Genomic DNA, 57,671 nt, shown 5'->3' on the forward strand with positions numbered 1-57,671 from the left:
GCACTAAAGTACCCGTGTCGCCTTTCATCCTTGCTCTCTTGAGACAAGGTTTTCATGCTCCAGTGCTGTTCGTATAACCTAGAATAATGTCGATCTCATGTTTGATAGCTTTAATTGGGGGGCTGGTGTGATTATTGTAAATCTGATTTTATCCTTAGCGATCGCCATTGTAGTAGCGATCGCCATCATTTTAATTGCCTTAGAATGGCAGCATCGTAACCGTCCGGGTAATGACCTAGAACTAAGAGCCGTCAATTGGGAAAAGACACCCACAGAACCCCAAAGACTCCTCCTCAAAGGAGAATTTGAACTCTGCAACCGGACCAAGACCCTAGAAATAATGGTGCCGGAGGTGACAGCCAAAGTCAAACTCCTATCTGATGGGAGTTTAGCCAATACCAGGGTAAACACCCGCATCATTGCCGCCCATGAAGCCACCACCCCCAGAGCCGATGATTACTGGTTAGCCTATATCGTCAAAGCGCGCCACCTCACCCGATTTCAAGTAATTATCGACATTCAAAGCCCAAACCTCAAGGAACTCCAGTCAGCTTGGGTACAAATTCGCTACGTCACCTATGGACCCCAAGGCAGAATACCCAAAGTCCGCCATTTGGTGATTCCCATGCAATACCCAGATCCGCAAATCCCCCCCACTCCTCGCCCCGTAGAAGGCGGCGGTCAAGTATTCCCGATCCGCACCCATCTCCTAGCGCAACTAGATGATCCCGTGGAAGTAGTGCAGCGTTATGTAATGCCACACGCTAAACCGGGAGATATTGTTACAATGGGAGAAACTCCCCTAGCCTTAATTCAAGGTAGGTTCCGCCACCCAACGGAAGTCAAACCCGGATGGGTAGCGGTGCGAATTTGTTACTTTTTTATGCCCACCTCCAGCCTAGCCACCGCCTGCGGACTGCAAACCCTGGTCGATATAGTCGGTCCGGTGCGGGTTTTCGGAGCCTTTGTCGGAGGCGCTATTGGCAAGGTATTAGGTCATCCAGGCGGGTTTTACGAATTAGCAGGGGAACAAGCACGCCTTATTGATGATGTCACCGGAACCTTACCACCTTACGATCAATTTATTGTTCTTGGTCCAGAAGACCCTCAAGGGGTAGTTAACCGTATTCGCCAAGCGACGGGACTAGAAGCGGCCATTGTAGACGTTAACGACTTGAAAGCGGTTAAAATATTAGCAGCTACTTCTGGTTTATCTACGGCTTTAGTGGAGCGATCGCTTAGAAGCAATCCCGCCGGAAATGCTGATGAGCGCACCCCATTAGTTCTGATCCGTCCCGAATCGGATCAAAGCCTTTAACTCTGCCTAAAATGATCTACCAAGACCCCAAAACCCCACAATTCACATGAATTTATTTCCTTCTCCCAATCAAACTCAGGCGACAATTCGCGCCTTTCAATACCGCGATTTAGAGGCTTTTGAGCGTTTGTCTCAGCTTACCCAGCCGGTAGATGAGCCATGGCGCGAAGACCGCACCATTGACCCGGAAACCAAACAACTGCGACTCTGGTATGGCTTACTCCGATTTCTGAGTTGGTTTCCTAACCCCTGTCAGCATCTATTTAATACCTATGTGGCGGAACAGGGGGGACAGGTTCAAGGAGTGATCAGAGTTTCGCCGTTTAACCGTACCCGTAGCACCTGGCAGGTTAAACGAGTGTCCGTAGACCCCAGCACTTCGTCTAGTAGTATTGGTTCCCAACTGTTGCGATACTGCTTTGAAACTATCTGGGAAGCTAGAACTTGGGTTTTGGAGGTCAATGTTAACGATAAAGATGATTTGGCTCTATATCGACAAAATGGGTTCCAACCTCTGGCTAAAATCACTTACTGGTCTGTAGAACCTGAATTGCTGGCTGATTTAGCCCAATCTGTGGCGGATGTCCCTAATCTACTTCCGGTCAGCAATGCTGATGCTCAATTGTTGTATCAATTAGATACGGTTTCTATGCCTCCCCAAGTCCGACAGGTGTTCGATCGCCATATTCTCGATTTTCAAACTAATGTGATCAGAGCGATCGTCGATGGAGTGCGACAATGGCTTGATGGCATCGAACAGGTGAGCGGTTATGTGTTTGAACCCCAACGGAAGGCGGCGATCGGTTATTTTCAAATCCAATTGTGTCGAGATGGTGGCCAACCCCATCAAGCTGAATTAACCGTTCATCCTGCCTATACTTGGTTATACCCAGAACTTTTATGTCAAATGGCTCAATTGGTCCAAGATTTTCCGCCTCAGTCCCTGCGACTGGCTTCGGTGGATTATCAACCGGAACGCGAAGCCTATTTACAAAAAGTCGGAGCCGAGCCGGTGGAACACACTTTGCTAATGTCGCGATCGGTTTGGCACAAATTGCGTGAGTCAAAAACGATCGCCGAACCTCTCCAATGGTCGGAAGTTCTCCAAAGTTTGCAACCATCGAGAAAGCCAGTTCCTGGGGGAATGTCATGGCTGGGACCCATGGAGCATCATCAGACCCATGATGATCAAACCAGCACTGCTGATTCCTCCAAAATTCCACCCCAAACTATCGCCGAGAGTAGTGCGCCAGACCCCAATTAAACCTGCCGATGAATGACATCATCCCCAAAGGCTATATATCAGCCCTAGGCTTAGATATCGGTCGCCGTCGCATTGGAGTGGCTGGCTGTGATGGTACCGGATTAATCGCCACCGGGTTAACTACTATTGTCCGCACCCACTTTGAGGCGGATTTGGCCCAGTTTCAAGCCATCATCCAACAGCGCCAGGTGCAAATTTTGGTCGTCGGTTTACCCTATTTGAGCAATGGAGAGTTAGGAACCCAAGCCCGTCAGATCCAAAAATATACCCGACGACTGCAAAAATCCCTGGCTCTACCCGTGGAATATGTGGATGAGCGCTTAACATCTGTGGAGGCTGAACAGATGTTAAAAGGGCAAAAAATCCCCTTGTCTGAGAATAAGGCGCTAATCGATCGCAAAGCTGCCGCCTTGATTCTGCAACAGTGGCTCGATCAACGCCGAAACAAATCCTAGGGGTTAAGATATCACTGTTATGGTATTCTTTCTGGTGCAAGTGGATCTGTATCAATTGTACCCATCGGTACAATTAGCATTGCCTTATTCTTTTTGAGCAACCATACTACTTTCAAAAATCATGCCATCCCAATTTTCCGACGAGAATATCCCCGAACCAGAGGCCACTACCCTAACTGATGAACAAGGGCGATCGATTGAATGCACAATTGAGTCATCTTTTAGCCTAGACGGGGAAGAATATATTTTGCTGCTTCCCCTCGATACCCCGGTGGAAATCCTCACTTGGTCTGATGATGAGGATGAAGAGGTGGCGGTTCCGGTAGAGTCAGAAGCGGTCATAGATAGTATTTTTGATACGGCTAAAGTAGTTCTGGAAGAACAAAACCTTACCCTCAAACGTACAGCAGTCACCTTGACTGTGGCTGGGGAACTACCAGAGGACATTTTTGATAATGATGTGGAAGAGAATGGCTCTGTGGGCGGGGGGGAAGAAGATTATGAGGAACTGTTAATGCTCACCACTTTTTATCATGAAGAACAAGAATATGGCATTTATACTCCCCTCGATCCATTTTTTATTATGGCTCGTATGAATGAGAAAGGTGAACCCCAATTGCTATCTTCTGAAGAGTTAGATAAAATTGAACCACTACTACCGATGATTGAGGAAAAACTCTTTGGAGATTTTAGCTAAAAGCCGAACTGCTAATTGAGCAAAAGTAGTTATCAGGAATTGATAGAATAGGTTATGGGACGGATTTCTAAAGGTATTTTTTACACCGTTGTACCATTAGTTTGGGTGTTTTTTGGGTGGCAAGGATGGAGTTGGTGGAGTTGGGCTAGTTCCCCCCCTGTAGATGAAGATGCGATCGGAGAAAATGCTAAATCGGAAACTGCTATCCTGATTTCAATTCCCCCAGGAACATCTAGCCAGCAAATTGGTCTCGATTTGGAAAGCGCTGGCTTGATTAGATCATCGACAGCTTGGCGGTTATGGTCTAGGTGGTTGGTTTTCCGAGACCCAGATGGAGAATTTAAAGCGGGAAATTACCAGCTATCTCCTACGGAGTCCCTCAGTGCAATTGCCGATCGCATTTGGACTGGGGAAGTGATGCAAACCAGCTTTACCATTCCAGAGGGGTGGTCGATTCAGGAAATGGCTGAATATTTCCAAGCCAAAGGATTCTTTTCGGCGGAAGAGTTTATCGCACAAGCTCAACAAATACCATTCGATCAATATCCATGGTTGCCGCAAGGATTACCTATACTGGAAGGATTTTTATATCCTGATACCTATGTTCTGGCTAGTGATTTGATTACCCCTAAAGCGGTGATTAACCAGATGCTAACTCAATTTGAAAGGGTGGCGCTACCAATTTATCAACAAAGCCGAGACAGACACAATCTCGATCTCAATGAATGGGTAGCACTGGCTAGTATTGTGGAAAAAGAGGCGGTGGTGGCTGATGAACGGAATTTGATTTCTGGGGTGTTTCATAATCGCCTCAGAATGGGAATGCCATTGGCTGCAGATCCTACAGTAGAATATGGTCTGGGGATTCGCCAAACTGTTGACCAACCTCTAACTTTTAGACAGGTGGAAACTCCGGGACCTTACAATACTTATCTGAATGTGGGACTCCCACCAACAGCGATCGCCTCCCCAGGTGTGGCTAGTTTAAAGGCTACCCTAAATCCAGCCGAAACAGATTACCTCTATTTTATGGCTCGGTATGATGGTACTCATATCTTTAGCCGCACCGGAGAGGAACATAAGGCGGCGATCGCAGAAGTTGAACGACAACTCGCTAATCAATAAAAATGTCATGAGTTACTCTGTTTTAATGTAGGATGGTAGAGTTCAACTCTACGATCAGCTATGTCCTGGGGAAAACTTTTAGAACCGGATCTGGTTCTGGGCGACTCGATTATGCAGCTTACACCTGATATCCTTCATCAGTATGATCTCAAAGGACTGGTGTTAGATGTCGATGAGACTTTAGTACCTATCACCACCCAGGAAGTCTCTGATGAGTTGCGAGAGTGGGTAGAAAATGTTAGACCCCTATTTTCCCTCTGGTTAGTTAGCAACAATATCAGCAATACTCGCATTAGTGGTATTGCTAACGCCCTGGGTTTACCATACATTAACGCCGCCGCTAAACCCTCCCGTCGGAAACTTCGTCAAGCGGTCGATGCTATGGATATCCCCACCGGTCAAATTGCAATGGTCGGCGATCGCCTATTTACCGATGTTCTGGCGGGAAACCGTTTGGGAATGTTTACAATTCTAGTGGAACCCATGGTGGACCCCATGCAAACTGGTATATCTTTCTCAACTAGATCTATCGAAGTTTGGATATCTAAACTCTTTGGCGCTGTTTTGAAAAGTTAACCACTCCCAAACCTCCCCCCCCCTCTCCCCTCAACAATTATGACCTGTACTATTGTTGTCAAAATTGGTACTTCCAGTTTAACCCAGTCGGAAACTGGAAACTTGGCGCTGTCAACCTTGGCGACTCTGGTAGAGACTTTAACCGATCTACGCAGAAACGGAAATCGCGTGGTTTTGGTGTCCTCTGGTGCGATGGGAGTAGGACGCGATCGCCTAGGATTAACCGAAAGACCTAGGGCGATCGCCCTTAAACAAGCCGTCGCCGCCGTCGGACAGGGGCGCTTGATTAGGGTTTATGATGATTTATTTACTACCCTCAAACAACCCATCGCCCAAGTCTTGCTAACTCGCGGAGATTTAGTGCAACGCAGCGGCTATGTCAACGCTTATAATACCTTTCAACAACTGCTCAAATTAGGTGTCATTCCTATTGTCAATGAAAATGATACCGTCGCTGTCGATGAATTACGGTTTGGGGATAATGATACTTTATCGGCTTTAGTGGCTAGTTTAGTAGAAGCAGATTGGCTATTTATGTTAACTGATGTCGAAAGCCTTTATTCCGCCGACCCTCGCAGTAACCCTCATGCTAAACCCATTCATTTAGTTACTAATATTCAACAGTTACAAGAATTTCAAGTCGAGGTAGGTTCCTCCCGCAGCAGTTGGGGGACTGGGGGGATGATTACCAAAATTGAGGCGGCGCGTATTGCTACCAGTTCCGGGGTGCGTACTGTCATTACTGATGGTAAACATCCTACTAATCTTAAAAAAATTCTCAGCGGAGATGCGATCGGTACTCAATTTGAACCTCAATCTCGCCCCGTAAATTCCCGTCGCCACTGGATCGCTAATGTCTTGGTTCCTATGGGTAAACTTTACCTTGACCCCGGCGCAATTAAAGCTATTAAAGAGGGGGGAAAGTCTCTCCTAGCCGCAGGAATTATCAGGGTGGAGGGAGAATTTAACCCTAATGATTCTGTGCAATTATGTGATAATGAAAGCCAAGAATTTGCCAGGGGTTTAGTTAACTATAGTAGTTCCGAAATGCAGAAAATTAAAGGTTGTCACTCGGAACAAATCCCCGAAATTCTCGGTTATTATGGGGCGGAAACTGTCATACATCGAGATAATTTAGTCATTGTGTAGCCGGGTTTTTTAGCTGTCAATGCCACCATAGATGATGACGTTTATCTATGGTCATATAGGCTGGGTTTCACCGTCACCTAGGGACTGGGGGGATACATAGCGCCATCTGAGCAATCACTATTCATAACAAAAAATACCCAGGCTGATCTATTCCTATGATTGGACCATTTAACCACAGAACCCAAATCAGATGATTTATAATTACTGTGGGATTCGACCCATAAACAAGGAGGATAACTCATGGTGGGTAGTCGGATAGCAGCCGACTTGTGGCTTAGTGATTATATAACATCTTGGGATATTTATGCTCACGGTGTCATCAGGGTTCTACTTTCTCAGCAGACTGCCTATCAGAAAATGGAGATTTTAGAAACCGTATCTTATGGTCGGGTTTTGGTTTTAGACGGGAAACTGCAATCATGTATGGTTGATGAATTTTTATATCATGAACCCTTAGTGCAACCCGCCTTGATTTATCATGGGAAACCCCAAAAAGTTCTTATATTAGGAGGTGGAGAAGGTGCGACTGTGCGGGAAGTGTTGCGCTGGCATACCGTGAAAGAAGTAGTGATGGTAGACCTAGATCAAGAAGTGGTAGCAGCCTGTAAAAACTATTTACCCGAAATGAGCGATCGCGCCTTTGATGACCCCCGCACCACAGTTAATATTGACAACGCGATTAACTTCCTAGATAACAGTTCTCAACAGTGGGATGTGATTATCTCTGACCTGTCCGACCCGGTAGAGTCAGGACCATCTTTTCAACTGTTTACCCAAGAATATTTTAGCAAAATGGCGCGAGTCCTGAAACCCGATGGTTTCCTAGTAGTACAAGCTGGCTCAACCGCGTTAGCTGGATTGAGGTTTCATACAAAAGTCGCCCATACCATCAATCAAGTATTTCCCCATATCCAAAGCTATAGCAGTGATGTTCCCAGTTTTGGAGAACCTTGGGGGTTTGTGTTAGCATCTAAACAGCCGATTTCCTCCCGACCTGACCCGGAATCAGTTAATCAGTTATTAGCTACCCAGACGAAGGGAGGGTTAAGGATGTTAGACGGAAACACTCTGTTAGGATTATTTCAGATCCCTACCTACCTAAGAAATGCGATCGCATCTGAAACCGAAGTGTACACCCTAGCCAACCCCCCTCAAAATCACTCGATAAATAATTGGGGGTGAATCTGGGCGAAAACTGTGTAAAAATAGTGGATAGCTGCGATCGCATCTTAACCATAATATCCAATCGATCTAAAAGAAAATCTATCTTTAAATCCCCTATGGAAAGCCTATTTTTACAACGCCTTCACAGTCCCCAACGTCCAGTAATCATCTTTGATGGCGCAATGGGAACTAACCTACAAGTCCAAAACCTCACCGCCGAAGACTTTGGGGGGAAAGAATACGAAGGCTGTAACGAATACCTCGTCCATACCAAACCCGAAGCCGTCGCTACCGTCCACCGCCAATTTTTGCAAGCTGGCGCTGATGTTATTGAAACCGATACCTTTGGGGGGACTTCTATCGTCTTAGCAGAATATGACCTCGCCGACCAAGCCTATCAACTGAATAAAACCGCCGCCACACTTGCTAAAAGCGTCACTGCTGAATTTTCCAGCCCCGAAAAACCTCGCTTTGTGGCAGGTTCCATGGGACCGGGAACTAAACTCCCCACCCTCGGACATATTGATTTTGATACCCTAGAACGTGCTTTTTGTCAACAAGCAGAAGGCTTATTTGATGGTGGGGTAGACCTGTTTATTGTCGAAACCTGTCAGGATGTCCTGCAAATTAAAGCCGCCCTTAATGGTATCGAAGAAGTATTTAAAATGAAAGGGGAACGGCGACCAATTATGGTATCCGTAACTATGGAGGCTTTTGGAACTATGTTAGTCGGTTCCGAAATTAACGCCGCCCTAACTATTCTCGAACCCTATAAAATCGATATTTTGGGACTAAACTGCGCCACCGGTCCCGATTTAATGAAGGAACACATCGCCTATTTATCAGAACATTCCCCCTTTGTGGTCTCCTGTATTCCTAACGCTGGTTTACCGGAAAATGTCGGCGGTCAAGCTCATTATAAACTCACCCCCCTAGAGTTAAAAATGGCTTTAATGCACTTTATAGAAGATTTGGGAGTACAGGTGATTGGCGGCTGTTGTGGAACCCGTCCTGACCATATTAAAGCCTTGGCGGAAATTGCCCAAACCTTGACCCCAAAACCTCGCCATCCTCAGATTACACCCTCGGCGGCTTCTATCTACAGTACCGTGAGTTATGAACAGGAAAACTCGTTTTTAATTGTAGGTGAAAGACTCAACGCCAGCGGGTCTAAAAAATGCCGGGATTTACTCAATGCCGAGGACTGGGATGGTTTGGTCGCCCTCGCTAAAGCACAGGTGAAAGAAGGGGCGCAAATTCTTGATGTGAACGTGGATTATGTGGGTCGCAACGGAGTCCGAGATATGCACGAGTTGGTATCTCGACTGGTGACTAATGTTAATTTACCTCTGATGTTGGATTCTACGGAATGGGAAAAAATGGAGGCGGGCTTAAAGGTCGCTGGGGGGAAATGTTTACTTAATTCTACTAACTACGAAGACGGGGAACCTCGGTTTTATAAGGTGTTGGAATTGGCGAAAAAATACGGCGCTGGTGTGGTGGTGGGAACCATTGACGAGGAGGGAATGGCGCGGACAGCCACCAAAAAGTTTGCGATCGCTAAAAGGGCTTATAATGATGCGATCGCCTTTGGTATCGCCGCCACCGAAATCTTTTTTGACCCCCTAGCTTTACCTATTTCTACCGGAATTGAAGAAGACCGCGAAAATGGGAAAGCCACTATTGAAGCCATTAACCAAATGCGCCAAGAACTCCCCGGCTGCCATATTTTATTAGGAATATCTAATATTTCCTTTGGTTTGAACCCGGCGGCGCGACAGGTGTTAAATTCAGTGTTTTTGCACGAAACCATGGCCGTAGGTTTAGATTCGGCTATTGTGACTGCTAATAAAATCCTACCTCTGGCTAAAATTGAACCCGAACATCAAGAAGTCTGTCGCCACTTGATTTATGACCAAAGACAGTTTGATGGGGATGTTTGTACCTACGACCCCTTAACTAAATTAACCACCCTATTTGAAGGTAAAACTACTAAACGCGATCGCAGTGGTGATGCTAATCTACCAATTGAGGAACGCCTCAAACAGCATATCATTGATGGGGAACGCATAGGCTTAGAAGATGCTCTCGCCGAAGCCCTCAAAAAGTATCCACCCCTAGATATTATTAACATTTTCCTATTAGACGGGATGAAAGTTGTCGGGGAACTATTTGGGTCTGGTCAAATGCAATTACCCTTTGTTCTCCAGTCCGCCCAAACCATGAAGGCGGCGGTTGCTTACCTAGAGCCGTTTATGGAAAAATCCGAATCTGGAAATAACGCCAAAGGAACCTTTGTAATTGCCACAGTTAAAGGAGATGTTCACGACATCGGCAAAAACCTAGTTGATATCATCCTTTCTAACAACGGTTATAAAGTCGTTAACTTAGGCATTAAACAACCGGTTGATAATATCATTGCCGCCTACCGAGAACATAACGCCGACTGCATCGCCATGAGTGGTTTACTGGTAAAATCCACCGCCTTTATGAAAGATAACTTAGAGGTATTCAACCAAGAAGGAATTACCGTTCCCGTGATTTTAGGCGGTGCGGCTTTAACCTCCAAATTTGTCTATGAAGACTGTCAAAACACCTATAAAGGGCGGGTCATTTATGGGAAAGATGCCTTTTCCGATCTCACCTTTATGGATAAATTGATGCCAGCCAAGAAATCCGGAAAATGGGAAGATTTCAAAGGCTTTTTAGATGAATTTGTCGAAGATGAAACCATCACGGCTAATGGTGATAATCAACAGTCAGCACAACCAGACCAGCCAGAACCTGACACCCCCAAAGTAGTAGATACCCGACGTTCCGAAGCCGTAGCCGTAGATATAGACCGTCCTACCCCGCCATTCTGGGGCGTAAAAGTTCTGGAACCTGCGGATATGCCCTTTGATGAATTATTCTGGTATTTGGATTTACAAGCCCTAACCGCCGGACAATGGCAGTTCCGTAAACCCCAAGGACAGCCCAGGTCAGAATATAACCAGTTTTTAGAAGCTAAAGTTTATCCAATTTTGGCAGAGTGGAAACAGCGAATTATTAGCGAAAACCTACTCCACCCCCGCGCCGTGTATGGTTATTTCCCCTGTCAGTCGGAAGGGAACACGCTGTTAATTTATGACCCCGAAAAAATTAAGGCAGGAGAAATTTCCGAACCAATTACCAGTTTTGAATTTCCCCGCCAGCGGTCTGGTCGTCGCCTCTGTATTGCTGACTTTTTCGCCCCTAAAGATAGCGGTCAAATGGACGTTTTTCCGATGCACGCGGTTACCGTCGGACAAATCGCGACAGATTACGCCCAGAAGCTATTTGCTGCTGATGATTATACCAATTATTTGTATTTTCATGGTATGGCAGTACAAACGGCTGAAGCTATGGCAGAATGGTTACACGCGCGCATTCGCCGCGAGTTAGGTTTTGGTGGGGAGGATGCTGATAATATTCGCGATATCCTCAAGCAGCGTTATCGAGGTTCCCGTTACAGTTTCGGCTATCCGGCTTGTCCGAATATGCAAGACCAATATAAACAGTTAGATCTGTTGAAAGCAGAGGTGATTGGTTTATATATGGATGAAAGTGAACAGCTTTACCCGGAACAGTCTACTACTGCGATTATCACTTACCACCCAGCGGCTAAGTATTTTAGCGCCTAATATCTCTCTACTCAACTATCTCTATTACTGAGGAAATCAATCATGAAAGTTTTTGTGCATACCCGCACCATTTTTAAAGCCGAACCTCTCCCGGCTAATCAACTACCTACTCATAAAAAAATCGAAGTTCCGGCGGGCGCTAGTTTTATCGCTTGGAATAATAGTCGTTATTTGGAAGACGGACATTATGAGATGAGCATAGATTCTTATTTGGGTTCAGGAGAACAAAATCGCAGTATGTTTTGGTATGTTCCCAGGGTTCATGTTGATGTATTTGAATGTATTGCTAAGGTGAAAACTCAGGGGTTAAATTTGAGAAGATCCCCTAACCCTAACGATAGTAACAACATTATCGAAAAGCTACCATTAGGAGCCTTTGTTGAGATATTCGATGCGACTTATGTTAATAAAAATCTGGGGATATGGTGGTGTGGTCGCCCTTTATGCACCGCAGACAAACAACATTGGTTTTATGAACAGAAAATAGGGTGGATGTCCTACAAACATTTAGAGATGACGGATCTGAAGATTGAAAATCTCTGTTAATAGTTAAGAATGATGACTTTTTGATGTTCAATCTAAGTCAAGAGTTTATACAGCTTGTTCACCAGTCGCTTAATACATTGCCCTCACCCTAAATCTGGATCCCAAAGAGGGAGAGGGACTTTGAGAGGTGATCAGATTATTTCTGAACAGGCTGTAATGGGGGTTGGGGATGAAAAAGGCGGGGGGTTGATATTGCCAGGAATAACCCACCGCCTTAACCTAGAGTCGGGAAAATCTCAACAATCTACATATCTACTCAGCTTGGTTGGCGATTTGACTCATACCCCAGGAAACTAAGGAGAGGACGATAGAACCCCATAGGGCTGGCCAAAATCCATTAATGGTAAAACCGGGGGTAAATTTTGCGACTAGGTATAGGGAAATGGCGTTAACGACAAAAAGGAACAAACCTAGGGTTAAGAGGGTTAAGGGTAGGGTGAGGATGGTTAAAATTGGTTTAATAATGGCATTTACCAACCCCATAACGATCGCCCCTACAGCAGCAGCCTGCCAACTATCCAGATCCAAACCCGGCACTAAATAAGCGGTAATGGACAGCGCAATAGCTGCTAACAGCCAAGTCAAGAAAAAATTAATCATCAATACAGTTTAACCTCGTCTTTGGTTTCCCATTGTAGTGAAAAGGCTGCTTTAGTTCGCTATCCTGGAGATAGATTGTGGTTATTCGAGATATTTTTATGGGACTTTTGGCATTGAAGAGGATGATTGGATCATTAGCGATCGCCTTATGGGTAGGACTAATATTAACTATGGGACCGGGGTTAGCCCTAGCTGAGAACCCGTCCCACCTGTTTTTTAACCACAGCTTGCTGCAAAACCGCGATTTTTCGGGTCAAAAACTACCCGCCGCCGAATTTGCCAACTCCAATCTGGAATATGCTAACTTTGACGAATCCGAATTGCGAGGTTCTGTGTTCAGTCGGGCAATTATGCTGGGGGTGACGATGAGAAAAGCAGACCTCACCTATGCTATGGTGGATCAGGTAGACTTTTCCCAGGCAGACCTAAGCGATTCGATTTTTACGGAAGCCCTGTTTTTGGGGTCTACTTTTGCTGATACCAAAATCACTGGCGCAGACTTTACCGATGCTATTTTTGATCGGGAACAGTTGCGCCAACTCTGTCTGAGGGCAGAAGGTGTCAACTCTAGGACTGGAGTTGATACCCGCTACTCCCTGGGGTGTCGTTAGGCTTCAGCCTTCGGGGTCTAGTTGATAGGAACACCAATCACTCCAACTTCCGGCATACAATTTTCCCTGGGATAAGCCTGCCAATTCCAGGGATAACAAATTGGCGCAGGCTGTGACTCCTGACCCACAGTAAACGATAATTTCCTCAGCTTCCTGATACTCAGTCCACCGCTGCTGTTGTGTAGACTTCACAAAACCTTGATCATCGGTGACTTGTTGCCAGGGTAAATTCACCGCGCCGGGAATATGTCCGGCTATGGGGTCTATGGGTTCATGTTTGCCTAAATAGCGGTCATGGTCACGAGAATCAACTAAAATCACCCCAGGCTGATCCTTGCGCCCTTTCACCTGTTCATAACTTACCACCCAATCCGATCGCAATTTGGGGGTAAACTTAGCAGGTGGTGAACCTGGCAACTCTTCAGATACGGGATAACCCGCCGCCTGCCAACTCTTAAAGCCACCATCGAGTAAACTAATGCGATCGTGACCCATATATCGTAACAGCCACCACAGCCGCCCAGCAAAGGCAAATCGGGCATCATCATAGGCTACGACATGAGTTTCCCCAAATTCAATCCCCATTTTACCCAATTTATCCCCTAGTTCATCGATATTGGGCAAGGGATGACGGCCCCCATGTTTAGTCACTGGTGAAGACAGATCCCGGTTGAGATCCAGATGAAAAGCGCCTAAAATGTGACTCTCTTGATACTGTTGTTGTCCCCAAGCTGGATCAGCCAAGGCAAAACGACAGTCCACAATTTTCACCTGGGGATTATTTAGATTTTCGCGTAACCATTCGGGGGAAACAATCGGTTCAGTATTCACCATTAAAATTCCATCTCCCTGCTATCGGATTAGCGATATTTGCACGGGGTATTATATCATATATTGGCAGTTTTTAGACAAAATTCCCCCGATTTTATCCTCAATCATCACCGATTCCTATAGTCTCGCCCAATCAGTATAATTGACATTGAACTACATCCCCCAGGTAAAAACTTGGAAAATAGACGATTGTTAGATATGATACATATTGTTATCACTAAGTCTGTTGAGAGCGGATGTCAGCACTTATCCTAGTTGGTAGGATGACTAACCCTCTCTGTGCGGACATCTTAATCTTTCGATAACCTTAACCATGGCTACTGTCTCGCCTATAACTATATTTTCGTGGGCTATGGTTCACCCTTTGAACATTACCAAATTGAGATTATGAATGACGATAAATCTTTACTCCCAAAACTCTGGCATTGTTTAGCGATCGCTGACACGGCTGCTGAAGTTGGGGCTAACCTAGAACAAGGTTTAAACTCGGAAGAAGTTGCGAAAAGACAGGAACAATTTGGCTTAAATCGCCTGGAAAGTAAGGGCGGTAAACATCCGATTATCCGATTTTTAGAACAATTCAATCAACCTCTACTTTATATCCTCATTATTGCTGGGGGGATTAAGTTTTTATTAGAAGGATGGCAAAGTGCTAATGGTTGGGTGATTTGGGCGGTAGTGCTGATTAATGCTATAGTTAGCTTTATCCAAGAAACTAAAGCGGAAAATGCGATCGCCGCCCTGTCATCGTCCATAGAAACGGAAGCGACGGTATATAGAAATGGTGAAAAAAACAAGGTTCCTTCATCGGAAATAGTCCCTGGGGATATTGTATTTATAGCTTCTGGCGATAAAGTTCCGGCAGATTTGCGCCTGGTAGAAACCAAGAATTTACAGGTTAATGAATCCGCCCTAACGGGAGAATCGACGGCGGTGGAGAAACACCCAGATACGGTAGAGGCAAATGCCTCTCTGGGAGACCGGAAAAGCATGGGTTATGCTGGCAGTTTTGTGACAGCAGGACAAGGGCGAGGCATAGTTATCGCTACTGGGAAAAATACGGAAACGGGGCGGATTTCCCAGTTAATGGAAAAACAAAATAATCTGATTACTCCCCTAACTCGGAAATTTGATAAATTCAGCCGCCAACTGCTTTATATTATCCTGGGAGTGGCAGCGTTGACGTTGGCGGTAGGGTTAGGATATGGGCAGAGTTTAAACGATGTGTTTGAAGCGACGATCGCCCTAGCAGTTAGTGCAATTCCGGAAGGTTTACCAGCAGTGGTAACAGTCGCCCTAGCTATTGGGGTTTCTCGGATGGCTAACCGCCATGCTATTATTCGGAAACTCCCGGCTGTGGAAACTCTGGGAAGTGCGACGGTTATTTGTTCTGATAAAACGGGAACTTTAACGGAAAATCAAATGACGGTCCAGCAGATTTATGCTGGGGGTGAAAATTACCAGGTTTCGGGTAGTGGTTATACACCAGAGGGGAATATATCCTTAGCAGATGAAGAGATTAACTTAGCATATCACCCTGTCCTTGAAGAATGTTTGCGAGGGGGGATGTTGTGTAATGACTCCCATTTAATTCAGGAAGAAAATACCTGGAAAGTTGTAGGAGACCCGACGGAAGGGGCTTTAATTGTTAGCGCGCGCAAAGTGGGATTTACCCTGGCTGCATTGGAAGCAGAAATGCCTCGCCAAGATGTGATTCCCTTTGAGTCAGAATATCAATATATGGCGACTTTGCATGAATCTAGCGATCGCCAAACATTGGTAATTTATGTTAAGGGTTCGGTGGAAGCTATTGTTTCCCGCTGCGATGAAATGTTAGACTCTGACGGCAGAATCATTCCGGTAGATGCTGCGGAAATTCATAAACAGGCTGAAACTATGGCAGCTTCTGGGTTACGGGTATTAGCGATCGCCAGAAAAATCACCCAGCAAACTACCCTAGACCATGAGGATATTGCACAAGGGTTAGAGTTTCTCGGCTTACAGGGAATGATTGACCCCCCACGCGAAGAAGCAATTAGGGCTGTAGCGGCCTGTAAAAATGCTGGTATTCGGGTCAAAATGATTACGGGAGACCATATCATCACCGCTAGTGCGATCGCCTCCCAAATGCGCCTGAAACGGTCGGGGAGAGTTATTGCTTTCACCGGAGAAGACCTTAGCCAGATGGATCAGCAAGAGTTTATTAACGCGGCTGAAGATGGCGTGGTATTTGCGCGGGTCGCCCCCGAACAAAAATTTCGCCTGGTGGAAGCGTTACAGTCTCGGGGAGATATTGTCGCCATGACGGGGGATGGGGTCAATGATGCGCCGGCGCTTAAACAGGCTGATATTGGTGTGGCTATGGGACAAACGGGAACCGAGGTGGCTAAAGAAGCCTCCGATATGGTTTTGACGGATGATAATTTCGCTTCTATTGAGGCGGCGGTGGAAGAAGGGCGCACGGTTTACCGTAATTTGATTAAGGCGATCGCCTTTATCTTACCTGTCAATGGCGGGGAGTCCATGACTATTGTTATTAGTGTCCTCCTCGACCGATTGTTACCTATTCTCTCCCTACAAGTCTTGTGGTTAAATATGATTAACTCCATCGCTATGACGGTTCCCCTGGCTTTTGAACCTAAGTCTAAACAAGTGATGGAACAACCCCCCCTCTCCCCTAATCGACCTCTGTTAAATAAGCCACTACTCCTGCGAATTCTGTTGATTTCTGTCTTTAACTGGGTGCTGATTTTTGGAATGTTTGAATGGGTGAGGATGACTACCGAAGAAGAAGCGATCGCCCGGACCATGGCAATTCAAGCCCTGGTATTTGGGCGGGTATTCTATCTTATTAGTCTCAGTCAAATTGGCGAAACTCTCTCCTCCAAACTACTGGGGAAAGATACCGAAATCGCCCAAGCGCCAGTAATTTGGATTGGTATTGCTGTTACCATGGTTCTACAGGTCATCTTTAGTCAGGTAGGCTTCATGAATACTTTGTTCAGCACTGCGCCCCTAGACCTGCAACAATGGTTAACCTGTTTCCTGGTAGGTTTACCTATGATTATCGTGGCGGCGATCGCTAACCGCATTGACCCACCCAACCAAATTGCCCAAAATTAACCCTAGATACTAGACAGGGGGCAGTAAATAGCTCATAATTAATCATTATTAATTAATTTCCCGCTTCCCTTGGTCTGTCCCCTGTTAAAAATCCTATAAATAATATGAATCCTGAATCGACACTAAACTTACTTAAAGCCTCTTTACCTGATGGTAAACTCCCCTCTAGTTTTGGCGTTTACTTTAAAAATACTCTGGTCGCACTCTGTCACGCTTTAGAAGACCATCTTCTACAAACAGGTGAAGCTACCGGAGAAAAACCCCTGGTTTTAGTGACTTTTCAACAAGGAAAATGGTATCTCCAGGAAGCCGATCGCTATTTGCAAATCGCCCAACTTTCCCGCCATGTTGTCATTAGCGCGGTACCTGATAGCGGTTTTGCGGAACATCCCACAGGTCAATTAGATAATGTTTCCTTGATTAATCTGGAACCAGATGATAGCCTAGTAGAGGAGTGGAACCTGTTAATTATAGCACCTGGATATAGGGCGATGGTTCTTTGTCATGAATTATCAGAATCTGAATATTTGGCTAATGCGAAACCTACCATTGACACGGAACGCAAATTTTATGGACTCTGGACTTTTGATAAAGCCCTAGTAGACCAAACTACCGAAATATTAATTAATCGCTTCCGTAACTATAACCCGGAATTAGGCGATCGCCTCTGGGAATCTTATCAAAATATTACTGCTACCCCTAACCCCACATTTCCCGACCTCAGCACCGTAGTTTCTCGGATTGTTACATATTTACAATCATCACAACAAGAATTAATCTCCGTTAATCGCCAAAATAGACAACTCTGGCAATTGGAAGGACAAGCCAAACGAGTTAGCCGGAATTTAAGCGCCAACAAACTGCAAGCCCTATTACGCATGGCGCAACAAGTAGATGAACGCGACTCCTTTAACCCTTGTGCTTCCCTACAAGTCGCCGCCTTATGCGAAACCATAGGTCAGATTTTAGACCTACCAACCGTTAAGCTGCGACGGCTGAAATTAGCAGGTTTATTGCATCGTATTGGTCTGGTATCTGCACCCCCAGAAGTGTTTTTAAAAACTCCCTCGGAAATGGATGAAGCCACCCAAAAATTTTGGCGCGATCGCGCATCTATTAGTGGTAGACTATTGGAAGCTATGCCAGAATTAACAGTAGTGCAACAAGTGGTTAACCACCACTTAGAAAATTGGGATGGTAGCGGAGTTCCTGATGGTCAAAAAGGAAAACAAATCAACATAAAAGCCAGAATATTAGGGCTAGTTAGCTATTTTCAAGAACTAACTCAGCCCAGAGGAAACCGCCCAGCTTTGACCTTAAAAGATGCCCTAAATGAATGTGAAAAATACAGCGGCACTAGATTTGATCCGGCTGTGGTGAACTCCTTAGCCACAGTAATTAGGTTAACTGAAGTGGGTTTAATGCAGTTACCAACTCAGCCGACCCAACTCCCGAATATCTGGCTAGAAGAAATCACTAATCCCGCCTATTCTGAACATCCAGAATCACCCAAAATTACACATTAATAACCTATGATTAATCATCAATCTGCATCCCTAAATATCGAAGACATTAGAAATGGTAGAATCAAAGACCTAGTTAATGCTGATTTATCCGGTCTTGACCTGTCGGGGGCTGATCTGGCTGACGCGGACCTTTCCCAAGCCAAGCTAATGGGGGCGAATTTGTCGGGGGCGAATTTGGCTAGGGCGATCGTTAGGGCTAACCTCCGAGGGGCTAATCTTACCGGGGCTAACCTCATACAGGCAGATTTTCGCAATGCTGACCTGCGGGGTGCTATCTTATTAGATACAGACCCACGAGAGGCTACCTTTGCGGGGGCTTTTCTCACGGGGGCGGTATTTGGTAATCTGGATTTAAGTGGTGTTAGTCTCCAATCGGCTGATTTGCGCGGGGTGAGTCTGTCTCGGGCGATTTTGCAGGGCTGCGACCTGAGAAATGCTAACCTTTCGGGAGTGGACTTTTCCCAAGCTGATTTGGAAGAGGCTAACCTGAGTGGCGCAGTCTTGCGAGGGGCGAATTTGCGAGGGGCTAACCTACTTTGTGCCATTGTCGAAAATACACAATGGGGCGGCGCTTGTCTTGATGAGGCTTGTTTAGATGGTACTCCCTTGGAGTCAATTCGCCAAGGCGATCGCCTTTAACCTCACCAAGATATCACTCAAGGTGCGCTACCTAGCCGATAGTCAAAATATAAGCCTCATGGATGCGAATATTGGGAACAGTCAATCGGACTATTTGATTAGTGACCGTAATTTGCTGCCGTTTGACGATCGCTAAATCCTTAACCACCGCTTCCCCACTGTCTGGAATTCGGGAGATAGTCAAATTTAACGGCTGTCCAGGCTGTCCCAAACCAAGCTGCTGAAGATTTCTGAGAGTCAGCGTAACAGTAGCTTGACGGGCGGAAGGACCTTGCTCAAAATAACCAAATAAGACTTGGGCTTGATTTTGACCATTAGACTGACTCGCCAAACCAATCACTCTGGGGTTATTTCCCTGAGTCCTCACCCTAGTGCTAAAGCCATCAGAATAGGCTTTATAGACCCACCAAACCGCCCTAGGTGCAAAAGGTCCCGGCTGCACCAAACCATCAAGACTTTTGTTAAAACAGTTATTTGGACCCCCCCCTTTCGGCTCCCAACAGGCTTTGGCGGCGGCAGAAGCGCCCCCCTGTTCTGTATAATACAAATAGGCTAAATTTTCGGCGGGTCGATATTGGGCAGTCGGTCCAATGATTTCGTTAACATCCAATCGCTGAATTTTCAGACTGCGATAAGCTGGGTTCTGTCGAAAACTCTGGTTAGCATCTCGGATATGGGGTGCGATCGCATTAATAGTTTGATCATTCAGTTCATGCCAAGATAATGAGTTAACCTCAAGATTATTGTCTCGGCAATAGTTTAAAAAAGCCGTCAAAAAACCCTTATCATACTTAGTAATACTCGGCCCACCAATAATCACATCAGGGCCTAACTCTTCCCGTAAAACCCGATAAGCCCTTTTGTAGGTTTCAAAAAACTGTTGTCTGGTTCCATGCCAAAACGGATCGCGCAAATCGGGTTCATTCCAGATATCCCAGAGCATCTTTTTTCCCTTATGTTCTCTAGCCAAATTCCGAACATGGTTTTCCCAGCGAGTATAGTCATCATAGGGCCACCCCCGTGGTCTTCCATATCCCCAAGTATCACTGAGTAACAACTGAAATGTTGCTCCAAATCCAGTTAAGCGGGGATAAAGGTTGAGGCGAGATGTCCGCCACAGTCTGGGTTGCAGGGGTTCAATTAGATGATCTGGCGGTTCATCTTGTTCAACTCCATACAGAAAACCACTCATAGATTGAACGCCTGGTTGAGTGGTGGCAAAATCAATGGTCAAATCCCCTTGAGTTTGAGCGATCGCCGGAATTATGCTCACCCCAACAAATAGCAATCCTCCTGCTATTGCCAATAACACGGAAAGCCATTTAATTCGCCCAATTCGGCGCAAATTAGTTAATTGTTTAATCATTGGTCAATTCTCAGTTAATCTTGATACAGTCATTTCAGTAATCATACAATAGGCTTTAAAAGTGTCTCTCCTCCCGGTTTACTAATTCCCCTGTGGACTGGGGCGGGTTTATTAATATAGTCGTCGGCAGTTGAGTTGACAACGGAACCCGCCCCTACAATTATTGATTATGAATTATCAATTCAATTGTCTCTCCTCTTACCCTGTGGACTGGGGCGGGTTTATTAATATAGTCGTCGGCAGTTGAATTGACAACGGAACCCGCCCCTACAATTATTAATTATTAATTATTAATTATTAATTATTAATTATTGCCTGTTGTTAACTGCTTACCAGGGACTGCTAATCATAGTAAAACCAGCCCAATAATAGGTGGTGAGCAAAATTCGCCATTGTCCGGGGTTTAACCGTATATCAATTATTGAGTTGCGAATCTTCTGAAGTATTATACGCTATTGTCGTAAGATGTCCTGCAAATATACGACTAAATCATGGCTCCGACATTAGAGCTAAGGTCCCCAAATCGCTAATGTTCCAATTTGGATGCCAAGATATAGGTAAAGCGGAAAAGGAGGGTGATAAATTTGTGGGGGCGGGTTCCGCAATTAGTTAAGGTTCCCGACGACAATTTTAATCAACCCGCCCCTATCCACCCTCCTAGGTATCAATCAGGAATCAGCAATTAACCCATGGTGACGAATTCTTCACCGCTGCTGGGATGAATACCCATTGTGTTGTCGAAATCTTTTTTGGTAGCTCCCATATTAACAGCGATCGCAACTCCTTGGATCAGTTCTGCTGAGTCTTTACCCACCATGTGAGCCCCCAAAACGCGATCGGTATTAGTTTCCACGATTAACTTCATTAATACCTTTTCATCAGCCCCGGTCAGACTGTGGAACATGGGTCGGAACACAGCCCGATAGCATTTAATCCCATCACCGAATTTTTCTTGGGCTTGGGCTTCTGTCATGCCTACTGTCGCCGCCTCCGGTTGGGAGAATACCGCTGTAGCGATGTTATCATGGCTGATGGAGCGCGGTAAATGACCAAATTCCGTATCTGCAAAAGCCCGACCTTCGGCGATCGCTACTGGGGTCAGGTTCACGCGGTCTGTGCAGTCTCCCACCGCAAAAATATTAGATTGAGTCGTGCGGCTGTCTTGAGTTACAGCGATCGCCCCTTTAATCGTTTCTACCCCCGCATTTTCCAGGTTTAATCCATCCAGTTTAGGCTGGCGACCTGTCGCACACAACAGAGCATCTACAATCAACGGTTCTGTATCATCACCTGTTAGGGTGAGTTTCAGACCTTCCTCGACTTTTTCGATTTTTTCAATGGTGGTATTGGTGCGGAAATTCACCCCATGCTTGGTCATACCCTCTTGAATATGGTTCCGCAGGTCTTGATCAAATCCCCGCAGGATCAGGTCACGCCGGATAATTTCTGTGACTTGGGAACCTAAACCATTGAGGATACCCGCAAATTCTACCGCAATATAGCCACCACCCCAAACCGCGAACCGTTTTGGTTGTTCCGGCAGCAAAAACATATCATCAGAAATGATACTATGTTCAATGCCGGGAATCTCTGGGCGCACGGCTTTGGCTCCCACTGCCACCAGAATTTTATCGGCGGTAATTTTGCGATCGCCTACTTCTAGTGTATGGGCATCAATAAATTTAGCGTATCCATCAATAAGTTCCACTCCGGCTTTTTCCAAAAAGCTGATATGGAGTTGGCTTAACCGTTTAACTTCCGTATCAACCGCTTGGGTGAGTTTTTGCCAATCAAAGCTACTCTCCACCTCACTCCAGCCATAGCCTACCGCGTCCTTGTATAGGTGGGAAAACTGGGAAGCATAGACCATCAGTTTTTTGGGGACACAACCCCTGATCACACAGGTTCCCCCAACCACTGAATTTTCAGCGATCGCTACTTTCGCCCCATAGGAAGCCGCCCGTTTCGATGAAGCCAACCCCCCTGAACCTGCACCAATCACAAACAAATCATAATCGTATGCCATACAATAATAGCCTCTTGTCTAAAACATCAATTTTCTAAGATGACTTGGATCGCCCAATGACTTCCAATATATTTTACCCCAATCAGTACCCGGCTCCAAATTTGTGGAACTTATTGCCCACCTGACCAGTCCAGACCATGAGAAATCAATTACCATCTAATTCATAATTGATAACTCTTGACGTATAATGGCGGTCATCATCTTTGGCTCAAATTTTGCTGATCGCAGTTGAATTAGTCGTATGATTGGGAAGTAATCATCTGGTTAGCAAGTTACAATATTATGAGAATTTGTCCCCCCAAAACTGTGTCTAAATTTCTGGTGGTGTTCCCACTAATTGGCAGCACCATAACTGCCATGTTTCCGGCGCAAGCGTTGACCCCACAACAGCGCCAGGAATTTCAGACCAATTATCTGCAAGGATGCCGAGCCGGAATGGCGGCTGAGAATATTTCCCCCCAAAGAGGAGAAGCCTTTTGTAATTGTACCTTAGATCGTTTAAGTAAACTGCCAGATGACAAATTATTGGCGCTAAGTAATCTGACAACTCAACAGGAAATTATGGCAAATCGAGATTTTCAAGCAGCTTTTATGCAATGTTCTCCCACCTTGATAAAAGATTGAAGTGAGTTGTTGATTGTCAGGAGGACCAGGGTAGAAGTTGCCCTATCTCTGGCAACCTAGTGGATAATAGAGGTATTTTACTGATATTTTAGGTAGAATTTCCCTGTATAGGAATCCACTGGAGTTATAGAGATAGAAACTATGAGTTTAAGCGTCGCGCCCTATGGCTCCTGGCAATCGGCCATCACTACCGACTTAATTATTAAAGGGGCAGTCGGGTTGGCAAGTCCTGCCTGGGATGGAGATGATATATACTGGATTGAGGGACGACCCTCCGAAGGGGGACGCAATGTGATTGTGCGCCTAACCCCCAAAGGCGATCGCATTGATTGCACTCCGGCCGCTTTTAATGCTCGTACCCGTGTACATGAGTATGGGGGAGGATCTTATACCGTCAGTGAGGGGACGGTATATTTTTCTAATTTTGCTGATGGACGCATTTACCGTCAGGCGATCGCCTCAGTTGCTCAACCCACCGAAATTGTACCCGAACCTATCACCCCAGAAGGAAATTTCCGCTATGCTGATTTGCTCATAGATACCCGCCGGGGACGTTTGATTTGTGTGCGGGAAGACCACAGCCAACCAGGAGAACCCGTTAATACCCTCATTAGCCTTAACCTTAACAACCCTGAAGATATCCAAATCTTAGCCACTGGGGCCGATTTTTACGCCTCCCCTAACCTCAGTCAAGACGGCTCGCGTCTCTGTTGGATTTGCTGGTATCATCCTAATATGCCTTGGGATGGTACAGAATTATGGGTGGCTGAAGTTACCGAAAATGGGACTTTAGACCAACAACAACGGGTGGCAGGGGGAGTCCAAGAGTCAATTTTTCAGCCTCAATGGTCTCCTGATGGAACTCTTTATTTTGTAAGCGATCGCGCTAACTGGTGGAACCTCTACCGGGTTCGTGATCAGAAAATTGAGCCATTATTTCCCCTCCCGGCGGAATTTGGACTACCTCAATGGGTCTTTGGGATGTCTACATTCGGTTTCATCTCCCAACGGCGGCTTTGTTGTGCCTATACTCAAAATGGTATTTGGTCCTTAGCCACTTTAGACCCAGAAACTCAACAATTACGCTCCTTTGATGTTTCCTATACCTACATTTCCTCCGTCAAAGTTCACAACAATAGTATTTTGATGTTGGCATCTTCCGCTACTGAACCGACCGCCTTGGTGCAATTGGATCTCAATGCTGGAGAAATGAATGTCGTGCGATCTTCCACCGAAATAGACCTAGACCCTGGTTATTTATCGGTCCCAGAACCTATTGAGTTTCCTACCGAAAATGGCCAAAGCGCCTACGGCTTCTTTTATCCACCCCAAAATAAAGACTATGTGGCTCCTGATACCGAAAAACCACCTCTCCTAGTCAAAAGCCACGGCGGACCCACGGCGGCGACTTCTAGCAGTCTCAATTTGAAAATTCAGTATTGGACCAGTCGCGGTTTTGCCGTATTGGATGTTAACTATGGTGGTAGTACCGGCTATGGTCGGGAATATCGCCAACGTCTTCAGGGTAACTGGGGAATTGTTGATGTCGCTGACTGTGTTAATGGTGCTAAGTTTCTGGCGGCGCAAGGGTTGGTTGATGGCGATCGCATGGCGATCGCTGGCGGTAGTGCTGGGGGTTATACTACTCTGTGCGCCTTGACTTTTCATGATGTGTTTAAAGCTGGCGCTAGTTACTATGGCGTTAGTGATTTGGAGGCTTTAGCTACCGATACCCATAAATTTGAGTCTCGCTATCTTGATGGCTTGATTGCACCTTACCCAGAAGGTCGGGATTTGTATATAGCCAGGTCGCCTATTCATCATAGCGATCGCCTCAACTGTCCCATTATATTTTTCCAAGGACTCCAGGATAAAGTCGTCCCCCCTAACCAAGCTGAGAAAATGGTGCAAGTCCTCCAAGCTAAAGGCTTAACCGTCGAATATGTCACCTTTGCTGATGAACAACATGGCTTCCGTAAAGCTGATAATATTAAGACAGCCTTAGAGGATGAGTTTCAATTCTATATCCGTGTATTTGGGATTGGTAACTAATAGCTACTCCCAGGGGAATGATTACCGGGGAAATTAATTGATGCTTGATTCTTGATTCTTGATAGTTAGGAATTATCAACTATTTTCCCCATAAAAAACTGCGACATTAACCAAAATATAATCTTCCTTAATTCCTAACCAGAATTAGGGGAGGTTAAACCGATATATGTCGCCATCTGTTTCCCAATTATCTACATTGTCTCGTATACTCTCTAATTACCGGAATCAGCGTAAATAATGTTTGCTGTTCCCGTTGGATATTATCCACTAAAAACCGCTTTTGTAAAGATTGAACCGCCCACAATAAATCCGAACTATTATGGTTAGTATTCTCTAGCAAATCCGCCATAGACACACCGGAATCTGATGCCGATAACCGCCCCATTACCTGTTTTTCCAAATCCGATAATTCCTGCCAAAAATAATCTAATATATGCTTGATTTCTGGCAATACCAAGATAGAGTTATTGGCTAGATATTGCTTCACACTACCACCAAAAAACTCTTTTATTGTCCGGGATACAATTTTCAAAAAGCCGGGATTACCACCATATATATCTATCAATTCTTGCCAATTATCAGCGTCTAACAAACTGGCAGAAGTCAAAATATTATGGGCTGACTCTGACCCCAAGCCAGCTAATGTCAAGCATTTAACCCGATGATTATTATTAGTTAACTCGATTAATTCTTGAGGCAAAATTGAACTATTCATAATCAGACAACTGTTATGGGATAGTTCGCCAATCGTTTTAAAGAATAATCGATAACTTTCGTAACCCCGTTTATAGCCTTCCACCAGGTTATGAGGATTTAAAATCGCCTGCACATCGTCTAAAATGAGCAAGCAGCGATGTTGTCGGAAAGATTCCATGACTAATGATAATTGTTCTGCTAATTGGTGGGATGGGTTTTGAGCTTCTGCGACTGTGGAAGCGTAACTGATGGTCAGGGGTCGGATATCCGGGTTGGGGGGAGGCAAAAATTGGGTTAAATAAGTTAAGATTGAAGATAGGGAAGGTAGGGTGCGTAAACTCCGCCAAATCACACAATCAAAATGGTCTTGAATTTGTGGTAAAAGATGCAGGGCGACTGCGGTTTTACCTATACCACTAAGGCCCAAAATCGAGACTAAATGACTGCGATCTTGTAGTATCCAATTTTTGAGAGTAGCCACTTCTTCTTGGCGATCGCAAAAATAATCCCCATTAGGTATATCAGTGCGATCGATACGCCTGAAGGACTCAGTGTTATATGGTTTAGCCATAGTTTCACCCTGGGGAGGTGGGGAATTTGTTTGAGTGACTGTATCAATGGTAACAAATTCTTCGCTATTGGACAAAGCCGGAAGTTGTAGCCTCTGACAAGTCGATCGCAAATTAGATTTATTGATTTCCTCTCCCGACGCTTGGGAAAGGGTTTTCCATAGCAGACAAGCCACCTTTTTGGCATGGGGTTCGCTACAGTTGTAGCCCGCGGCAATTTCCGAGTATTTTTGATTTTGGTAAGTCCCCTGCAAAATTGCTGTCTCCAGGTCATCTAGGTGTTTTCCTGTTTGGATCAACACTAGACGGTCAGCCCATTCGATAATTTGTTGAACTTCCATAATACTAATAGGTGTTATTACTTATTCAAATTGTCTCATCTTCGCCAGTAGCGATCGGTGATCAGGGGACAAGGGACTCGTAATGAATAACACCGGATCACAGAGAAAAACAGCCTATATATCTGTGATCTGATAACTTCCAACCTGTGACCGAAAACAACTATCTGAGTTGAGGGAGAGACCAGGGACAGGTAACAGACGGCATAGAATCCTTGAGGCTGTCCTATATATAGCAGTTCCCGGACTGATGAGGTACTTTTCAAAGCCCCTCTCCCTTTCTGGGAGAGGGGTTTGGGGTGAGGGCTGTATTTCATAGAGATGAGAAGCGCTATATATGTTATATATTCGGAAAATGTCTAGTAATGGTCTCTTATCTCTGGGAATTTTATACCACTTTTGACAACTTTTGACAACTTAATACTACTTTAGACTACCTTATCCCACTAGCAATCACTCCATCCTACTCAATCAAACTTTATCCGACTTGGGAAACTTTTGCCTACCATTTCGCGACCAGCAAGCTGAGATTTTCCGAAAAAAGTAGATACACAATCCTACTTTTTGCTGCTGACATAAAGAATTTAGTTTGCTATAAATGAAAGTGGGCAAAGTTAAAGGTTAGCTACCAATAACTAATTCGTCCAGATTACATACTGGAATCCTTTATTTTATCAGAGTTCGTCTATGTGTAGGTATGTGTTCACCACCCATGTTAATAAGTTGACCATACCTACCTTTTTGAACTAAAGGGCATCTATCACCTGAATTGGCTATAATTGCTGGCAATGATTAAATATCATCGTCGGGGCTGAGTATGGCAAAAATCACCATATTTGATAGCAATTTGATAGCATATCCTTGGCAAAAAATAGCCTCGCAAATTCTCGCAAAAAAAGAAGCGTAAACCATGAAAATTAGCCAAGAAACTCACCTGAATGATTTAATCCAACAAGTCAAAGACGCTCAAGCCCAATACGCGACTTACAGCCAAGAACAGGTAGACAAAATTTTCCAAGTCGCTGCTTTAGCCGCCAACGCCTCCCGGATTAATCTGGCTCAAATGGCTGTAGAAGAAACCGGAATGGGAGTAGTAGAAGACAAGGTAATCAAAAATCACTTTGCTTCTGAATACATTTACAACAAATACAAAGGCGAAAAGACCTGTGATGTTATCGAGTCTGATCCCCATTATGGCTGGCAAAAAATCGCCGAACCCCTAGGAATTTTAGCGGGAATTGTCCCCACCACTAATCCGACATCTACCGCTATTTTTAAAGCCTTATTAGCCCTGAAAACCCGCAATGGTATTATCTTTTCTCCTCACCCCAGAGCCACAGAATGCACCATTAAAGCTGCCAAAATTATCCTAGATGCGGCGGTAGCTGCTGGCGCACCAGAGGGAATTATTGGATGGATAGATAACCCAACTCTCCAATGGTCTCAACAGTTGATGCAGCATCCTGATATCAGCCTAATTTTAGCAACAGGCGGACCGGGAATGGTGCAGGCTGCTTATTCATCTGGACATCCTAGCATGGGGGTTGGTTCCGGGAATACTCCCGCCATTATTGATGGGACTGCTGACCTGAAAATGGCTGTTTCTTCTATCTTAATTAGCAAAACTTTTGACAATGGTATGATTTGCGCTTCTGAACAAGCAGTGATTGTTCAAGATGAGGTTTATACCAGCGTTAAACAGGAGTTAATCGCCAGGGGTGCATATTTTCTGAAACAGCAGGAAAAAGAAGCCATCCGACAACTGATTCTTCAAGATGAGCGATTAAATCCGGAAATTGTGGGTCAGTCGGTGCAAAAACTAGCAGAAATGGCAGGTATTCAAGTAGAAGAAAATACCAAAGTTCTGATAGGAGAGGTTACAGAAGTTGGGGTTAATGAACCTTTATCTTATGAAAAGCTGTCGCCAATTTTGGCAATGTATCGGGCTAGTAGTTTCCCCGCAGCAGTTGAGACCGCCCAAAAGTTAATTATTTTTGGTGGTAAAGGACATACATCTGTTTTGTATACTCACCCTGGGAATAGCGAACATATTAAATATTTTGAAAATCGTTTGCACACTGGGCGGGTATTAATTAATAGTCCTTCATCTCAGGGGGCTATTGGCGACGTTTACAATTTCCGACTGTCTCCTTCTTTGACTTTAGGATGCGGTAGTTGGGGGGGTAATTCGATTAGCGAAAATGTGGAACCACACCATTTATTAAACATTAAAAATGTCGCGGAACGTCGGGAAAATATGTTGTGGTTCCGAGTGCCGCCCAAGATTTACTTTAAGGGGGGATGTTTACCAGTAGCCCTGGGAGAGTTACGGGGTAAAAAACGGGCTTTTATTGTTACGGACAAACCTCTGTTTGATCTGGGATTAGTTACGCAAGTTACGGAGGTGTTAGACCGGATAAAAGTACCTCATTATGTGTTCTATGATGTGGAACCAGATCCGAAACTTTCTAATATTAATAAAGGGGTGGAACTTATGAATAGTTATCAGCCCGATATGATCATCGCTTTTGGTGGCGGTTCCCCCATGGATGCGGCTAAAATTATGTGGCTGATGTACGAACATCCACAAATTGAGTTTGACGGTTTAGCCACGCGATTTATGGATATTCGGAAGCGGGTTTATGCTTTACCAGAACTAGGAAATAAAGCTATTATGGTGGCAATTCCTACTACTTCTGGGACGGGTTCTGAGGTGACACCTTTTGCTGTGGTTACCGACGATCGCACGGGGATTAAATATCCTCTCGCTGATTATGCCCTGACCCCAAATATGGCGATCGTTGACCCGGAATTAACCTTAAATATGCCGAAAAAACTAACGGCTTATGGTGGCATTGATGCGGTGACTCACGCCTTAGAAGCCTATGTCTCAATTTGTGCGTCACAGTTTACTAATGGACTGGCATTAGAAGCATTAGGGTTACTGTTTAAATACTTGCCTTCTGCTTATCAAAATGGCGCAAAAGACCCGAAGGCGCGTGAACAGGTGCATTATGCTGCCACTATTGCTGGTCTGGCTTTTGCTAATGCTTTTTTAGGTATTTGTCATTCCCTAGCACATAAATTAGGCTCGACTTTCCATTTGCCTCACGGCTTGGCAAATGCTTTAATGATTTCCCATGTAATTCGGTATAATTCTACGGATGTCCCTTTTAAACAGGCGATTTTTCCGCAGTATGAATACCCCCAAGCTAAACAGCGTTATGCAGAAATAGCTGACTACCTCAAATTAGGCGGAAATACCCTTGATGAGAAGGTAGAAAAATTGATAGAAGCTGTGGAATCTCTCAAGCAAAAAATTGAGATTCCACTGACCATTAAACAATCACTAGACATCGAAGAAAAGGAATTTATGAGTAACTTACCTAATTTGGCTAACCAGGCTTTTGATGACCAATGTACTGCTGCTAATCCCCGTTATCCGTTAATTGCTGATTTGCAGAATTTGTACGCTACTGCTTATCATGAACCGGCTGTTAAAAAAGCACCGACTCACCCAGAATCTCAGCCGGAAAATACGGCGCAAACTCAACAAAAACAATATCTGGAAATGATTGACAAGTATTGTCAAGGTGGTGAGTCGGCTATGGCTGTTGGCGACCTGGATAAGGATACATTAATCGGGTTAAATGATGCTTGGTGGAAAACTGGGGTTATGTAATCCCATGTAATCGAGGATATTTCCATCAAATTTACTTGACTTTCGGCTTTTGGCGATCGCTATAACATAGCGATCGCCATTTGGTTGACCTGTTTTGAGTAATCATCACTTGACCAAATTCTCCCCAACTATCTGGCTATTGCTGAAAATGCCACCCGCCCAAAAGTTAAAAAAATGTTAATTTTGACTGGGGTGATTAAAGGGGATTGTACAATAAAAGGCAATGCTAATAATCAGGAAATATTAATATGACTACAGCAACTAAATTTAAGGCTTATGCGGCTTTAAATTCCGGTGAAAAATTGCAACCTTGGGAATATGAACCAGAACCTTTACAGGTTGATGAAGTAGAAATTCGAGTCACTCACAACGGCTTGTGTCATACGGATCTTCACATGAGGGATAATGATTGGAATGTCAGTCAATATCCCCTGGTTCCCGGTCATGAAGTGGTTGGAGAAGTTACAGAAGTTGGGGAAAAAGTGACTTCTCTACATAAAGGCGATCGCATAGGGGTTGGCTGGATTAGAAATTCCTGTAGGTCTTGCGACCATTGCTTACAAGGAGAAGAAAATATCTGTCGCGAGGGCTACACAGGTCTGATTGTAGGTCATCATGGGGGATTTGCTGACCGCCTACGGGTTCCCGCAGATTTTACCTATAAAATACCCGATGCTTTAGACTCCGCCAGCGCCGCCCCCCTATTATGTGCCGGAATTACCGTTTATACCCCCTTGCGGACCTATATAAAACACCCTGGGATGAAAGTTGGGGTGATGGGAATTGGCGGACTCGGACACTTAGCGATTAAGTTTGCTAGGGCTATGGGGGCTGAAGTTACGGCGTTTTCTACTTCTTTAAATAAACAAGAACAAGCTAAGGAATTTGGCGCTCATAACTTCCAACAATGGGGGACGGCTGAAGAAATGAAGGCGATCGCCGGAAGTTTTGATCTAGTGCTTTCTACTATCTCTTCAGAAACTGATTGGGATGCGGCTTTTAGCTTGTTAGCTAATAACGGGGTTTTGTGTTTTGTGGGTATCCCAGTTTCGACTTTAAATATACCCCTAATTCCTTTGATTTTTGGTCAAAAAGCTGTGGTGGGTAGCATTGTCGGCGGTCGGCGGTTTATGGCGGAAATGCTGGAGTTTGCAGCGGTGAATCAGATTAAACCGATGATTGAAACTATGCCATTAAGTCAAATCAATGAAGCTATGGATAAGGTAGCCGCTAATCAAGCCCGCTATCGGATTGTTTTACTAGCTGATTAGCCAATAGTTGCAATCACGGCTAGATTTACCAGGTTATAGCGCCAAGATACTTGCTGAGAATTTTGGTGCTAATTTTTACTGAACATTTGTCGGGTAACTGGTGGCGGATAATTTGGCGATCGCATCAATTATTCCCAGGGAAAAAGCATAACCTTGGGGACAGGGTAATTCATCTGTGGAAAGGGGTAGTGATTCCCCTACCGTTGATAATAATGGCGGTTCTGTGGTGGTTTGGATGCTTTCACAATAGTTAACTCTCGTGATATAATCAGAGGGGGTTTTCCGAAAACTAGGCAGACTAAAAGTTCCCAAATCTGTCGGGTCTTTAGGTTGCCAATTTTGTTGGCGTTGGTTATCCGCATCTGAGATTTTACCCCCCCATAAAACCGCTACATAACCATAACTATCACTTTGGCGAGGAATCGCGGCTATTTGTACTCCATGATTATTAATAACTTGTACCTCAAAATAATGGCTAGGTATGGCAATTAATTGTGAGAGTTGGTCGATAAATTTTCCCGTGTCTAAATAGGCTTCGTTTTGCAGATTAATATAAGTAGATAATGATTGAATTGCCTCTAAATTACTAGGGCGAATAATCGGTTCATTTCGTGAGGTAGTGGGTTCAATTTTTGATGATTGTTGGGTGGTTTTTAACACAGAAAACAGGGCTATAGATGCAGCGATCGCACTCCCAAACCACAAATACCTACTATAGACATTTTTCGCTTTTCGAGGCTGATTGAGGTCTTTTAATGCCGCTGAAGCTGATGTATAACGGTTACTTAGACCTGGCGAAATTAGACCATCTAAAACTTCCGCTAATTGAGAACTAACCGCATTTTCCCCCAGCCAATCTCGCCATACCCAATGATTATCACCATCCACCAAATTAAACGGTGATGTATTCGTTAATAAATAAATACAGGTCACACCTAAACTATACAGGTCACTGGCAAAAACCGCTTTTCCTCGTAATTGTTCTGGGGCGACAAATTCCGCAGTTCCGATGCTAGTTCCCGTTTTAGCCAGGTTAGTTCCCGTGTGGAGTTTACTCGCCCCAAAGTCTACTAAAAAGAGAAGTTTATCGCTTTGTCTACGGATAATATTAGCGGGTTTAACATCCCGATGAATTAGGTTTCTGGCGTGTAGATATTGTAAAATCGGTAAAATTTGATTGAGGATATCTCGGATTTTGCTTTCCCCAAATACCCCCCTTTCCGCTAATTCTTGTTCTAAGGTTTCTCCCGGAATGAACTCTTGGATAATATACTGTTGTTCATCTATGGAAAAATATGCCAAAAATTTGGGAATTTGGGGATGGTTAAGCACCTGTAAACTTTGGGCTTCTCGACGGAAGAGGCGAGAGGATACTTTAGCATCATTAGTCAGAAGGGTGAAAAATTGTTTAATCGCACAGGGAGGGTGATTAGTTTCGCTTTCATCTATACCTAAATAGGTTCTTCCAAACCCCCCAGACCCAATTTCTCTCAATCCTCGATAGCGATCGCCTAACTTTAATGACTGACCGCAGCGTTCACAGGATACAATATCCTTGGGGTTTTCGTGGCGACAGGCGGGATTAAAACAAAGACTCATAGTTTTTCCCTGGGACATAGTTATCCCTTAACTCTAACACAGATCCTAAGACTATGAGATAATCAACTGTTGATGATTATAATGTCCGTCTGATGAATACAAGCGATAAAATCAAACCCGACTGGGCTGGTGGTGATTTCCTCTCCCAATTTGTGAATCTTCTCATCCAAACTAAGCCAATTTTCAACCTCATGAAATATCAGGCTAGGCGGGTGTTAATTAAAACCGCCGAAAAGAAAGGCATTCCCTGGCGAGAAACTTATCAGCAACTCGAAGGGTCTGGCGTAACAGCCTTACTCCCAGAAATCACTGATACCACAGTAGTTTACCCCGACTATTATCAAGTTCCCTTTCATGCTTATGATGAAGGAAATCTTTGCTGGAAAGCTGCTTTTGAGGCGGAGTCTGCTACCTATTCAATGGCTTTGCGAGTATGGCCAAAAGAGGATTTATCATGGCTAACAGCCCAGGAAAGGTTGCGGCACAGTTTTCATCAGGTTTTAGAAAACTATAGCCCTAACCCAGTTCATGATATTTTAGATATAGGTTGTTCCGTGGGAATTTCTACCCAGGCTTTACATAGTTATTATCAACACAGACAAGAAACCTCAATCCGAACAGTAGGCTTAGATTTATCTCCCTATATGTTATCGGTGGCAAAAATGCGGGATACTCAAGGAAAAATTAGTGAGTGGAAACACGCTAACGCTGAGAATACGGGTTTTCCTGATGATTCTTTTGATGTGGTAACTTTGCAATTTGTGATTCATGAATTACCGCGAACAGCCACGCGGAAGATATTTAAAGAAGCCTTACGAATTTTGCGATCGCATGGTGTGTTAGCCATAGTTGATAATAACCCCAAATCCGCCGTCATTCAAAATCTGCCACCCGTGCTATTTACCTTAATGAAAAGTACAGAACCCTGGACGGATGATTACTATACCTTTGATGTAGAAACCGCCTTATCTGAATGTGGATTGAACTATCAAACCACCATCGAAACTGACCCCCGTCATCGAACTATTATTGCCATCAAACCTTGATTTAAAAAATAGGGCGCTATTGCGCCCAAGTGAAAATCGGCGTTTTTCTAGTTAGGACTTATTGCCAAAAACCTGTTTGCGTAAAGCGTTAACTTCCTGTACTAATTCCTGGCGGGTGGAGGCTTTCAGCAAGTAACGGTAGACAAACCAAGCCGCATATCCCATGCCAATCAACTCAAAAGTGGGAGCTACCAAGGGAATATCATTGAGGGCATCAACTACCGCAAATAACACCTTAATTGTGACCACTGCCACCACAATTAACAGGATAGTAACAATAGGTTTTTGATACTCTCCAAAAAACTTGGAAACATAACCTGGTAGTTCCGACAAAAAGACAACTACTTTCTCTTTGATTTCTTCAAATTGTTCTTTATTCGGTCCCTGGTCTGGTGTGGGTGTCATAGTTCCTCCTTCGGGGGAAGCTGTGGTGGGGTTGGCACTTTTGGTAGGTTCTACCATGTTAAATCTCCTTCGACTTAATACAAGATTATCGCTATTGACACTCCCAGCCCTAACAGGACGGGGATTCTTGGGTCTTCGGGGAGCGAACGCTTAACCCCTCACCAAGCATCTTCACCGCGTGTCCCACGGCTGCAAGTCCACGCCTTGAAGTTGAGTTTTTCGGCGAATATCACCCCTACCCTATCACAGAGACGGTCCGCTAGTTTCCAGAAGAAATACCGCCTGGTATTGCAGATCTATTCCTGCAATTGAGTCACTTTCATAGATCACCCTTGCGCCGGGCTAGGTTTCAGGCCCAATTATCCGGTAAACCGCATTTTTCCAGGGTGTCCCTATCCTGCAATAGTTCTTTAGTGGGTCGATCTACTTGAATTTTGCCATCTCCCAAAATTAGCGATCGCTCTGTTACTCGGCTTACCCATTGTAGATCGTGGGAAGCAATCAATAGGACTTCGATAGGTAAATTAACCAAAATTTCCGCTAAGTTACGCCGCCACCACGGGTCTAGCCCATTGGTCGGCTCATCTAAAATCAAAATGGTAGGATTTAGGGCTAGAATGGCTGCTAAGGTGGCTAAACGTTTCTGACCCCCTGATAGTTCATGGACAGACCGATGAGCCAATTTAGCTAAACCAAATTGGGCTAATAATTGATGGGCGATTTCTGAGGCTTGCTCATTACTAACCCCATAATTACAGGGACCGAACATGACATCCTCAAAAATGGTCGGCATAAATAGCTGGTCGTTAGGGTCTTGGAAACCAAAACCTATCTGGCGGCGTATCTGTCGCAGGCTTGACGGTTCTACCAAGGTTCCCTGAATCCAAATCTTGCCACTGTTAGGAGTTTTTAAGCCAATTAGGGTTTCCATCAGTGTACTTTTACCCGTCCCCGTTGGTCCGAGAAGCCCTAGACGTTCTCCTGGGTTCAAGCTAAAGGAAATTTCCCGCCAAATTGGCTTTTCCCCAGCATAGCTAAATGTCAGATTCTCAACTCTTATGCTACAATCAGATTCCCAATGCGATCGCTTCATCAAAACGCCGTCTATCTTCAAGATGGTCTTGGGGAATTCATAATTCACAGCGGAACCCACCCCTACCCAATTATTAATTATAGCCGGGTTTCTACCGCAGAAGTCAAGAAACCCGGTTTCTCAAAGAAACCGGGTTTCTAACCAGTGATTATTCGCCGTGGGGCGGGTTTATTAAGATGGTCGTGGGCAATTCATAATTCACAGCGGAGGCGCGCCCCCACCCAATTATTAATTATAGCCGGGTTTCTACCGCAGAAGTCAAGAAACCCGGTTTCTCAAAGAAACCGGGTTTCTAACCAGTGATTATTCGCCGTGGGGCGGGTTTATTAAGATGGTCGTGGGCAATTCATAATTCACAGCGGAGGCGCGCCCCCACCCAATTATTAATTATAGCCGGGTTTCTACCGCAGAAGTCAAGAAACCCGGTTTCTCAAAGAAACCGGGTTTCTAACCAGTGATTATTCGCCGTGGGGCGGGTTTATTAAGATGGTCGTGGGGAATCCATAATTTACAGCGGAGGCGCGCCCCTACCTAATTATTTATTAGAAGTCAAGAAACCCGGTTTCTCAAAGAAACCGGGTTTCTAACCAGTAATGATTATTCGCCGTGGGGCGGGTTTATTAAGATGGTCGTGGGGAATTCATAATTCACAGCGGAGGCGCGCCCCTACCTAATTATTAATTATAGCCGGGTTTCTACCGCAGAAGTCAAGAAACCCGGTTTCTCAAAGAAACCGGGTTTCTTAAGATGGTCGTCAGCCCTTCATAATTATTAATTATTAATTATTAATTATTAATTATGATTGGATTCCCTCCTGCATAGTTTGCAACCATTGAATCAGACAATCGAGCTGCTTACTAGGAGGTAACGCCCCCAAGCCACGAATCTTTACCTGTTTACGACCGTAGATAAAGCGAGGCTGTAAATGTTCAGGTAAATTCTGCTTTAATAAATTCCAGGCGGGTTCTTCCATAGGTGTTTCTAAAACAATATTCTGCTTAGAATCATCCGGTCTAATGCGAGCAAACCCCAACTTTTTAGCGATTTGTTTTAACTCCATTACCCGGAGTAACTGTTGGGCTGGTGCGGGAATTTTACCATAGCGATCGCTCCAATCTTCCTCAATTCTACTTAACTCTTCCGAATCCTGACAAGATGCCACCGCCCGATAAGCACTCATTTTTTGATCTAAATCTGTGATATAATCTGATGGGATGAATGCCGTCAAAATCAGATCCACCTGAGTATCATCGACCTGGGGAATTTCCTGTCCGCGTACCTCTTGGATAGCTTCCTGTAGCATTTCGGTATATAAATCAAAACCGATCGCATTCATTTGACCCGACTGTTGAGCGCCCAAAATATCCCCAGCGCCGCGAATTTCCAAATCTCGCATCGCCAATTGATAACCAGACCCCAACTGGGTAAACTCCTTAATCGCCCTCAGTCGCTTAACTGCATCTTCTGTTAAAGCCGCCTGTCCGTCACCTTTAACCGGATAAAATAGCCAAGCGTGGGCTTGAACTCCCGCCCTCCCCACACGACCGCGCAACTGATACAATTGTCCTAGCCCGAATTTATGGGCATCCTCGACCAGAATAGTATTAACACGGGGGATATCTAAGCCCGACTCAATAATGGTCGTACAGACGAGAATATCAGCCTCTCCGGCGCTAAAAGTGAGCATGATCGACTCTAACTCTCCAGCTTCCATTTGACCATGAGCGATCGCCAATCTAGCACTAGGGACCATTTCTCTAATCGCCGCCGACTTCTCCTCAATACCCTCAATGCGGGGAACCACATAAAACACCTGTCCTCCCCGATCTAGTTCCTGACAAATCGCCGCCCTAATAGTTTCCTGGTTTAATGGTCCTAAATGGGTTTGAATTGGGCGACGAGAGGGTGGTGGGGTTGTAATTAAACTCATTTCTCGAATACCTGATAACGCCATATACAGCGTCCTGGGAATGGGAGTCGCCGTCAGAGTCAAAACATCCACATGAGTTTTTAGGGCTTTAATTTTCTCTTTTTGATTCACCCCAAACCGCTGTTCTTCATCCACTACCAACAGTCCCAAATCCCGAAATTTAATATGTTTAGATAACACCGAATGCGTACCCACAATAATATCTATTTCTCCGGTCGTTAACTTTTGTTGAATCAACTTTTTTTCACTAGCGCTACGGAAGCGATTAAGCAATCCAATTTCAATGGGATAAGGCGCAAAACGTTCTTTTAGTGTGTGATAATGTTGTTGGGTGAGAATCGTTGTGGGGGCGAGAAATGCCACTTGTTTCCCCGCCGTAACTGCTTTAAAAATCGCCCTAATTGCTACTTCCGTTTTCCCAAAACCGACATCTCCACACACCAGACGATCCATAGGGCGATCGCTTTCCATATCCCGTTTCACATCTTGGCTACATTTCAGTTGGTCGGGAGTCGGTTGATAAGGAAAAGAATCTTCCATTTCCTGCTGCCAAGGTGTATCCTGGGGATAGCTAAATCCAGTTTTTTGGGAACGTTCGGCGTAAAGTTTCAGCAAATCAACCGCCAATTTTTTAATGGACTTACCCACTTTTTCCCGACTTTTTTCCCAGGCTTTACCCGTCAACTTATTGAGTTGGGGAACCTTCGACTCTGACCGCCTTAGACGGGATAAAGTTCCCACCTGATCCGCCGCCACTCTTAGGGTTCCATCTGCATATTGTAACACTAAATAATCGCGGATTTCTTGATTAATAGTCAGGCTTTCCAACTTCACAAATTTACCGATTCCATGTTGGCGGTGAACCACATAATCTCCCGGTTGTAGTCGATTCGGATCTACCTGTTTGGAGGCGGCGCGGCGGCGTTTGCGGATATAACCAGAAGTAGCTAAAGCGTGTTGACCATAAAACTCTCTGTCCGTGATAATAACTAAACGGAAGGTGGGGAGAATAAACCCTTCTAATTCGGCTAGTCCCGTATATTTTAAAGCAATGGGGGTATTACGGATTAATGAGTCTATGGCTGGATAGTCGCGGGGGTTGGGTATAAATTTAGATGGGCAATCATGTTCCGATAACAAAGCCACTGAGCGGCTAGGTTGGGCGGAAATTAGAAAGACTGTAAATTGGCGATCGCGTTGTTGGCGAATCACCTCGGCAATTTTTCCGAATTGGTGGGGAGTCACCGGGACGGGACGACTGGCTAAGTTTATCGATGCCGTGGAAGCCTGAATAAGAGGGGATTTATAATCAGCCAGTTCACTGAGATACAGCCTATCAAAACGATTTTCAACCGTCGCTAGGGACTCCCGGAAGCATTGATGAATTGCCGGAATTTCCACAGATATCCCTTCTGCTGTTACCAGCTTACCTTGTTCATTTTGCCACTGTTCATCGATATGTTCAAACCAGCGATCGCCATGACCTGCACATTGGTCAGGTTCATCAATTACCGCTAAAGTTAATTCCGGTAGATAATCAATTAAAGAAGCTGGCTTGTGATATGCTAATCCTAACAGATGAGATAGTCCGGTTTTCGTCTCCGATATCTGAGCCGATTTGAGAGTTTCTAGGGTCTCCGTAGATAGGGATAAATTCGCTTCGATAATGGGAGCAAAATTCGTCGGCGTGAGAATTAGTTGCTCAACCCGATCAAGCGATCGCTGTGTCACCGGGTCCAGTTCCCTAATTCTTTCTAACTCATCCCCAAACCATTCCAGACGCACCGGAAGTTCTGAAGCCACAGGGAACACATCTACAATATCTCCCCGGCGACTCCACTGCCCCTCAGTTTCCACCACTGCCACCCGTTGATATCCCAACTGGGCGAGTTTTTCGTCTATGGTTTTTCCTTCCCAGGTCATCCCCAACTTCAGGGTTAGACAATAACTCTGGAAGTCGCTCACCGGAGGGAGATGGGGTTGTAAAGACCTCTCTGTAGCTACCACCGCCACCGGGTCTGCTTTCCCTGTGTTTCTTGCCACTAAGTCCGCTAATACCTGCATCTGTCCCCAGACCATCTCTTCGCTATAACTGGGTTCATAGGGGGATGCTTCCGAGGTCGGGTAAAAGTGTACCGTCTGCCACCCCATCACCTCTAGCTGGGCTGACCACCTACCAGCCTCTTCCAAAGTAGCTGTTATCACCAATAGGTTTAACCCCGCTTCCTGGGCTAAAGCTGAAGCCGTCAGTCCTTTGGGAACACGGGGAAGACCGTTAAGGTGAAGAGCTTGCTGTTGGTTCAGTTTAGTCAGAAGTTCAGCCGTCAGAGGCGATCGCCCCAAGGTCCGAACTACAGCAGAAAAGGTCATAAGTTAGCCGACTGACAACAAAATATTTTTATATTCTATAACCTTTGGGCTATTTTGACGGCAACTTCTCTGATTTCCCCCACTTACCCTGATTGCCTATTTATCAACTCCACATCATCCGCCCATTTCCCTTCTGCCTTTTGATTACACTATTATCAAGTATTTCTACTCCCAAACCATGCCCCTCCCTATTCCCAGTTATCCATCAGAGATAGGTATGGACAATATCCGTCGGGACTGCTATCCTAATCAATCATCCGAGGAAGTAAATCCATAAGACTTCATGAAAAAATTATTACCATCTGTAAAATTACCCCCCTGGCGGCAAATTTTACTCCTACTGTTTTGCTGGACAATTCTACCGTTCTTCTTAGTAGAAGTAATCATGATTGTCTCCGAACCCTATTTATTTCGCGGACTCTATCAATACGACCCTGATATGGGGTTTAAAATTCGAGGTCATGCTAACGGTAATAATCAATTTGGCTTCAATGACCGAGACTATCCCCTCCAACCAGATCCTGATATATTTCGGATGCTCATTCTCAGCGACTCTTTTAATTGGGCTGGTGGTCAACAAGGCAACTATACCGCTTTATTAGAAAACCAATTTCGGGAACATTACGGACAGCATCAAGTCGATGTCATTAATGCTGGATATCCCGGAACCCATACCGCCGAACAACTAGCCTTATTGAAAAAATATGGATTGCAGTATAATCCCCATTTAGTCGTCTTGGGTTTTTTTGTGGGGAATGATTTTGTTGATGCTGACCCCTATCGAAAACGAATTATTGTGAACGACCTTTACATTGATATTGACCGCCGTCAGGAGTTAATAATATTTGGCTATCCGATTATTCCTAAATCACGACTCTTATTGTTTATTCAACAAAAATATAAAATCTTTCGAGAAGCCGCTAGGTCTCAACAGTCCCATCAACTCCCCCAGAGTCAGTTAGTGGCGACTACCGAGGCGATCGCCTTAGACGAACCCGAAACATCCCCAGGTATTCTGTCCCTGGAGAAATTTCTGGATGTAGAACGTGGTCGGATGAGTTTCTGCAATATCGAGAAGCTACAAAATGGCGATCGTGATGCTAACATTAACTATATCTTGGATAGCATCTCAGAAATGAATGCCATTCTCCAAGCCAGGAACATTAAGTTTATCGTGGCTATCTATCCCGACGAATACCAGGTTAACGACCACTTGTTAAATCAACTCCAGTCTACCTTTTACCTAAACTTAGATGATTATGACATTACCTGTCAGCAAAATATCCTCATCTCCCATTTGGAGTCAAACAACATTCCCTATATTGACCTCACTCCTAGATTTAGAGTAGAACAACAAAACCGCCATCTCTATCTATTCCAAGAACCCCATTGGAACTCCCACGGAAACCAACTGGCTAAAGATATCTTGTTTGAACACTTAGTTAAAATTACCGACTCCGTATTCGCACCCGAGGAAAAATGAACCAATACAAGTTAAACATTTCCCCAAAATTACCGATAAAAGCCATTGTTAATAACCCAGTTTGTAAATTTTTTAGCCAAACCTTAATTATCGCGGGAATTACATTTCTGCTAACCGAGGCTACCTTCAGGATTTATCACAGAATTAATCCCACATTTGTTTTCTATAACCGTTCATATAATCGTTGGCGAGGAAGACCCCACGCCCAAGATTTTGACTTTCAACTAAACTCCCATGGCTTTAAAGATGTGGAATTTACCCAAGCAAAACCGGAGGGTATTTATCGAATGTTGGGAATTGGTGATTCCTTCGCCTTTGGAATAGTTCCCTATCACTATAATTATTTAACCTTGATTGAGAAACAGCTAAACAGCCAAGATAAAAATATCGAAGTGATCAATATGGGAATTCCTGGCTTAGGACCCGCCGCCTATTTGGCTTTATTGATTAATGAAGGGTTAGTGCTTAATCCTGATAAAATCCTCCTATCCTTTTATATTGGTAATGATTTTATCGACAATCACCTAACTTCCCTCGATAGAAATAAGCACACCTTCTATACCGTCGCCTTTTTACAATCTTTGATTAAACTCCAAACTCAGTTTGAAGGGACTGTCTATAACCCCAATAACCTCGAATATAAAGACGACCACCCCACCTTAACTGATGAGTCCTATCTTGAACAGGTTTCTAACCTAAGTCGTATGTTTGATATTAGGACAAGGGACGGCATTTTCCTAGGGTTTTTTGAAGACGCTATGGCGGATATTCGCCGCATTAAGGAGATTTGCGATTATCGAAATATTGACCTAACCATTGTGATTATTCCTAGCGAGGTACAAGTCAATAAACAATTACAATCCCAAGTTATTGATATCCTCAAGCCTGATGACCCCCAAGGTTTGGATTTTGATCACCCTAACCGCCTCCTACGCGATCGCCTTTCTCAATACAATATCAACTATATCGACTTATTAGATGATTTTAGGCAGGTTTCCCAGACTACCCGACTCTACCGACCTAATGACAGCCACTGGAATATCGCCGGAAACGCATTGGCGGCGGAATTAATTACCAAACATCTACTTACTCACCACTTCAACTCTGACGGGGATTAGCATAAATGTGGAATTTTGTCAAGCCCCCTAATTTTGGCCTAAAAAATACTCGTGCATCGCGGCGAAATCTTCTCGAGTCTCTATTCCCGAAATTGGTCAATGTCACTACGGCTTTACTGGCTTTGGGTTCCTATAATCTCTCTTGTAGCTGACATAACCCACACCAAGAGGAGCATAACCTATAGATTCCACTCTATCATTAACATTGGGGCTTGTCAAGTACCGATTCTCTCGTCAGATTTTCTGCGATAATGAGAACCATTATCATCCCAAAATTTACAGAATGATTTAATGTTTGTATCTAAAACCATGTTTAGATAATCCTAGATTATGTTTTATAGCCAGAAACCGGGAATTTTTGTGATTGACGATATTGTAGTGATATTCTATAATTCATGGATTAAATAAAAGTAAATTATTACTAATAATCTACATGAGTTGTAATTACTGCTCTAAAAACTGTTCAGGTAAAACGTCTAGCTCACCGAGACATTGGTGGAAGTGGTGGAGACCGAAAAGCGATCGCCATTTCTCGGCGGTGTCAAATAAGCCTACAGTCGCCCTAGTGGGTTCTCCGAATGTGGGAAAAAGCGTATTATTTAATGCCCTAACTAGCCATTATGCCACAGTTTCCAACTATCCGGGAACCACCGTAGATATTTCCACAGGAGACATGATAATTGGAGACAAAGCGATCGCCATTATAGACACCCCAGGGATGTATTCTCTCTTACCCATTACCGAAGAAGAAAAAGTCGGTCGAGACCTATTGATGACTAGGGGGATAGATTTGGTCATTCATGTAGTAAATGCCCAACATTTAGGGAGAATGCTAAACCTAACCCTACAATTACTAGAAGCCGGATTACCAGTTTTATTAGCAGTTAATCTGATTGACGAAGCCGACCATCTTGGTATTAAAATCAATGCTGAAGACTTAGAGGAAAAGCTAGGTATTCCCGTAGTGTTAATGGCTGCAGCCCATAATATTGGAGTTCAAGAATTAAAAACCAAGGTAGTAGATTATGTTGAGTCCAGTAGTGTATCCTCCGACCATAGAAATAGCGATCGCTCACATCGAATCTCTGTTATTGAAAGATAATAGTCTCCCCTCCTATACCCTCTCCCATAGAAGTTTAGCCCTACTAATTTTGCAGCGAGATCCCCAATTTTTGGAGACCATAAAAACCAGCCCCTATCGGGAAGAATACGATCTGGCTATTATGGAAGCCCAGGTCAGTCTTGATGTTCCTATTAGTCGTGCGATCGCCATTACCCGACAAGAAAAAGCCGGGAATATTGAAAAAGAAGTCTTAACCGAATCAGCCTCCGACACCTCAGACCTAGCCGAAAAATTGCACCAGATTACAGTTAATCCGATTACCGGGTTTCCTCTACTTTTAATCATCCTATATTTCGGCGTTTATAAATTTGTCGGTGAGTTTGGCGCGGGGACTCTAGTAGACCTAATTGAAGGCGGTTTTGAAACCTATATTAATCCCAGGGTAGATGCTTTCGTAGCCGCCGTAATTCCCCTAGAGATATTCCAGGATTTATTGGCTAATGATTATGGTATTATTACTCTAGGAGTTCGTTATGCGATCGCTATTGTTTTACCCGTAGTAGGGACTTATTTTCTCATGTTTTCCCTATTAGAAGATAGTGGATATTTACCCCGGCTATCTCTCATGTTAGATCAGTTATTTAAGATAATAGGCTTATCAGGAAGGGCGGTAATTCCCATGGTATTAGGCTTAGGATGTGATACTATGGCAACTGTCGTCACCCGCACCCTAGAAACTCGTCGGGAGAGGATGATTACCATTTTTCTCCTCGCCCTAGCTGTTCCCTGTGCCGCCCAGTGGGGCGTGATTTTAGGACTGCTTTCCATGAAACCAACAGCCCTATTAATTTGGGGGGGATTTATCCTCTCCGTTTTTCTAATAGTCGGCGCATTAACTTCTCGGATTATTCCCGGAAATAGATCCGAATTTTATATGGAAGTTCCCCCTTTGAGAATACCCAAGTTACAGAATATCCTCATCAAAACCTATCTGCGTATGAAGGGATATTTTTGGGAAATAGTCCCCCTATTTATTTGGGTTTCCGTGTTTATTTGGATTGGTCATTTAACCGGAGTCTTTAACTGGTTGGTTGGTTTATTGGAACCCATTACTTTAGCCTTGGGACTACCTCGAGAAGTCGCACCTATTTTCCTCTATGGTTTCTTTCGTCGTGATTATGGCGCGGCGGGACTTTTTGATTTAACTCAAACTGGTATATTAACAGGTAATCAATTAGTAGTTACCGCCATAGTTTTGACTCTGTTTCTCCCCTGTGTGGCGCAGTTTCAGGTAATGGTTAAAGAACAAGGTTTGAAAATTACTCTGATTATGGTAGCATTGATTATACCTTTTGCTTTTACCATGGGATATGGTGCGAATTTTTTACTGGACCTGGTTGGGGTGAATTTTTAATGATTTCTCTCGTGAGTTTGGATCTGAGGGTAGATGCGATCGTTGTCGAGATTAAAACCCAACAGGACACTATCCTACATAAACTCTTTGCTATGGGAGTTATGCCAGGAGTACCTCTATTTTTAGAGCAACGTTTTCCCTCCTATGTTATCAAAATCGGACGTTCACGGGTCGCTTTAGATACCGAAACAGCTAAAACTATTTTTGTCGAGGTTAAAGCATCACCCTAAACCTATGTCAGTTCATCTTCTCAACCCTCACAGGTCCGAGACTCTCCCTCAAATAGAAAGTCACCAGTTGGGAGAGTTACCCTCATATCACCTACCCACATAGGAGTTTCCCCGTTGACTTGAAAAGGTCGCGGTTTTCCGAAGTGGGAAGTTGGGAGAGTCTCCCTCAAACGGAAAGTCACCAGTCGGGAGAGTTACTCTCATATCACCTACCCACATAAGAGTTTTCAGCTTGACTTGAAAAGGTCGCGGTTTTCCGAAGTGGGAAGTCGGGGAAGTCTGTCAAATATCACCTACCCACATAGGAGTTTTCAGCTTGACTTGAAAAGGTCGCGGTTTGGTGAAGTCGTAATTGGGGAGAGTCTCCCTCAAACAGAAAGTCGGAAGTTGGGGAAGTCGGTAAAATATAACCTACCCACATAGGAGTTTTCAGCTTGACTTGAAAAGGTCGCGGTTTGGTGAAGTCGGAAGTTGGGAGAGTTTTCCTCAAACAGAAAGTCGCAAGTTGGGGAAGTCGGTAAAATATAACCTACCCACATAGGAGTTTCCCCGTTGACTTGAAAAGGTCGCGGTTTTTAGAAGTCGGAAGTTGGGAGAGTATCGGTAAAAGAGAAAGTCGATAATTGGGAGAGTCAACTATCGACTATTAATCATTAACTGTTTAGGGGGATGATAGATTATGATTGGGAGTCAGGACGTACTAACCATTTAGAGATTTGATTCATAGCCCCGATTAGTAACGCACCCGCCATCAATAGACCGATCGCCGGAGTGAAAACAGGTTCCCAGAGTTGATACCAAAGTTCTAATCCCAGGTTAACCCCCATAGATTTACCCAAAACAGCGATCGCCAACCATAGGAAACTCAATAACACCAAAAACACATCAGCTACCAAAAGGCGGTTCAACCAGAGAATAACTTGTTCTTTCATGTTCGGATTCTGCTAAAATATTTATCTAAATAGTCATTCTAGGCAATCTGTGTCAATATGGTTCGCTACACCCTCCCCCAAAGTCCAGAAATTATCCTGTCTGTCCGGGGTAAAGACTCCCCTAAAGCCCGTGACCAGGCTATGGATAAACTTATGGAACTTATGGATGATGGAAAATTACCCACTGAGTTGGAAGATGGCTTTGGTCCAGAGCAGTTTGTGGAGGTTAAGGAAACCTCTATGGCAACTACTGGAGAAGAAGATGCTGTCACGGAAGCTGTCCAGACCCTTAGCAACCTCGCTTCACTCAAGTTAAAAATGATGGAGTCTCGCGAAGAAGCCCTAAAAGCCCGTGACCAAATTGATATCCTCTTTAGTGACCAAACTACCACCATGGAAGAAATTACTGACCTCAAAGAAGGGTTTAAGGCTTTGAAAAATTTTGCGGTCGCTAACCTCCGCTACCGGGAAGCGCGTAGCCATGCTGAAGCTGCTAGAATGGTTTTAGATGAAGCCCTAAAGTCTTCTGACAGCCACTCCCCTCCTCAAACCGACACCCCCAACAACAAGAAAAAAAATTGAGACCCACATTGATCTACCTAAATTAATTCATAATTCAGAATTTGTGACTAACAATGATTACCTCAAGTCATCAAAAAAGTGATATAATTGTTATAGGTGGTGGTATTATTGGGTTATCTGTGGCGATCGCTCTCCAATGGCGAGGCGCAACTGTCACCGTCTGTAGCCGCAATACTCAAGAGGCGGCGGGATATGTGGCGGCGGGGATGTTAGCACCCCAGGCGGAAAGAATTCCCCCAAGTCCTCTGCTTGATTTAGCCCTCCGTAGTCGATCGCTTTATCAACCTTGGACTAGACAAATTCAAGACCTCACTGGCTTAGATACCGGTTATTGGCCTTGTGGTATTCTCGCCCCCGTTTACCAATATCCCCACCAAACACAACTACCACAAACTCCTGAAAGTCCCGCTATCTGGCTAGAAGCTGATCAGCTGATCACTCAACAACCCGGTTTAACTTCAGAAGTGGTTGGAGGATGGTGGTTTCCACAAGATGGTCAAGTTGACAACCGCCGCCTATTAATGCGATCGCTAATTCATGCCAGCCAACAATTAGGCATCCAAATCAGGGATGGTGTAGAGGTCCAAGAAATCGCCACCACCACTAATAAAATCAAGCAAATCAACACTAACCAAGGAGCGATCGTCGCTTCCCACTACATTCTCGCAGCCGGAGCTTGGTCAGGTCAAATCCTACCTATCCCAGTATACCCCATAAAAGGTCAAATGTTATCACTGCGAGTCCCTAGTGATATTTCCCAACTACCCCTAAAACAGGTTCTATTTGGGTCTGGTATTTATATTGTACCTCGTCGTGATGGTTTAATCGTCCTGGGGGCTACCGCTGAAAATGTCGGCTTTCACAAGAGTCTCACCCCCAAAGGAATAAATACTCTCCTCTCAGAGGCTACCCGACTTTATCCCGGACTCGCAGAGTTTCCCATTGAGGAATTTTGGTCCGGTTTTCGCCCTACCACCCCCGACGAATTACCTATCTTGGGTAGGAGTCCCTTTGAGAATTTAACCCTAGCTACAGGTCATCACCGTAATGGTATTTTACTAGCCCCTATTACCGCTGAATTAATTGCTGATTTGGTATGCTATGACAAATCAGACCCTCTACTAGAATACTTCTGCTGGGATCGCTTTTCTAGCTAATTATGTGGTGGCTGTGTCAGTCCGTTTCCCTGGTTAAAGCTGAAAGCCGATTTTTGGTCCAGTGGGTCGCTGTCACTGTGGCTGGGTTTCTGGTCAGTTTGCTATGGATAGAAGTGGGAGAACGTCCTGATGTTAATTGGTTGGTCGGAGTTGTTGGTGGGTTGAGTGTTGGCGGCGCGCAATGGTTTGTCCTCCGTCACCATATTTCTTACCCCTGGCGTTGGATTTTCGTTAGTGCGATCGCTTGGTGTTTAATGGGGTTAACTCCTATGGGTGCTATGGGTTGGATGGCACCGCGGACCCTTAACCTGTTTCTCCGTCTGTTTTATGGGGTCATAGAAGGATTCAAGGTCGGTGTGGCGTTGGGACTGTTTCAATGGTGGGCTTTGCGAGAGTCCGTATTTTGGGGTCGTCGCTGGGTCGTCGCTAGTGTTGTGTGTTGGAGTGTGGGATTACCTATAGGGTGGCTATTAGGTGGCATTTTGCGACAGTTGACAGGCTTTTTCTTGGGAGATGTTATTGGCTTGACCCTCTCCTGGACTATAGTTGCTGGTCTCACTGGAGTTGGTCTTATGCAACTGTTTTGGACTCAAGTCAGAATTAGGCAATAGATTGACCCCTCTGGGCTGCCCTAGCCAGTACAGCCATATATATGCGCCCACATTTTCCCATGATACTATTATAGGTCAAGTCGCATAATATGTCAATAGTAAATTTGGGAATTAATCAGAGAGAGACAGGAAGGGGTGGGAGGAGTTTTTGGGCATGAGTTAGATTAGTGACTAAGAGTCAAAAAGGCTGCACATTCAACATGGGAGGTTTGTGGGAAAAAATCGGCAGGTTGTACTTTGGTGAGTTGATAAATGCCGTTTTCGCAGAGTAGTTGTAAATCTCGTGCCAAAGTAACGGGACGACAACTGATATAAACAATGCGTTGAGGCTGTAGATTTAAGAGAGTTTGAATAACAGTGCGATCGCATCCTTGTCGGGGTGGATCTAGCACAACTATATCTGGCTGAAATGGTATTTCTGGCAAGAGTTTTTGGACGTTACCGACGCGAAACTCTACATGATTAATATCATTTAAATCAGCATTAGAAATAGCTTGTTCTACCGCCCCAGCTTGGGACTCCAAACCGATCGCCCTAATTTCTCCTGGGGGGAAATTCTGTCCTAATTGTTTTGCTAGGGGTAGAGTAAACGTGCCGATACCACAGTAAGCATCTACTAGAATTTCGTGACCCTGCAAATTCAACTCCGAGGAAATAGCTGATAACAGAGATTCCGCCGCTTCCGTATTGACTTGAAAGAAATTGTCCGAAGTCAAGCGCAACTTTAAATCAGCAAATATCTCATGTATATAAGGTTTGCCGATGAGACAATGGGTATTTTTGCCAAGGATAGCATTAGTGCGATCGCTATTGATATTAAGACAAACTCCCACCAATTGTGGATATTGCTGTAGCCAGATATCAGCCTGTTCTTTAAGTTGTGGTAACTTATTATCTTTGACTACAAGAGTGAGCAAAATTTCCCCGGTGCGCCGCCCTATGCGAAAAGAAAGATGGCGGATAGTGCCAGTGTGTTGTTGTTCATCATAAACCAGCCACCCGCGATTTTGGATATCCTGTTTAATGTTAGCCAATAAAGGATTGAGGCGCTGATCTTGCACCGGACACTGATTCAAATTAATTAACCGATGGCTCCCCTTTTGATAATATCCAGCTTGTACCTGACCTGTAGAAGATAATCGTAGGGGATAGGTAACTTTATTGCGATAGGCTAAAGATTGAGGGGAGGGCAAAACTGGGGCTACTGGTGGTTCTATAAATCCCCCCATTTTGGTTAACGCATTAACTACTAAACCCCTTTTGGCTTCTAGTTGGAAATCATAATCTATATGCTGCCACTGACAGCCCCCACATTTGTCAGCAACAATGCAATGGGGACGGATACGGGATGATGACGTTGTGATCAGTTTAAGTATTTTGGCTTCTGCGTATTTAGACTTAACCCGTGTGAGTCTGACCAAAGCGCGATCGCCTGGGACCGTATCTGGGACAAACACAACTCGGTCTTGATATCGTCCGACTCCGTTTCCGCCTTCTGCTAAATCTGTAATTGAGACTTCTATCTGTTGACCTTGCTGCCAAGTTGCCATACTTTTAAATCCGATAGTGTGAAATGAGCAGGTGAAAACCTCTGGGAGGCTTTTTCGTAGGATAAGCGTTTTTTCGGTTGGTGTCTGTAGCCCTCTGTAGTCCTGAATCGCTAAACTACTTAATGTTAGTGGTCTGAGAGCCATTAGGGGAAGCCTTATGGGAAAGCGCGAGTTAACGACTCCCTCAGACCGGGACAATCTGTTCATGATGCGATCGCCAGAATATATCAGTGGGTCAACCTGAATAATACTAGTAAGCATAAGCCGTACCGATAACCCCCAGCATTTAGACTAGGATCGGTATGAGGGGAAACTTTAATGTACCATTCTCAATAGGGGGGTAGGCTGTCAAGGCTATCTCGACCGGAAATTATTGTTTATCTGTTTGAAAAACGATGACTGTAGTAAGCCAAGTTATTCTCAAGGCCGACGATGAACTCCGTTACCCGACCACTGGGGAACTCAAGAATATTAGTGATTTCTTGAAAACTGGTGAGCAAAGGTTGCGGATTGTCGATACACTTACCGAAAACGAAAAAAAGATTGTTGACCGTGCTAGTGCACAACTGTGGAAGAAGCGCCCAGATTTTATTGCCCCCGGTGGTAATGCCGCTGGACAGCGGGAACGTTCCTTGTGTTTGCGGGACTATGGCTGGTATCTGCGTGTAATTACCTATGGCATTCTGTCTGGAGATAAAGATCCTATTGAAAGCATTGGCTTGATTGGGGTTAAGGAAATGTACAATTCTCTGGGTGTTCCTATGCCGGGAATGGTAGAGGCTATCCGTTGCCTCAAGGAAGCATCTCTGGCGCTTTTGGATGATGAAGATGCTAAGGAGGCAGCCCCTTACTTTGACTTTATTATCCAAGCTATGTCCTAACTAGGGATTGTTTGGGTTTTTGGCTATAGGCACAAACAACCCCATGTCTAAAGGCTATTGTTGGGCGATCGCATCCCAGGGTCGGCATGGGGTTGATTTTGTTAATTATTTGGCTATGATGGGTCTGCCATCAGATCTTTAAAACTGAAGGAGTCGGTGTTAATGAGTATTAATAGAACAGAGATAAATTGGGAACACATCGGTCATGCTAACTATGTGGTCGCTATGGCTGCCATGGATGGTGCCCTTTATGCAATTACTCAAGATTATAAGTTGTGGATTAGGGTGGCTGTCCCTGGGGATATTAACTGGCAGGTGATTGGTCAGGCTAATCAGGCTGTCGCTATGGCTGCCGCTAATAATATGTTATTTGCTGCTACCCAAGATGGCTCCTTCTGGGTCCGTGAAGGGGTGGCTGAGGATATCAAATGGGATAAGATTGGTCAGGCTGAGAAGGTGATAGCCATGACCGCCAGTGACGGTAATCTCTATGCCGTTACTTCGGATAATAAGTTATTGACTCGGGAGGTCAATACTGAGGATATTCCTTGGGTCGAGATTGGTCATGCTAATAATGTGGTGGGATTAACTGCTACGGGTGGAAAACTTTATGCTGCTACTTCTGACAATAATCTCTGGATGCGCGATACTGTCCACGAGGATTTGATCTGGCAGCAAATTGGTCATGCTAATAATGTGGTGGCTATGGCTGCTAGTGAAGGGAAATTGTTTGCTGCTACTTCTGATAATCGTTTATGGATACGTCCGTCTGAGGCTTCTTAACGGGATAATTGATCACCCGACTTTAGGGTGCGTCAGACCCCCCGACTATGGCGATGAGAACCGGATAATTATCAACTGACGCACCTTCCCCCTTCCCCCTTCCCCTGTAATTCCCCGCTGGGGTAGGGCGGGTTTATAGCTCTGGTCGTGGGGAATTGAGAATTTACAGCAGAGGCGCGCCCCTACAATTAATAATTAATTCGGAAATAGGGTTGACAGGTGGCGGGGAGTAGTGGTACAATATTGACATATTCTTAAATAATTGGATATTTGCAAAAATAAAAAAAATGTCAATACTCCGATTATCTAATATAATACCACGATTCAGCGACAAAAGCAAGCAACCCCGCCAAAAAAAATTTTTCGCAACATTTATTAATTTTTGTTTACAAAACTTAACATAGTGTGAGTTTTGAACAAGCGATCGCGAATTATGGGGATTATGGAGTGGCGGGTTATAGTGGAGGTTTTGAAAAACGGAAATCCGACTAATAAACCCGCCGCCATTTAGGAGTAGCTAACCGCGATGAAAAGCCTAGGTATGGTGAGCGCCATTAACACGCAATACCTCTCCGGTGACATAACTACTAGCGACAGGAGAGAGTAAAAAAGCGACAGCCCAGGCGATATCTTCAGGTTCACCAAAACGCCGGAAAGGAATTTCTGCGGTAATTTTATCGCGGACTTTATCAGGGATTTTTTGAGTCATTTCGGTATTAATAAAACCGGGTGCGATCGCATTAGCGCGGACATTAAAACGAGCGCCTTCCCGTGCGATAGATTTCATCATCCCAATGACAGCAGCTTTAGTGGAAGCATAATTAGTTTGTCCAGCATTACCGCGATCGCCTGAGATAGAGCTAATAGCGACGATAGAGCCAGCATTCTGGTCATACATACCTTGAATAAAAGGCTGAATGGTATTTTTCACCCCTTTAAGGTTAACAGCAATAACCTGATCCCAATCTTCATCAGTCAACTTAGTAAAGAAATTATCGCGGGTAATACCAGCATTAGCGACGACACCATAAACAGTCCCCAACTTCTCGCCAATTTCCTTAGCAGCGGACTCCATACTGTCCAACTTAGTGACATCAGCTTTAAGCGCCAGTCCACCTGGGGGAGTTTCCCCGTCAATGACATCAATAGATGCAACTTTCGCGCCAAACTCGACCAATAACTTCACAATAGCCGCGCCGATACCCCGTGCGCCGCCAGTGACAATAATCACCTTATCCTCAAGTCCTAAAGAAACCATTTATCCTCCTTAAAAAAACCGAAAAAACTAGACACGCTCAATAGCAAAAGCCGTACCGCCACCAGTACCATGACACAAAGCGGCGAGACCCAAACTCTTATCATGTTGTTCCAAAGCATTAAGTAAAGTCACAACAATGCGGGAACCGGAAGCGCCAATAGGGTGTCCGAGAGCGATCGCCCCACCATTAACATTCAACTTATCTTGAGAGACCCCCAACATTTTATCAAATAACAAGGTACTAACAGCAAAAGCCTCGTTATTTTCAAACAAATCGAAATCATTAACCGACATTTTCAGGCGACCCAGTAATTTCTGAGTAGCGAAAATCGGCACTTCTGGAAACCGCCAACTTTCACCACCAGCCCAAGCGCCTCCCAGCACTTTAGCCAGAGGTTTCAAGCCATACTTTTGTACAGCAGCCTCACTAGCCAAAATAATCGCCGCCGCACCATCAGAAATTTGGGAACTATTCCCAGCAGTCAAGACCCCATCTTTCTGAAAAGCTGGACGCAACTTAGCCAAACTTTCCAAAGTAGTCTCAGCGCGGATACCCTCATCAGTATCAATCACCTGAGTTCCCTTACGGCTAGACACCTCAATGGGGGAGATTTCATTTTTAAACAATCCCTTTTCGGTAGCTTCCGCCGCGCGTTTTTGGGAGTAAAAAGCCACCTCGTCCAAAGCCTGACGACTGAAACCATGTTCAGCCGCCAAACGTTCAGTTTCATCCCCCATACCGTCTCCGGTAGTAGAGTCTGTCAAACCATCATAAAGCAGAATATCCATCAACTGCTCTGGGGCTCCCATAAGGAACTTATAACCCCACCTAGCGCGGTGAGACAAAAAGAACCCCGTTTGCGACATACACTCAGTCCCCCCTGCCAGCACTAGATCAGCCTCTCCGGCTTTAATAGTGTAGCAGCCATTAATCAGACTCATCATAGCAGAAGAACAAACCATATCAATGGCATATCCATCGACTGTAGCGGGTATACCTGCTTTCAAAGCAGCTTGACGGGGTATTAGTTGTCCGTGTCCTGCTCGCAACACATTTCCGAAAATATAAAGATCCAAGTTTTCACCGGAAACCCCAGCTTTCGCCAGTGCGGCTTTCATTGCATGAGCGCCTAGGTCAGCCGGAGAAAATCCAGATAACCCCCCCCCAAACCTACCTAGGGGGGTGCGTGTGGCGGAGACGATATAAACTTCTGTCATTAGTCCTCCCAAAATACCCAGTTCGATACTAATTCATCGAATTTTGCAGTTGTACTCTATCACTGGCTGTTGAACTGAAGGGAATTTGTTAGGTTTTTTTAACTTATGCTGGACTTGTAGGGGAAAATATGGAGAATTACCCAGAAGTCCAGCGGTAGGTCTGTTGGTTTGAGGGGACGGAGAGGGGACGGAGGAAAGTTTAGGTTTCTTCGGACTCTTCGATAATGGAACTTCTGTCTAAAATCAATAGGTTTCTGAGTTGGTCGGTATCCATTTCGGTGAGCCAGTCTTCGCCGGAACTAACTACTTGTTCGGCTAAGGCTTGTTTACTTTCTATGAGGTCATGGATTTTTTCTTCTAAGGTTCCGGTACAGACAAATTTATGCACTTGTACATTGCGAGTTTGACCAATCCGAAATACCCTATCGGTGGCTTGATTTTCTACGGCTGGGTTCCACCAACGGTCAAAGTGAAATACATGGTTAGCGCGGGTTAGGTTTAAACCGACTCCCCCAGCTTTGAGAGATAAAATCATCACCGGAGGTCCCTGGGGGTCTTGTTGAAAGCGATCGACCATTTGTTCTCGCTGAAGTTTCCGCGTTCCCCCATATAAAAACAGGATTTCTCGATTTAACTTGGCTTCTAAATAGGGTTTTAAGAGTTTACCCCATTCGGCGAATTGGGTGAAAATCAAAGCGCGATCGCCTTCTGATATTAACTCCTCTAACATTTCATTTAAACGCTGCAACTTCCCAGAATAGCTAGGGTTTAGGGTTGGCGATTCTTTCTTGGCTTTGGTTTTCGCACCTAATAATAAGGGATGATTACAAACCTGCTTTAATTTTACCAATAATCCTAAAATCATCCCGCGTCTTTGTATCCCGGTAGAAGATTCAATTTCTGAGAGTGATTCATCTACCAACTTTTGATATAAACTAGCCTGTTCTTTGGAAAGAGAACAAAATACGTTATTTTCTTGCTTTTCGGGTAAATCTTGAATAATATCTTTATCGGTTTTGAGGCGACGCAGAATAAAAGGTTGTACGAGCGATCGCAAAATTTGCAATGATTCAGTATCCCCATACTTTTCAATGGGAATAGCAAAGCGACGCTGAAAAAATGGTCGTTGTCCTAGATAACCAGGATTCAAAAACTCCAAAATTGACCATAACTCAGATAACCGATTTTCTACGGGAGTTCCAGTTAAAGCAATTTTAAAATCTGCCTCTAATGTCTTGACTGTTTTCGATTGTTTGGCTTCGGGATTTTTAATATTTTGCGCTTCATCTAAAACCACACCCTGCCATTTTACTGATTGTAATTCGGACTGGTCTCGATAGGTCAAAGCATAGCTAGTAATTACCAAGTTTTTGCCTTTAATAGCCGGGGGAAAAGCCTTTCCTTTGGCTCGTTTATCTCCATGATGAACCAAGGTATTTAAACTGGGTCCAAACCTCTTAACTTCCCGTTCCCAGTTCCCTAAAACGGAGGTAGGACAAACCAATAAAACTGGATTTATCAGATTTTCTTGTAGCTGTAAATGTAGCAAAAAAGCAATCAATTCTATGGTTTTTCCCAACCCCATATCATCAGCCAAACAAGCACCCAGACCCCATTCTTGCAGAAAATTCAACCAACCCGCACCTCGGGCTTGATAAGGTCTTAACTCTCCCTTAAAAGTGGGGGGAGTAGCGATCGCATCAATGGTACGATTATCAGTTAAAGCAGTTAACAAGTCCGCCAACTTCCCTCCAGCTTCAAAATCAACGACAGGGAGTCGTTCAATAGTTTGAGTATCTCCAGTAGATAAACGCAAAGCATCTTCCAGAGAAAGATTCATCTGTTCTTTCCGACTCGCAAAAAAAGCCTGAGCGGCTTTAATGTCTCGTTCTCGCAACTCGACCCATTCACCGTTAACCTCAACTAGCGGACTATTTTTTGCCACCAAACGGTCAAATTCTGCCTTAGATAAACTTTGACCACCTATGGCTAACTCCCATTTAAAATTTAACAGACTTTTTAAGCCAATTTTACCCTGAGTTTTACCCTTAGGAGTATTTGCTTTAATCCGCAAACCCAAACGACTCGCCCAACCTTCACGATTACTTAATCCTGGTGGTAAAATGACCCCCAAGCCACTATCATTAAATCGCCAAGCTACACGAGTAATAAACTCATAAACCTGACCAGATTCGAGCCAGCCGCCCTGGGGACTAGCTTCTGACAAACTCTTCTCCATCAGCGGATATAATTTACAAGCTAATCCTAAACCAGCCAGGAGAGTTTCTTGGGGATAACGAATCGTCCTTTCCCGATAAATAAAAGCCTCAACTGGGTGTTCCCAAATAGTCGCCGCCTCAACGACAAAATCAGGGTCATCAATAGCCTGTAAACCATATTCTAAACGCCAGTCTTTAGTTTTTCCCTGGGGAGGTTGCAGACTAAAACTCGCCCTAAATAGGGTTTGTTCGACCAAAGACTGTTGGAGGGGAAACATCCAATTCTCTAAGCTGGTCTGGAGGGTATCTATTTCCTCCGTATCAGCTTCTATGTAGCCGCCAGCATCATCGGCTAAACCATGCAACCACATTCTAACCACAGGGGTGAGAATGGCTACATTAGTTAAGGCTTTGCGTTCGACTTCTTGGGCAATAGGACGCACCTGGCAATCAATGATTGCCCCTAAAGCCCCTAATATCAAATCCTCAGCCCTTCCGGGCAAAAATAGGGCAGAAAAGATAGATGAGCCCTTCTGTGGCTGTAGGGGCGATAAACCGGACATTCTACAAACGGTCGGCATTAAGCCAGCAAATTTTAACAGGCGGGCGCGATCTGTGGCACTATCAAGAATGGGCTGCCATTGGGCGATCGCTTTTGAGTCACTGGCGCTAATCACAGGTAAAAATTTACGCCTAGCCAGAAGGTCTAAACTCCAGCGGTTTACATGAGACCAAAACCGGACATCCTCTCCTAACCAGTCTAAATCTATCGCACCTAAAGGTAAGGACTCGAACAGGTCAAAAGCATCACTGGGGTTC

The 57,671-nt window shown here is 44.6% G+C and carries 44 protein-coding genes (1 of these 44 running past the window's edge); 29 read left to right on the forward strand and 15 right to left on the reverse strand.

All coding sequences use genetic code 11. From position 1 onward, the window contains the following. The first annotated feature begins 97 nt into the window (after positions 1 to 97). The 10 genes from ACTIE0_RS04230 (at position 98) to ACTIE0_RS04275 (ending at position 11,956) form a co-directional block, all read left to right on the forward strand. Positions 98 to 1,318, forward strand: a complete 1,221-nt coding sequence (locus ACTIE0_RS04230) for a hypothetical protein (RefSeq protein WP_006668589.1) — start codon at positions 98 to 100, stop codon at positions 1,316 to 1,318. A 46-nt stretch (positions 1,319 to 1,364) separates the two neighbouring features. Beyond that, the gene (locus tag ACTIE0_RS04235) at positions 1,365 to 2,582 is read left to right on the forward strand and encodes a GNAT family N-acetyltransferase (protein WP_006668590.1); all 1,218 of its coding nucleotides are present in this window, start codon (positions 1,365 to 1,367) and stop codon (positions 2,580 to 2,582) included. A gap of 8 nt (positions 2,583 to 2,590) precedes the next feature. Beyond that, entirely contained in the window at positions 2,591 to 3,037 is a 447-nt protein-coding gene (gene ruvX / locus ACTIE0_RS04240; RefSeq protein ID WP_006623646.1) for a Holliday junction resolvase RuvX, read from the forward strand. A 121-nt stretch (positions 3,038 to 3,158) separates the two neighbouring features. After that, positions 3,159 to 3,734: a DUF3727 domain-containing protein gene (locus tag ACTIE0_RS04245; RefSeq protein WP_006668591.1), complete on the forward strand. Its 576-nt coding sequence runs from the start codon at positions 3,159 to 3,161 to the stop codon at positions 3,732 to 3,734. A 54-nt stretch (positions 3,735 to 3,788) separates the two neighbouring features. Further along, positions 3,789 to 4,859 (forward strand): endolytic transglycosylase MltG, encoded by a 1,071-nt coding sequence (gene mltG / locus ACTIE0_RS04250; RefSeq protein WP_006623644.1) that lies wholly within the window; start codon positions 3,789 to 3,791, stop codon positions 4,857 to 4,859. 60 nt (positions 4,860 to 4,919) lie between these two features. Then, positions 4,920 to 5,435: a YqeG family HAD IIIA-type phosphatase gene (locus ACTIE0_RS04255; RefSeq protein ID WP_006623643.1), complete on the forward strand. Its 516-nt coding sequence runs from the start codon at positions 4,920 to 4,922 to the stop codon at positions 5,433 to 5,435. Positions 5,436 to 5,474: 39 nt separating this feature from the next. After that, positions 5,475 to 6,584 carry a glutamate 5-kinase gene (gene proB, locus ACTIE0_RS04260; RefSeq protein ID WP_006668592.1) on the forward strand — a complete coding sequence of 370 codons (1,110 nt, stop codon included), beginning with the start codon at positions 5,475 to 5,477 and terminating at the stop codon, positions 6,582 to 6,584. 240 nt (positions 6,585 to 6,824) lie between these two features. Then, on the forward strand, positions 6,825 to 7,766 hold the full coding sequence (locus ACTIE0_RS04265) for a spermine/spermidine synthase domain-containing protein (RefSeq protein WP_006668593.1): 942 nt from the start codon (positions 6,825 to 6,827) through the stop codon (positions 7,764 to 7,766). Positions 7,767 to 7,864: 98 nt separating this feature from the next. Further along, positions 7,865 to 11,410, forward strand: coding sequence for a methionine synthase (metH, locus tag ACTIE0_RS04270; protein ID WP_006668594.1), 3,546 nt, complete (start codon positions 7,865 to 7,867; stop codon positions 11,408 to 11,410). Positions 11,411 to 11,452: 42 nt separating this feature from the next. Beyond that, on the forward strand, positions 11,453 to 11,956 hold the full coding sequence (locus ACTIE0_RS04275; RefSeq protein ID WP_439516845.1) for a hypothetical protein: 504 nt from the start codon (positions 11,453 to 11,455) through the stop codon (positions 11,954 to 11,956). Positions 11,957 to 12,208: 252 nt separating this feature from the next. Here ACTIE0_RS04275 and ACTIE0_RS04280 read toward each other — a convergent pair whose 3' ends face one another. Continuing rightward, positions 12,209 to 12,556 carry a phage holin family protein gene (locus ACTIE0_RS04280; protein ID WP_006669483.1) on the reverse strand — a complete coding sequence of 116 codons (348 nt, stop codon included), beginning with the start codon at positions 12,554 to 12,556 and terminating at the stop codon, positions 12,209 to 12,211. Between the two features lie 122 nt (positions 12,557 to 12,678). On the opposite strand from ACTIE0_RS04280, the gene ACTIE0_RS04285 reads away from it, so the two are divergent. Further along, positions 12,679 to 13,167, forward strand: coding sequence for a pentapeptide repeat-containing protein (locus tag ACTIE0_RS04285; RefSeq protein WP_235677475.1), 489 nt, complete (start codon positions 12,679 to 12,681; stop codon positions 13,165 to 13,167). 3 nt (positions 13,168 to 13,170) lie between these two features. Here the strand turns inward: ACTIE0_RS04285 and ACTIE0_RS04290 are convergent, their stop codons facing one another. Then, positions 13,171 to 14,001: a sulfurtransferase gene (locus tag ACTIE0_RS04290; RefSeq protein WP_006623634.1), complete on the reverse strand. Its 831-nt coding sequence runs from the start codon at positions 13,999 to 14,001 to the stop codon at positions 13,171 to 13,173. A gap of 384 nt (positions 14,002 to 14,385) precedes the next feature. Here ACTIE0_RS04290 and ACTIE0_RS04295 point away from each other — a divergent pair, with 384 nt between their 5' ends. The 3 genes from ACTIE0_RS04295 (at position 14,386) to ACTIE0_RS04305 (ending at position 19,286) form a co-directional block, all read left to right on the forward strand. Beyond that, positions 14,386 to 17,121, forward strand: coding sequence for a cation-transporting P-type ATPase (locus ACTIE0_RS04295; protein ID WP_050786908.1), 2,736 nt, complete (start codon positions 14,386 to 14,388; stop codon positions 17,119 to 17,121). Positions 17,122 to 17,225: 104 nt separating this feature from the next. After that, positions 17,226 to 18,647 (forward strand): HD domain-containing phosphohydrolase, encoded by a 1,422-nt coding sequence (locus tag ACTIE0_RS04300; protein WP_006669485.1) that lies wholly within the window; start codon positions 17,226 to 17,228, stop codon positions 18,645 to 18,647. Between the two features lie 6 nt (positions 18,648 to 18,653). Then, the gene (locus ACTIE0_RS04305; protein ID WP_006623631.1) at positions 18,654 to 19,286 is read left to right on the forward strand and encodes a pentapeptide repeat-containing protein; all 633 of its coding nucleotides are present in this window, start codon (positions 18,654 to 18,656) and stop codon (positions 19,284 to 19,286) included. A 31-nt stretch (positions 19,287 to 19,317) separates the two neighbouring features. Here the strand turns inward: ACTIE0_RS04305 and ACTIE0_RS04310 are convergent, their stop codons facing one another. Continuing rightward, a complete protein-coding gene (locus tag ACTIE0_RS04310; RefSeq protein WP_006669486.1) occupies positions 19,318 to 20,652 on the reverse strand; it encodes a GH39 family glycosyl hydrolase in 1,335 nt (444 codons plus the stop codon). Between the two features lie 682 nt (positions 20,653 to 21,334). Then, the gene (gene gor / locus ACTIE0_RS04315; protein WP_006623629.1) at positions 21,335 to 22,678 is read right to left on the reverse strand and encodes a glutathione-disulfide reductase; all 1,344 of its coding nucleotides are present in this window, start codon (positions 22,676 to 22,678) and stop codon (positions 21,335 to 21,337) included. A gap of 282 nt (positions 22,679 to 22,960) precedes the next feature. Between gor and ACTIE0_RS04320 the strand changes: the two genes are divergently transcribed. Continuing rightward, positions 22,961 to 23,302, forward strand: coding sequence for a hypothetical protein (locus ACTIE0_RS04320; protein WP_006623628.1), 342 nt, complete (start codon positions 22,961 to 22,963; stop codon positions 23,300 to 23,302). Between the two features lie 141 nt (positions 23,303 to 23,443). Next, positions 23,444 to 25,354 carry a S9 family peptidase gene (locus ACTIE0_RS04325; RefSeq protein ID WP_006669487.1) on the forward strand — a complete coding sequence of 637 codons (1,911 nt, stop codon included), beginning with the start codon at positions 23,444 to 23,446 and terminating at the stop codon, positions 25,352 to 25,354. A gap of 187 nt (positions 25,355 to 25,541) precedes the next feature. Here ACTIE0_RS04325 and ACTIE0_RS04330 read toward each other — a convergent pair whose 3' ends face one another. After that, positions 25,542 to 26,960 (reverse strand): helix-turn-helix domain-containing protein, encoded by a 1,419-nt coding sequence (locus ACTIE0_RS04330; protein ID WP_006669488.1) that lies wholly within the window; start codon positions 26,958 to 26,960, stop codon positions 25,542 to 25,544. A 907-nt stretch (positions 26,961 to 27,867) separates the two neighbouring features. Between ACTIE0_RS04330 and adhE the strand changes: the two genes are divergently transcribed. Next, positions 27,868 to 30,639 (forward strand): bifunctional acetaldehyde-CoA/alcohol dehydrogenase, encoded by a 2,772-nt coding sequence (adhE, locus tag ACTIE0_RS04335; protein WP_006669489.1) that lies wholly within the window; start codon positions 27,868 to 27,870, stop codon positions 30,637 to 30,639. A 248-nt stretch (positions 30,640 to 30,887) separates the two neighbouring features. Then, entirely contained in the window at positions 30,888 to 31,910 is a 1,023-nt protein-coding gene (locus tag ACTIE0_RS04340; protein ID WP_006623623.1) for an NAD(P)-dependent alcohol dehydrogenase, read from the forward strand. A 75-nt stretch (positions 31,911 to 31,985) separates the two neighbouring features. On the opposite strand, the gene ACTIE0_RS04345 is transcribed toward ACTIE0_RS04340, so the two are convergent. Next, positions 31,986 to 33,527 carry a serine/threonine-protein kinase gene (locus tag ACTIE0_RS04345; RefSeq protein WP_006669490.1) on the reverse strand — a complete coding sequence of 514 codons (1,542 nt, stop codon included), beginning with the start codon at positions 33,525 to 33,527 and terminating at the stop codon, positions 31,986 to 31,988. 74 nt (positions 33,528 to 33,601) lie between these two features. On the opposite strand from ACTIE0_RS04345, the gene ACTIE0_RS04350 reads away from it, so the two are divergent. Next, positions 33,602 to 34,555: a class I SAM-dependent methyltransferase gene (locus ACTIE0_RS04350; protein WP_006623621.1), complete on the forward strand. Its 954-nt coding sequence runs from the start codon at positions 33,602 to 33,604 to the stop codon at positions 34,553 to 34,555. 51 nt (positions 34,556 to 34,606) lie between these two features. Here the strand turns inward: ACTIE0_RS04350 and ACTIE0_RS04355 are convergent, their stop codons facing one another. The 3 genes from ACTIE0_RS04355 to mfd form a co-directional block, all read right to left on the reverse strand. After that, a complete protein-coding gene (locus ACTIE0_RS04355) occupies positions 34,607 to 35,017 on the reverse strand; it encodes a CAAD domain-containing protein (protein WP_006623620.1) in 411 nt (136 codons plus the stop codon). Between the two features lie 292 nt (positions 35,018 to 35,309). After that, positions 35,310 to 36,053 carry an energy-coupling factor ABC transporter ATP-binding protein gene (locus tag ACTIE0_RS04360; protein ID WP_006623619.1) on the reverse strand — a complete coding sequence of 248 codons (744 nt, stop codon included), beginning with the start codon at positions 36,051 to 36,053 and terminating at the stop codon, positions 35,310 to 35,312. 796 nt (positions 36,054 to 36,849) lie between these two features. Continuing rightward, a complete protein-coding gene (gene mfd / locus ACTIE0_RS04365) occupies positions 36,850 to 40,353 on the reverse strand; it encodes a transcription-repair coupling factor (protein ID WP_006623618.1) in 3,504 nt (1,167 codons plus the stop codon). Positions 40,354 to 40,636: 283 nt separating this feature from the next. Between mfd and ACTIE0_RS04370 the strand changes: the two genes are divergently transcribed. The 5 genes from ACTIE0_RS04370 (at position 40,637) to ACTIE0_RS04390 (ending at position 45,661) form a co-directional block, all read left to right on the forward strand. Continuing rightward, on the forward strand, positions 40,637 to 41,836 hold the full coding sequence (locus tag ACTIE0_RS04370) for an alginate O-acetyltransferase AlgX-related protein (RefSeq protein WP_006669492.1): 1,200 nt from the start codon (positions 40,637 to 40,639) through the stop codon (positions 41,834 to 41,836). Next, entirely contained in the window at positions 41,833 to 42,954 is a 1,122-nt protein-coding gene (locus ACTIE0_RS04375; protein ID WP_006669495.1) for an SGNH/GDSL hydrolase family protein, read from the forward strand. Before ACTIE0_RS04370 ends, ACTIE0_RS04375 begins: the two co-directional genes overlap by 4 nt. A 433-nt stretch (positions 42,955 to 43,387) precedes the next feature. Next, entirely contained in the window at positions 43,388 to 44,056 is a 669-nt protein-coding gene (locus ACTIE0_RS04380) for a FeoB small GTPase domain-containing protein (RefSeq protein WP_006669496.1), read from the forward strand. Then, positions 43,980 to 45,431, forward strand: a complete 1,452-nt coding sequence (locus ACTIE0_RS04385) for a ferrous iron transporter B (RefSeq protein ID WP_006669497.1) — start codon at positions 43,980 to 43,982, stop codon at positions 45,429 to 45,431. Before ACTIE0_RS04380 ends, ACTIE0_RS04385 begins: the two co-directional genes overlap by 77 nt. Beyond that, positions 45,431 to 45,661, forward strand: a complete 231-nt coding sequence (locus ACTIE0_RS04390) for a FeoA family protein (RefSeq protein ID WP_006623612.1) — start codon at positions 45,431 to 45,433, stop codon at positions 45,659 to 45,661. The genes ACTIE0_RS04385 and ACTIE0_RS04390 overlap by 1 nt, the downstream gene beginning before the upstream one ends. Before the next feature lie 289 nt (positions 45,662 to 45,950). Here ACTIE0_RS04390 and ACTIE0_RS04395 read toward each other — a convergent pair whose 3' ends face one another. Together ACTIE0_RS04395 and ACTIE0_RS04400 are read right to left on the reverse strand one after the other, a co-directional pair. Then, complete coding sequence (locus tag ACTIE0_RS04395; RefSeq protein ID WP_150105343.1) at positions 45,951 to 46,151, reverse strand: hypothetical protein; 201 nt, start codon at positions 46,149 to 46,151, stop codon at positions 45,951 to 45,953. A 187-nt stretch (positions 46,152 to 46,338) separates the two neighbouring features. Beyond that, complete coding sequence (locus ACTIE0_RS04400) at positions 46,339 to 46,593, reverse strand: hypothetical protein (RefSeq protein ID WP_006623610.1); 255 nt, start codon at positions 46,591 to 46,593, stop codon at positions 46,339 to 46,341. A gap of 57 nt (positions 46,594 to 46,650) precedes the next feature. Here ACTIE0_RS04400 and ACTIE0_RS04405 point away from each other — a divergent pair, with 57 nt between their 5' ends. The 3 genes from ACTIE0_RS04405 to ACTIE0_RS04415 are packed head-to-tail and all read left to right on the forward strand — an operon-like array spanning position 46,651 to position 48,943. Then, positions 46,651 to 47,175 carry a hypothetical protein gene (locus tag ACTIE0_RS04405; RefSeq protein ID WP_006669499.1) on the forward strand — a complete coding sequence of 175 codons (525 nt, stop codon included), beginning with the start codon at positions 46,651 to 46,653 and terminating at the stop codon, positions 47,173 to 47,175. 53 nt (positions 47,176 to 47,228) lie between these two features. Next, on the forward strand, positions 47,229 to 48,332 hold the full coding sequence (gene thiO / locus ACTIE0_RS04410; protein WP_006623608.1) for a glycine oxidase ThiO: 1,104 nt from the start codon (positions 47,229 to 47,231) through the stop codon (positions 48,330 to 48,332). 2 nt (positions 48,333 to 48,334) lie between these two features. After that, positions 48,335 to 48,943 (forward strand): hypothetical protein, encoded by a 609-nt coding sequence (locus tag ACTIE0_RS04415; RefSeq protein ID WP_006623607.1) that lies wholly within the window; start codon positions 48,335 to 48,337, stop codon positions 48,941 to 48,943. A gap of 164 nt (positions 48,944 to 49,107) precedes the next feature. On the opposite strand, the gene rlmD is transcribed toward ACTIE0_RS04415, so the two are convergent. Continuing rightward, positions 49,108 to 50,493 (reverse strand): 23S rRNA (uracil(1939)-C(5))-methyltransferase RlmD, encoded by a 1,386-nt coding sequence (gene rlmD / locus ACTIE0_RS04420; protein ID WP_039933137.1) that lies wholly within the window; start codon positions 50,491 to 50,493, stop codon positions 49,108 to 49,110. A 395-nt stretch (positions 50,494 to 50,888) separates the two neighbouring features. On the opposite strand from rlmD, the gene ACTIE0_RS04425 reads away from it, so the two are divergent. Together ACTIE0_RS04425 and ACTIE0_RS04430 are read left to right on the forward strand one after the other, a co-directional pair. Continuing rightward, positions 50,889 to 51,374: an allophycocyanin subunit alpha-B gene (locus tag ACTIE0_RS04425; RefSeq protein ID WP_006616661.1), complete on the forward strand. Its 486-nt coding sequence runs from the start codon at positions 50,889 to 50,891 to the stop codon at positions 51,372 to 51,374. A gap of 162 nt (positions 51,375 to 51,536) precedes the next feature. After that, on the forward strand, positions 51,537 to 52,157 hold the full coding sequence (locus ACTIE0_RS04430; RefSeq protein ID WP_006669501.1) for a PQQ-binding-like beta-propeller repeat protein: 621 nt from the start codon (positions 51,537 to 51,539) through the stop codon (positions 52,155 to 52,157). A 535-nt stretch (positions 52,158 to 52,692) separates the two neighbouring features. Here the strand turns inward: ACTIE0_RS04430 and phaB are convergent. From phaB to ACTIE0_RS04445, 3 genes are all read right to left on the reverse strand, one after another. Then, positions 52,693 to 53,415, reverse strand: a complete 723-nt coding sequence (gene phaB, locus ACTIE0_RS04435; RefSeq protein WP_006623602.1) for an acetoacetyl-CoA reductase PhaB — start codon at positions 53,413 to 53,415, stop codon at positions 52,693 to 52,695. Positions 53,416 to 53,442: 27 nt separating this feature from the next. Beyond that, positions 53,443 to 54,633 (reverse strand): acetyl-CoA acetyltransferase PhaA, encoded by a 1,191-nt coding sequence (gene phaA, locus ACTIE0_RS04440; RefSeq protein WP_006623601.1) that lies wholly within the window; start codon positions 54,631 to 54,633, stop codon positions 53,443 to 53,445. Positions 54,634 to 54,832: 199 nt separating this feature from the next. Next, positions 54,833 to 57,671 carry the 3' portion of a DEAD/DEAH box helicase gene (locus ACTIE0_RS04445; protein WP_006669502.1) on the reverse strand. 338 nt of this gene lie beyond the right edge of the window, so the window shows 2,839 of its 3,177 coding nt (coding positions 339-3,177); the start codon falls outside the window, past its right edge; its stop codon occupies positions 54,833 to 54,835.

It is taken from the genome of Limnospira sp., from assembly GCF_051859755.1.
In the GTDB taxonomy this organism is placed as follows: domain Bacteria; phylum Cyanobacteriota; class Cyanobacteriia; order Cyanobacteriales; family Microcoleaceae; genus Limnospira; species Limnospira fusiformis.

Coding starts and splice junctions, on each gene's coding strand:
- ACTIE0_RS04255 (WP_006623643.1), top strand. CDS start 4,920: ATGTCCTGGGGAAAACTTTTAGAACCGGATCTGGTTCTGGGCGACTCG.
- rlmD (WP_039933137.1), bottom strand. CDS start 50,493: ATGGCAACTTGGCAGCAAGGTCAACAGATAGAAGTCTCAATTACAGAT.
- ACTIE0_RS04245 (WP_006668591.1), top strand. CDS start 3,159: ATGCCATCCCAATTTTCCGACGAGAATATCCCCGAACCAGAGGCCACT.
- proB (WP_006668592.1), top strand. CDS start 5,475: ATGACCTGTACTATTGTTGTCAAAATTGGTACTTCCAGTTTAACCCAG.
- ACTIE0_RS04385 (WP_006669497.1), top strand. CDS start 43,980: ATGTTGAGTCCAGTAGTGTATCCTCCGACCATAGAAATAGCGATCGCT.
- ACTIE0_RS04230 (WP_006668589.1), top strand. CDS start 98: ATGTTTGATAGCTTTAATTGGGGGGCTGGTGTGATTATTGTAAATCTG.
- ACTIE0_RS04350 (WP_006623621.1), top strand. CDS start 33,602: ATGAATACAAGCGATAAAATCAAACCCGACTGGGCTGGTGGTGATTTC.
- thiO (WP_006623608.1), top strand. CDS start 47,229: ATGATTACCTCAAGTCATCAAAAAAGTGATATAATTGTTATAGGTGGT.
- phaA (WP_006623601.1), bottom strand. CDS start 54,633: ATGACAGAAGTTTATATCGTCTCCGCCACACGCACCCCCCTAGGTAGG.
- ACTIE0_RS04290 (WP_006623634.1), bottom strand. CDS start 14,001: ATGGTGAATACTGAACCGATTGTTTCCCCCGAATGGTTACGCGAAAAT.
- ACTIE0_RS04360 (WP_006623619.1), bottom strand. CDS start 36,053: ATGAAGCGATCGCATTGGGAATCTGATTGTAGCATAAGAGTTGAGAAT.
- ACTIE0_RS04380 (WP_006669496.1), top strand. CDS start 43,388: ATGAGTTGTAATTACTGCTCTAAAAACTGTTCAGGTAAAACGTCTAGC.
- metH (WP_006668594.1), top strand. CDS start 7,865: ATGGAAAGCCTATTTTTACAACGCCTTCACAGTCCCCAACGTCCAGTA.
- ACTIE0_RS04355 (WP_006623620.1), bottom strand. CDS start 35,017: ATGGTAGAACCTACCAAAAGTGCCAACCCCACCACAGCTTCCCCCGAA.
- mltG (WP_006623644.1), top strand. CDS start 3,789: ATGGGACGGATTTCTAAAGGTATTTTTTACACCGTTGTACCATTAGTT.
- ACTIE0_RS04425 (WP_006616661.1), top strand. CDS start 50,889: ATGACTGTAGTAAGCCAAGTTATTCTCAAGGCCGACGATGAACTCCGT.
- ACTIE0_RS04275 (WP_439516845.1), top strand. CDS start 11,453: ATGAAAGTTTTTGTGCATACCCGCACCATTTTTAAAGCCGAACCTCTC.
- ACTIE0_RS04325 (WP_006669487.1), top strand. CDS start 23,444: ATGAGTTTAAGCGTCGCGCCCTATGGCTCCTGGCAATCGGCCATCACT.
- ACTIE0_RS04390 (WP_006623612.1), top strand. CDS start 45,431: ATGATTTCTCTCGTGAGTTTGGATCTGAGGGTAGATGCGATCGTTGTC.
- ACTIE0_RS04340 (WP_006623623.1), top strand. CDS start 30,888: ATGACTACAGCAACTAAATTTAAGGCTTATGCGGCTTTAAATTCCGGT.
- phaB (WP_006623602.1), bottom strand. CDS start 53,415: ATGGTTTCTTTAGGACTTGAGGATAAGGTGATTATTGTCACTGGCGGC.
- ACTIE0_RS04265 (WP_006668593.1), top strand. CDS start 6,825: ATGGTGGGTAGTCGGATAGCAGCCGACTTGTGGCTTAGTGATTATATA.
- ACTIE0_RS04330 (WP_006669488.1), bottom strand. CDS start 26,960: ATGGAAGTTCAACAAATTATCGAATGGGCTGACCGTCTAGTGTTGATC.
- mfd (WP_006623618.1), bottom strand. CDS start 40,353: ATGACCTTTTCTGCTGTAGTTCGGACCTTGGGGCGATCGCCTCTGACG.
- gor (WP_006623629.1), bottom strand. CDS start 22,678: ATGGCATACGATTATGATTTGTTTGTGATTGGTGCAGGTTCAGGGGGG.
- ACTIE0_RS04405 (WP_006669499.1), top strand. CDS start 46,651: ATGGTTCGCTACACCCTCCCCCAAAGTCCAGAAATTATCCTGTCTGTC.
- ACTIE0_RS04300 (WP_006669485.1), top strand. CDS start 17,226: ATGAATCCTGAATCGACACTAAACTTACTTAAAGCCTCTTTACCTGAT.
- ACTIE0_RS04375 (WP_006669495.1), top strand. CDS start 41,833: ATGAACCAATACAAGTTAAACATTTCCCCAAAATTACCGATAAAAGCC.
- adhE (WP_006669489.1), top strand. CDS start 27,868: ATGAAAATTAGCCAAGAAACTCACCTGAATGATTTAATCCAACAAGTC.
- ACTIE0_RS04370 (WP_006669492.1), top strand. CDS start 40,637: ATGAAAAAATTATTACCATCTGTAAAATTACCCCCCTGGCGGCAAATT.
- ACTIE0_RS04400 (WP_006623610.1), bottom strand. CDS start 46,593: ATGAAAGAACAAGTTATTCTCTGGTTGAACCGCCTTTTGGTAGCTGAT.
- ACTIE0_RS04415 (WP_006623607.1), top strand. CDS start 48,335: ATGTGGTGGCTGTGTCAGTCCGTTTCCCTGGTTAAAGCTGAAAGCCGA.
- ACTIE0_RS04305 (WP_006623631.1), top strand. CDS start 18,654: ATGATTAATCATCAATCTGCATCCCTAAATATCGAAGACATTAGAAAT.
- ACTIE0_RS04280 (WP_006669483.1), bottom strand. CDS start 12,556: ATGATTAATTTTTTCTTGACTTGGCTGTTAGCAGCTATTGCGCTGTCC.
- ACTIE0_RS04235 (WP_006668590.1), top strand. CDS start 1,365: ATGAATTTATTTCCTTCTCCCAATCAAACTCAGGCGACAATTCGCGCC.
- ACTIE0_RS04345 (WP_006669490.1), bottom strand. CDS start 33,527: ATGTCCCAGGGAAAAACTATGAGTCTTTGTTTTAATCCCGCCTGTCGC.
- ACTIE0_RS04320 (WP_006623628.1), top strand. CDS start 22,961: ATGAGAATTTGTCCCCCCAAAACTGTGTCTAAATTTCTGGTGGTGTTC.
- ACTIE0_RS04310 (WP_006669486.1), bottom strand. CDS start 20,652: ATGATTAAACAATTAACTAATTTGCGCCGAATTGGGCGAATTAAATGG.
- ACTIE0_RS04295 (WP_050786908.1), top strand. CDS start 14,386: ATGAATGACGATAAATCTTTACTCCCAAAACTCTGGCATTGTTTAGCG.
- ruvX (WP_006623646.1), top strand. CDS start 2,591: ATGAATGACATCATCCCCAAAGGCTATATATCAGCCCTAGGCTTAGAT.
- ACTIE0_RS04285 (WP_235677475.1), top strand. CDS start 12,679: ATGATTGGATCATTAGCGATCGCCTTATGGGTAGGACTAATATTAACT.
- ACTIE0_RS04430 (WP_006669501.1), top strand. CDS start 51,537: ATGAGTATTAATAGAACAGAGATAAATTGGGAACACATCGGTCATGCT.